The organism is Tsukamurella ocularis (assembly GCF_965138335.1).
Taxonomy (GTDB): domain Bacteria; phylum Actinomycetota; class Actinomycetes; order Mycobacteriales; family Mycobacteriaceae; genus Tsukamurella; species Tsukamurella ocularis_A.
Map to the genome: position 1 here is coordinate 1 of NZ_CBCSDV010000029.1, position 56762 is coordinate 56762.

Sequence of the window (56762 nt, forward strand, 5' to 3'; positions counted from 1 at the left end):
GGAGGGGAAACGCCCGGCTCCATTCCGAACCCGGAAGCTAAGCCCTCCAGCGCCGATGGTACTGCACTCGCGAGGGTGTGGGAGAGTAGGACACCGCCGGACTAAAATTAGATACAGGATGAAGGCCCTTGGGGATCGTGTCGAACACTTCGCAGTGTTCCACCTCCCCAGGGGCCTTCGCCATGTCCAAGTACAGTAATAGCGTGAGTCGCCTCGGAGGCGACGGGAAGCGGGTGCAACGTGGCGGCTGAGTCGAACGGCGAACGCCGGCAGCGTGCGGGGTTCACCAATCCCGCCGACCGGACCGACCGCAGCAACGGCGGAGATTCGTCACGTGGCGCGAGCCGGGGCAACGACCGCGGTGCCGGGCGCAGTGACGACCGGCGCGGCGGCGGCGACCGCTCCGGCGGCGGCCAGCGCGGCGGCTTCCAGAGCCGGGGTGGCGACCGTCGTTCCGAGGGCGGCCGCGGCGGCGATCGGCGCGAATTCGGCGGCAATCGCGGCGGTGACTCCCGTGGCGGCGATCGGCGCGAGTTCCGAGGCGGGGACCGCCGCGACAATCGCGGCTCTGAAGGCCGCGGTGCAGACTCCCGTGGCGGCGACCGCCGTGCTTTCGGTGGCCGTCCGTCGGGTGATCGACGCGCCTCCGGGCCGGGTTCCGGTGACCGTCGTGACTTCGGCGGTCGGCCGTCCGGTGACCGTCGCTCGGGTGCGGGCTCCGCGGACCGTCGCAGCGGCGGCCCCGGTGGGGACCGTCGCGGTGGCGGCGACCGGCGGGGCGGAAGCTCGTACGGTGCGCGCAACGGCTCGGGTCCGCGTCCCGCAGGCCAGGGCGGACGAGGCGGTTTCCAGCGCGACGACACTCGCTCCGAGCGTCCGCGGACGCGTGCGGGCGAGCCGTCGATCCCCAACGACGTCGACCCGAGGGAACTCGATCCGGCCATCCGGCGCGACCTGCTGAGCCTCGATAAGAACAACGCCGAGCTCGTCTCCTCGCACCTGGTGCTGGCCGGTCGGCTCCTCGACTCCGACCCCGCGGCCGCGCTCGCGCACGCGCGCGCCGCCCGGGAGCGTGCGGGCCGCATCGCCGCGGTCCGCGAGGCCTGCGGTATCGCCGCCTACATGAACGGCGAGTGGTCCGAGGCCCTCAGTGAGCTGCGCGCCGCGAAGCGGATGGGCGGCACCGTCAACCTCCTCCCGATGATCGCCGACAGCGAGCGCGGCCTCGGCCGGCCCGAGAAGGCCATCGAGACCGCCCGCGGCGACGAGGCGGCCCAGCTCACCGGCGACGATCGCACCGAGCTGCGGATGGTCGAGGCCGGCGCCCGGATGGACTTGGGGGAGTACGACAAGGCCGTCGTCACGCTGCAGGCCGAGGACCTCGATCCCGCGCGCCGCGGTTTTCACGCCGCCCGCCTGTTCTACGTCTACGCCGAGGCGCTGCTGGGTGCCGAGCGCCGCGATGACGCGTTGACCTGGTTCCTCAACGCCGCTGCCGCCGACGAGGACGAGTTCACCGACGCGGAGGAGCGCGTCGCAGAGCTCTCCGCCGACTCCGCGGAATGAGCGCACCGCTCGCGGCCGGCTACGACCGGCTGCTCGTCGACCTCGACGGGACCGCCTACGCGGGCGCTGCGGCGATCCCCGGCGCCGCCGAGGCGCTCGACGGCCTGCCCGTCACGTACGTGACCAACAACGCCAGCCGCGGGCCCGGCGATGTGGCGCAACACCTGCGCGATCTCGGCTTCGCGGCGCCGGACGACACGGTCGTCACCAGTGCCCAGGCCGGCGCGGGTCTGCTCGCGTCCCTCGTGCCCGCGGGTACCCCCGTGCTCGTCGTCGGGGCACCTGCCCTGCGGGCGGAGGTCGAGGCGCGCGGGTTGGTCCTCGTGGACCGGGCCGAGGACGCCCGGGCCGTCATCCAGGGCCACAGCCCCGACACCGGCTGGGCGCGACTGTCCGAGGCCGCCCTCGCCATCCGTGCCGGCGCGGTGTGGGTCGCAACCAACACGGACGCGACGCTCCCCACCGAGCGGGGACTCCTCGTCGGCAACGGCTCCATGGTCGCCGCGGTGCGCAGCGCGACCGAGCGCGAGCCGCAGGTCGCGGGCAAGCCGTTCACCCCCATCTTCGTCGACGCGATGAGCGCCGCCGGGGCCACGACGGCCCTCGTCGTCGGCGACCGGCTCGACACCGACATCGAGGGCGGCAACGCGTTCGGCGCCGACACCTACCTCGTGCTCACGGGCGTCAACGACGTCGCCGACGTCGTCGCGGCGCCGGACGTCCACCAGCCCACGTTCGTCGCCGAGTCCCTTGTGGGCCTGCGCCTGCCGCCCGCAGCGTCCCGGCCCGGACCGCGCAACGGGTGGACGGCCACCGTCGACGGCGACGCCCTGATCCTCACCGGCGCCCCCGGCGCGGATCCCGCCGACGCGAAACACGTGGCGATCGCCACCGCGCGGGAACTGTCCGAGGAACGCCGCGCGGGCCTGCGCCTGACCATCCGATAGCGTGGACGTCGTGGAGCCAGCAGCGATGCGCGGGGACGATCCGGCCGACGTCCGGACGGCCGTCGAGGACCTGATGCACCGCGTCGACGAGCTCGACGCGGCGCCCGTCGTCGATCCCGGCGCCGTGGCCGGCGTCGGCGAACTGGCGACCCTCGGGCGGCAGGCGGCCCTGTTCGAGCAGGCCCACCAGCTGCTGGTCGACGCACTCGACACCGTGGATCGCGCCTGATGGCTCGGAGGGTGCGGCTCGACGCCGAGCTGGTGCGCCGCGGCATGGCGCGATCCCGCGACCACGCCCGCGAGTTGATCGAGGCCGGACGGGTGACCGTCAACAAGCAGGTCGCGCGTAAGGCAGCCAACCAGATCGACCCCGCCGACCCCGTGCACGTCACGGCGATCGCCGGCGAGATCGAGTGGGCCTCGCGCGGGGCGCACAAGCTGATCGGTGCGCTCGATGCCTTCCCCGACGTCCCCGTGGCGGGCCGACGGTGCCTGGATGCCGGCGCGTCGACCGGCGGCTTCACCGACGTCTTGCTGCACCGCCGCGCCGAACGCGTCTACGCCGTCGACGTGGGCTACGGGGAACTCATCTGGCGGCTGCGCGACGACGACCGCGTGTCGGTCCTCGACCGCACCAACGTGCGCTTCCTCGAGCCGGACGCCGTCGACGGCCCCGTCGACCTCGTGGTCGGCGACCTGTCCTTCATCTCCCTCGGCCTGGTCCTGCCCGCGCTCGCGCGCTGCGCGGCGCCCGGCGCGGACCTGCTGCCCATGGTCAAGCCCCAGTTCGAGGTGGGGAAGGATCGACTCGGCGCCGGTGGCGTGGTCCGCGATCCCGGGTTGCGCGCGAGCGCCGTGCGCGGCGTCGCCGAGGCCGCCGCCGCGGTGGGTCTGACGACCCGCGGGGTGACCTTCAGCCCGTTGCCCGGCCCGTCGGGGAACGTCGAGTACTTCCTCTGGCTGCGGAGGGAACCCGGCGCGGACGGCGCCGTCGCCCTTCCCGACGAAGTGGACGACATGATCGACACGGCTGTGACGGAGGGACCGCAGTGACCACACCTCACGACCGCACGTTCCTGGTGGTGGTGCACACGCTCCGTAGCGACGTGGACCGCACCGTCGACGACATCCGGAGCCGGCTCGACGCGGCCGGCGTGCGGATGAAGCTCGAGAGCGACGTCCGCGAGGCGCCCGACGACGCCGCGGTCGGCTGCGAGGTCGTCGTCGTGCTCGGCGGCGACGGCGGCTTCCTCCGCGGGGCCGAGCTCGCGCGCCGCGCGGACGTCCCCATCATCGGCATCAACCTCGGGCACGTCGGCTTCCTCGCCGAGTCCGAGGTCGACACGGTGCCGGACACCATCGACGACCTCGTGCACCGGCGCTACACCGTGCACCCGCGGATGACGCTCGACGTCGAGATCCACGACGGCGACCGGCTCGTCGCGCAGGGGTGGGCCCTCAACGAGGTCTCCGTGGAGAACCGCTCCCGGCAGGGCCTGCTCGAACTGGTCACCGAGGTCGACGGGCGCCCCGTCTCGCGCTTCGCGTGCGACGGGCTGCTCGTGGCGACGCCCACCGGCTCCACCGCTTACGCCTTCTCCGCGGGCGGGCCCGTCATGTGGCCGGACCTGGAGGCCCTGCTCATCGTGCCGAGCAACGCGCACGCGCTGTTCGCGCGGCCCATGGTCACCAGCCCGCGGTCCGTGATCGCGATCGAGGTCGAGGGCCGGCGGCACGAGGCGATCGCCTTCTGCGACGGTCGCCGCACGCTGGAGGTGCCCGAGCGCGGCCGCATCGAGATCCGGCGCGGCGCCGACCCGGTGCGATTCATCAAGCTGGGCGCGGGTCCGTTCACCGACCGCCTGGTGACGAAGTTCCAATTGCCCATCAGCGGCTGGCGCGGCCGCAGCGAGGGCGACGGCGGCAGCGCCGACAACAGCACGGGAATCGGGGGATAGCGCAGTGCTCGAAGAGATCCGCATCTCGTCGCTCGGTGTCATCGAGCAGGCCGCGGCGGAGTTCGCGCCCGGCCTGACGGTGCTGACCGGCGAGACCGGCGCGGGCAAGACGATGGTCGTCACCAGCCTGCACCTGCTCGCGGGAGCGCGCGCCGATCCCGGCCGGATCCGCGCGGGCGCCGACAAGGCGATCGTCGAGGGACGCTTCTCGCTGACGGGGGCGAGCTCCGCCGACCTGGTCCGCGCGACCGTCGACGACGCCGGCGGCGAGCTCGACGACGACGCCGTGATCGCGGTGCGGAGCGTGGCCGCCGATGGCCGCTCCCGCGCGTACCTCGGCGGGCGCAGCGTGCCCGTCGGCACGCTTTCCGAGTTCGCCGGGCCCCTGCTCACCGTGCACGGCCAGAACGACCAGCTGCGGCTGCTGCGGCCCGAGCGTCAGCGCGACCTGCTCGACGCCTTCGCCGGTTCCCCGGCGACCAAGGCGCTGCGGGCCTATCAGGCCGTGCGCGACGACTGGCTCGCCGCGCGCGCCGAGCTCGCCGACCGCACCACCCGCTCGCGCGAGCTCGCGCTCGAGCAGGACCACCTCACCGCCTCGCTCGCCGAGATCGACGGCGTGGAACCGGTATCCGGCGAGGACGTCGACACCGTCGAGAAGATCAAGCGCCTCTCGGACCTCGACTCCCTGCGCGAGGCCGCCGACACCTCCTACGCGGCGCTCACCGGCGCCGGGTACGGCAGCGACGGCGAGGGCTCCGGCTCCGTGCTCGACCTGCTCGGCACGGTGCGCGCCTCGCTCTCGGGCTCCGACGACGCCGCGCTGCGCGCGCTCGCCGAGCGGATCGACGAGGCGGCGACCGTCGCGGGCGACGTCGCGACGGAGCTCGGCGCGTATCTCACGGACCTGCCCAGCGACCCGTCGGAGCTGGAGTCGCTCCTCCTGCGCCAGTCCGAGCTGAAGACCCTCACCCGGAAGTACGCGCCCGACATCGACGGCGTCATCGCCTGGGCCGACGAGGCGCGTACCCGGCTCGAGGGCATCGACACCTCCGCCGAGGGGCTCGCCGCGCTGCAGGCCCGCGTCACGTCGCTCGAGGCGGACCTCGCCGCGGCGGCCGCCGCACTGACCGCGGCGCGGGTGAAAGCCGCGGGGTCGCTCGGCAAGAAGGTGACCGGCGAGCTGCGCAAACTCGCCATGGGCGGGGCGTCGATCACCGTCGACGTCGCACCGGACGCGGTGGCGCCCGACGCCGACGGGGCCGGCGTCGTGGTCGACGGTGCGCCGCGCCGTGCCGGCGCGCACGGCACCGACGTGGTCGAGTTCCGGCTCGTCGCGCACGACGGCGCGAACCCGCTGCCCATCGGCAAGTCCGCCTCCGGCGGCGAGCTCTCCCGTGTGATGCTCGCCCTCGAGGTGGTGCTCGCGGCCACCGAGCAGGGCCTGACCATGGTCTTCGACGAGGTGGACGCCGGCGTCGGCGGCAAGGCCGCGGTCGAGATCGGGCGCCGGCTCGCGGCGCTCGCGCAGCGCCACCAGGTGATCGTGGTGACGCACCTGCCGCAGGTCGCGGCCTTCGCGGACACCCACTTGACGGTCGGCAAGCAGACCGGCAAGGGGTCGGTGACCTCGACGCTGACCGCACTGTCGCGCGAGGAGCGGATCGCGGAGTTGGCGCGCATGCTCGCCGGCCTGGGCGATTCCGATACCGGTCGGGCGCATGCGGAGGAGCTGCTCGAGGCCGCCGATTCGGACAAGGTCGCGCAGTCGGGCGCTCACGCCCGAGACTGACCGTCAGAAACCGCGCCGGAAATGGGGCGCGGCGACGTATTCGCATCGTGGTCGCGTTGAGGGTCGGTTTCAGAATCGCGGCGGGCGCGGCGCAGGAGGAATAGCCGTCGCGGCTGTGCTCGCCGCCCGGCCGGCACGCTCGTCCCCGGTCCAGGCGAGGACGTCGAGGGCGGTGTCCGTCAGCTTGATCACGTGTTCGTCGCCGTGGTGCGCCGCGCGGTCCATGATCTCGTCGACCGCCGGCGGCGCCGTCGTCGTACTGGTCGGTTCGCGTGCCGACTCGGGGCCGTAGGCGGCGTAGATCGCGGCAGCGGCCGACCACCCGGCCGCTGCGGTTGCGCCGTGCAACTCTTCAGGTAGCGCGAGAAGTGCGCGGCGAAGAGCGTTCGGCGCCGTCGCGGCGTGGACCAACATCACAGGGCTGCCGTGCGCATGCGTCGCATAGCGAACGACCGCGGCGGAGACGACGGCGCGGAGCGCATTCTCCGCGTCGTCGTTCGGTGCGAGGGCGTGCTGCGCCGCCGGCCAGCCGTCGAGATCGTCCAGTTGCGCGAGCCTGCTGACGATGCCGCCCTCGGCGTGGGGTATCCGTGGAACACCTGCCAGTGCGTCGGCGGTGGCCAGGGTTCCGCCCGGGCGCGCGGTCCTGGGTACGGGCTGCCAGCGCGCCGCCCAGTACGCCAGTGCCTGGGCGAGTTCCGCGACGCGGTCCGCAGACTCACCCCAGGCGAGCAGCGCATCCACCGCGTGCCCCACCCGGATGGCGCCGTGGGTGGCGCCCGCGGCCACGCCGGGAAGCAGGCGCGGCCACCACTCGGCGAGAACCTCCCGCCATGGCGACTCCGCCAGTGCAGCGGTGAAGGTCACGATCCATTCGCCCAGCGCCGCCGGGTCGCCGAGATCGTCGGGCCATCGCGCGGGGCGTGCCGTAGCCTGCGGCGCACCGTCGAGCTTGGGAACGTATCCGTCGAGCCATCGGGCTACCGCCTCCCCGTGTCCGCGGCGGACCAGTGCCTCCACCACCATCGGGCCGTGATTGCTCAGGTATCCCTCGAATTCGGGGCCGGTGCGGTGCAGGCGCTCGTACGCCTCGTCGAGTTGATCCATTGCGCTCATGGTCGTACGCCATCACGTGAACCGTCGTTGAGGTCAAGGGGTTGCCAGCGGTTTCGGTGAGGAGACGCCTGGTCGCCGCCGCCGAAACCGCTGGGAATCGGTGGGGCGTGGTCGAGAACCACGCCGATGCGCAACTGAAGCGGTGGAAGTAGCCCAAAGTTTCCAATGTTGTCGGCGCGCCTCCCGTGACTTCTGTGACTCACGGGGCAGTATGTGCGGCATGAAGCTCACTGGCCTGCTGTCCCGCAACACGTCGAACCTGCCCGGCGTCACCGGCACCGCCCGGGTCGACAAGGACACCACGCGTCTGCTCGGTCGGATCGGCCGCGGCGACATCGTGGTGTGCGACGAGCTGGACCTCGACCGCACCACCGCCGACCTCATGGTCGAGGCGGGGGTCGCGGCGGTGGTCAACGCGTCGCCGTTCATCTCCGGCCGCTACCCGAACCTCGGACCCGAGGTGTTGGCGGCCGCCGGGATCGAGCTCGTCGACGACGCCGGCAAGGAGGTGTTCTCCCGGGTCAAGGACGGCGCGAAGATCCGCGTCCACGAGGGCGTCGTCTACACCGGCGAGCGCGAGCTGGCCCAGGGCGAGCCCCTCACCGACACCGACGTGACCTCGCGCATGCTGGCCGCGCGCTCCGGCGTGGTGGACCACCTGGAGGCCTTCGCCGGCAACACCGTCGAGTTCATCCGCGTCGAGTCGCCGCTGCTCATCGACGGCGTCGGCATCCCCGACGTCGAGGTCAACCTCAACGATCGGCACGTCCTCGTCGTCTCCGACGGCGCCGACCACGCCGAGGACCTCAAGCGCCTCAAGCCCTTCATCAAGGAGTACGCGCCGGTGCTCATCGGCGTGAACCGCGGCGCCGACGCGCTGGTCAAGGCCGGCTACCGCCCCGACCTCATCGTGGGCGACCCGGAGATGATCACCACCAACACGCTGCGCTCCGGCGCGCAGGTCGTGCTGCCCGCCGCCCCCGACGGGCACGCGCCCGGCCTCGAGCGTATCCAGGACCTCGGCATCGGCGCGATGACCTTCCCCGCCACCGGCTCGGCCGCCGACCTGGCGCTCATCATCGCCGATCACCACGGCGCCTCTCTCATCGTCTCCGTGGGGCACTCCGCCTCGCTGGAGGAGTTCTTCGACGCGGGGCGCCGCGAGTCCAACCCGTCGACGTTCCTCACCCGGCTCAAGGTGGGCACGAAGCTGGTCGACGGCAAGGCCGTCGCCACCCTGTACCGCAGCCGCGGTCACGGCGGCGCGATCGCGCTGTTCATCCTCGCCGCGCTGGTGGCGGTCGTCGCGGCCGTGCTCGTCTCCAACCAGGGCCACGACCTGCTGCAGTGGGTCATCGACCAGTGGAACCGCTTCGCGCTCTGGGTCCAGGGCCAGTTCCGGGCACTCTAGGTGCCCGGCCCGTCGCGCCGCCTCCGCTCGCCCGGCGCCCGCCGGCCCGCGCTGTTCTGGGCGGCGGTGCTGCTGGCCTTCGCCGTCGGCGTCGCCCTGGGCGGGGGAGTCCTCGCCCGGTTCACCACCGACGGTGACCTCAAGGACCTGCGGGTGCAGGTCGATCAGCTCGAGCGGACCAACGCCGCGCTCACGGACCGCGCCCGCGCGGCGGACGCCTTCGCCGACGCGGCGGCACCGTCGACGCTGGGGCGCAGCCTGGCGGGCTTTCCCGTCCTCATGGTCGTCGCGCCGTCCGCGGACGGCGGCGACGTCGCGCAGATCAGCCGGCGGGTGACCCAGGGCGGCGGCACCGTTGCGGGCACGCTGACCCTGACCGACGACCTCTACGCCGAGGACAAGGCGGAGCGCCTGCGCGGCGTCGTCGACAACGCCGTCCCGAACGGCGTCACCCTCGACGCCTCACTCGTCGACCCTCGCGCCCGCGCCGGCGACCTGCTCGGCGCCGTCCTGCTCTCCGAGGGCGCGGCGAAGGCACCGTCGACCGGGCGGACCGACGCCCTCGCCGCCCTGAAGCAGGCCGGCTTCGTCGGTTTCTCCGGTCCGACGGTGCCCGGCGCGCGCGCCGCAGTGATAGTGACGGGCGGAACAGTGCCGGGCGAGCGCGCCGGCGAGGGGCAGGGGATCGGGCGCCTCGCGGCCGCCCTGTCGCGCCACGGCGACGGTGCCGTCCTCGCCGGCCGAACCGGATCGTCGCAGGGTGCGGGCCCGATCGTCGTGGTCCGGCAGGACAGGTCGCTCGCTCCGGACCTCGCCACCGTCGACGACGCCGACACCGTCGTCGGGCAGGTCTCGACCGCGCACGCGCTCGCGCAGGCGACGCGCGGCGACGTCCGGGCCTACGGAACGGGCGTGCGCTGACACCTGGTGATAGGCTGGAGTCCCGTAGTAGAAGCAGGTTTGTCCGCTCGAATACGGGAGTCTCGTTGCCCTCTCCTCGCGTTGGCGCGCGTGTCGCCACGAAGCACATCTTCGTCTCCGGAGGCGTTGCGTCCTCCCTGGGTAAGGGCCTGACGGCCTCCAGCTTGGGACAGCTCCTCACGGCGCGCGGTCTGCGCGTCACGATGCAGAAGCTCGATCCGTACCTCAACGTGGATCCGGGCACCATGAACCCGTTCCAGCACGGCGAGGTCTTCGTCACCGAGGACGGTGCCGAGACGGACCTCGACGTCGGTCACTACGAGCGGTTCCTCGACCGGGACCTCTCGGGCATCGCCAACGTCACCACCGGTCAGGTGTACTCGACGGTGATCGCCAAGGAGCGCCGCGGCGAGTACCTGGGCGACACCGTGCAGGTCATCCCGCACATCACCGACGAGATCAAGGCCCGCATCCTCGCGATGCAGGCGCCCGACTCCGAGGGCATCGTCCCCGACGTCGTGATCACCGAGATCGGCGGCACCGTCGGCGACATCGAGTCGCAGCCCTTCCTCGAGGCCGCCCGTCAGGTGCGCCACGACGTGGGCCGCGACAACGTCTTCTTCCTGCACGTCTCCCTGGTGCCGTACCTCGCCGCGTCCGGCGAGCTCAAGACCAAGCCCACGCAGCACTCGGTCGCCGCGCTGCGCAGCATCGGCATCACGCCCGACGCGCTGATCCTGCGCTGCGACCGCGACGTGCCCGAGGGGCAGCGCAATAAGATCGCGCTGATGTGCGACGTCGACATCGACGGTGTCATCTCCTGCCCCGACGCCGGCTCGATCTACGACGTGCCGAAGGTGCTGCACCGCAACCAGCTCGACGCCTACGTCGTGCGCAAGCTGGGCCTGCCCTTCCGGGACGTCGACTGGACCGTGTGGGGCGATCTGCTGCGCCGCGTCCACGAGCCGCGCGAGACCGTCAACATCGCGCTGGTCGGCAAGTACATCGACCTGCCCGACGCCTACCTGTCGGTGACCGAGGCCCTGCGCGCCGGCGGTTTCGCCAACTGGGCCAAGGTGCAGATCTCCTGGGTCCCGTCGGACGACTGCGCGACCGAGGCCGGCGCCTCCGCCGCGCTGCGCGACATGGACGGCATCCTGATCCCCGGCGGCTTCGGGATCCGCGGCATCGAGGGCAAGCTCGGCGCCATCCGGTACGCCCGCAAGCGCGGCGTGCCGCTGCTGGGCCTGTGCCTGGGCCTGCAGTGCATCGTCATCGAGGCGGCCCGGTCCGTCGGGCTCGAGGGCGCCAGCTCCACCGAGTTCGACGACGACACGCAGTACCCCGTCATCTCGACCATGGCGGATCAGGAGCAGGCCGTGGCCGGCGAGGCCGACCTGGGCGGCACCATGCGCCTCGGCGCCTACCCGGCGGCCCTCGAGCGCGGCTCGATCGTGGCGAACGCCTACGGCTCCACGGAGGTCTCCGAGCGGCACCGTCACCGCTTCGAGGTCAACAACGCCTACCGCGACAAGATCGCCGAGTCGGGCCTGACGTTCTCGGGCGTCTCGCCCGACGGACACCTCGTCGAGTTCGTCGAGTACCCGAAGGAGGCGCATCCGTTCCTCGTCGGCACGCAGGCGCACCCCGAGCTCAAGTCGCGCCCCACGCGCCCGCACCCGCTGTTCGCGGCGTTCGTCGGCGCGGCCCTGAAGTACCGGGCCGAGCTCGAACTCCCCGTCGGCGTCCGGACCGCCGTGGAAGAGGTACCGTCGGAGGATGACCACGCAGATGACTGAGCAGCTCGCACCGCTCGGTTCCGTGCAGACGCACGACTTCCAGGCACTCAGCAGCGAGACCGTCTACGAGGGGCCGATCTTCGCGGTCCGGCGGGACGAGGTGACGATGCCGGGCGGCGGCGCCGCGATGCGGGACGTCGTGGAGCACGACGGTGCCGTGGCCGTGGTCGCCATGAACGCCGACGGCGCGATCGCCATGGTCAACCAGTACCGCCATCCGATGGGCCGGCGCATGCTGGAGATCCCCGCGGGCCTGCTCGACCACACCGGCGAGGAGGAGCCCGTGTGCGCCGCGCAGCGCGAGCTCGCGGAGGAGACGGGGCTCGGCGCCCGCGAGTGGCACGTCCTGGTGGACCTCGCCCCGTCGCCCGGCTTCACCGACGAGATGGTGCGCGTGTACCTCGCCACCGACCTGCGGTACTGCGAGATGGCGGAGCAGGAGGACGAGGAGCTCGACATGACCGTCGAGTGGATCAACATGCCGGACGCCGTCCGCATGGTGCTCTCCGGCGAGATCGTGAACTCCACCTCGGTGAGCGCCATCCTCGCCGCGACGATGGTGACCGACGACGACACGCCGCTCCGCTGTTCCGACGCGCCGTGGCCGGGTCGCCCGACGGCGCTCGCCGCCCGTAAGGGCCGGCCCGTGGAGGACGGGCGGTAACAGTGTCGGTCGGGGTGGCTCTCGACGATCAGCTGCGCACCTACCTCGACCACCTCACCGTCGAACGAGGTGCGGCGGCCAACACCCTCAGCAGTTACCGGCGCGACCTCGCGCGGTACCGCGAGTACCTGGGCGGGCTCGGTGTGGGTGACCTGGCCGACGTCACGCAGAACCAGGTCAGCGGCTTCCTCGTGGCGCTGCGCGAGGGCGGTCCCGAGCACCCGCCGCTGGCCGCCAGCTCGGCCGCACGGTCGCTCATCGCCGTCCGCGGCCTGCACCGGTTCGCCGCCGCGGAGGGCATCACCGCCGCCGACGTGGCCCGCGAGGTGCGTCCGCCCGCGCCCGCGAAGCGGCTGCCCAAGGCGCTGCCGGTGGAGCAGGTGATCGCGCTGCTCGAGGCGGCCGGGGGAGACTCCGACGCCGACACCCCGTCGCGGCTGCGCGATCGCGCGATGCTCGAGCTCCTGTACTCCTGTGGGGCGCGCATCTCCGAGGTCACCGCGCTCGACGTGGACGACATCGACGCGGAATCCCGATCCGTGGTGCTGCTCGGCAAGGGCGGCAAGCAACGGATCGTGCCCATCGGGCGGCCCGCGCTCGCGGCGCTCGACGCCTATCTCGTGCGGGGCCGCCCCGCGCTGGTGAAGCGGTCGAATCCGGCGCTGTTCCTCAACGTGCGCGGCGGGCGGCTGTCCCGGCAGTCCGCCTGGCAGGTGCTCGCCGCCGCGGCGGAGCGCGCCGGGATCGACACCGCGACCACGCACGTCTCGCCGCACACGCTGCGTCACTCCTTCGCCACGCACCTGCTCGAGGGCGGCGCGGACGTGCGCGTGGTGCAGGAACTGCTCGGCCACGCCTCGGTCACCACGACGCAGGTGTACACGCTGGTGACGGTGAGCGCGCTCCGCGAGGTGTACGCCCAGGCCCACCCGCGCGCGCTGGGGTGAGGCGGCGTCCTGGTGCGTGACCAGCGTGCCGCTGCAGCGGCACGTGCGCCGCGCGCATTAGGGTGGTGTGGAAGCGAGAAGGAGGTGGGCACGTGGCGGCTGCGCCCGATGCGGAGAACCCGGGCCTGGACCTGGGGGAACTGGATCATCACCACGCGCCGAAGCCCACGGCCGAGGACGGTCTCGACGCCACGGGTCGGCCGCGCGTCGAGTTCCCGGAGCCGACGCCCAAGGCCACGCACGGCCCCGCCCGCGTCATCGCGGTGTGCAACCAGAAGGGCGGCGTCGGCAAGACGACGACGACCATCAACCTGGGCGCCTCGCTGGCCTCCTACGGCCGGCGCGTGCTGCTCGTCGACCTCGACCCGCAGGGCGCGCTCTCGGCCGGCCTGGGCGTCGCGCACCACGAGCTCGAGCTCACGGTGCACAACCTGCTCATGGAGTCCCGGATCGCCGCGGACGACGTGCTGCTGCGCACCCGGATCGACGGCCTGGACCTGCTGCCGTCGAACATCGACCTCTCCGCCGCGGAGATCCAGCTGGTCAACGAGGTGGGCCGCGAGCAGACCCTGGGCCGCGCGCTGTACCCGGTCCTGGACCGCTACGACTACATCCTCATCGACTGCCAGCCGTCCCTGGGCCTGCTCACGGTGAACGCGCTGGCCTGCGCCGACCAGGTGCTCATCCCCATGGAGTGCGAGTACTTCGCGCTGCGCGGCCTCGCGCTGCTCACCGACACCGTCGACAAGGTGAAGGACCGGCTCAACCCGCGGCTCGACCTCGCGGGCATCGTGGTGACGATGTTCGACGCCCGCACGCTCCACTCGCGCGACGTGATGGCCCGCGTCGTCGAGGTCTTCGGCGACGCCGTCTACCACTCCGTCATCTCGCGGACCGTCCGCTTCCCCGAGACGTCGGTCGCGGGCGAGCCCATCACGTCCTGGGCGCCGAAGTCGTCGGGCGCCACCGCCTATCGCGCCCTCGCGCGCGAGGTCATCGCGCAGGAGAAGTGACCGACACCGCTGCGGCCCCCGAGCCGATCGAAGCCGACGCCCCGCTCGACCCCGTGGCGGCGGCGGCGGCGTCGGCACCGTCGGACGCGGACGCGGAGGCGCCGTCGGACGCGGACGCGGAGGCGCCGTCGGACGCGGAGGCGCCGCAGCCCGGCTTCACCGTGAAGCTCGCGAACTTCGAGGGCCCGTTCGATCTGCTGCTGCAGCTCATCGGCGGGCGCCGGCTGGACGTCACCGAGGTGGCGCTGCACGTGGTGACCGACGAATTCATCGCCTACACCAAGCAACTCGGGGCCGAGGCCGACCTCGATCAGACCACCGAGTTCCTCGTCGTCGCCGCCACGCTGCTCGACCTCAAGGCCGCGCGACTGCTGCCCGCGGGCGAGGTCGAGGACGCCGAGGACCTCGCGCTGCTCGAGGCCCGCGACCTGCTGTTCGCCCGCCTCCTGCAGTACCGCGCGTACAAGCAGGTGGCCGAGCTGATGGCCCAGCTGGAGGCGAAGGCGAACCGTCGGTACCCCCGGGCCGTGGGCCTGGAGCCCCGGTTCGAAGAGCTCGTGCCCCCGGTCCGGCTCGGCGTCACGCCCGAGCAGTTCGCGCTCGTCGCGGCCTCCGCCTTCACCCCCAAGGTCAAGCCCACGGTCGGGCTCGGACACCTGCACGTGCCGAAGGTCTCGGTGCCCGAGCAGGCCCGGCTGATCGCGGCCAGGCTGCGGGAGCGGCCCGACCACTGGTCCGGGTTCTCGGAGCTGGTCGCCGACTGCGACTCCGGCATCGCCGTGATCGCCCGCTTCCTCGCCCTGCTCGAGCTGTACCGCGAGCGGGCCGTGCTGTTCGACCAGCCCGAGGCCCTCGGCGATCTCAAGGTGCGCTGGTCGGGCGAGAACGACGGCACGGTGGTGGGCGGCACCCGCGACGAGTACGACGAGACACCCGGCGACGACTGGCAGGAGGATCAATGAGCGAGCAGGCCGAGGATTTCGCCCTCGTCGAGGGCATGGAGCCGGACGAGTTGCGGTCGGCGCTGGAGGCGCTGCTGCTGGTGGTGGACGCCCCGGCGACGGCGGAGCAACTGGGCACCGCCCTGGAGGAGCCGGAGGAACGGATCACCGCCGACCTGCGCGCCTGGGCGGGCGAGCTGGCGGAGCGGCGGTCCGGCATGGAACTGCGCGAATCCGCGGAGGGCTGGCGCCTCTACAGCCGCGCGGAGTACGCGCCCTACGTCGAGCGGCTCCTGCTCGACGGGGTCCGGTCGAAGCTGACCCGCGCGGCGCTGGAGACCCTCGCGGTGATCGCCTACAAGCAGCCGGTGAGCCGGTCCCAGGTCGGTGCCGTGCGCGGCGTCAACGTCGACGGCGTGATGCGCACCCTCGCCGCCCGCGGCCTCATCGTCGAGGCGGGCACCGACGCCGGCGCCACGACCTACGCGACCACCGAGCTCTTCCTCGAGCGCCTCGGCCTGAACTCGCTCGACGAGTTGCCGCCGCTCGCCCCGCTGCTGCCCGAGGTCGACGTCATCGAGGACCTGAGCACGCGGCTCGACGAGGAGCCGCGGTTCGCCAAGCTCGGCCGCAAGAGCGCCGACGTGATCGGATTCGATCCCGATGCCTGAGCTCTCCGCCGTCCTCCGCGAGGCCTTCCCCCTCGGCTCCCTCGGCCCGACGGTCCGCCGCTGGTGGCCGCTCGTCCTCACGGGCGCGGTCGCGGCGCTCACCGCGTGGGCCGCGACGGCGACGTGGTTCGGGCTGACGATCGGCCGCATCGGGGTCCCGTACGGGTTCACGGGCACCGGCCGGACCGTCGCGACCGGGTCGCCCGCGGAGGCCGAACCGGCGTGGGGCGCGCGCACCGACGGCGTGATCCCCTGGGGATACGCCACGGCGGGACTCGCGATCGTGGCGCTGGTCCTGGTGATCGTCGCGACCATCCGGCCGGGCTTCGCCGCCCGCGGCCGCGCGATCGCGAGCGGCCTGCTCGGACTCGCCGCCGTCCTGGCGATCCTGGTGTGGATCTTCCCGGCCCTGATGATGAGCGGCCTCGACGATCTGACCGGCGCGAACGAGGGCGGCGATCCGCTGTTCTTCCCGCCGAAGGCCGGCCTGGTGAGCACCATCGTGCTCACCTCCGCCGGGGCGGCGGTGCTGTTCATGGGCCGCCGCAACCGCTCGCTGGGCGCCGCCCGCGCCGCGCCGCGCTGACGAATACCGATTTCGGCCGCGACCTGCGATCATGGAGGGATCATGAACAGACCCGCTCGCCGTGATGGCACACCGGACAGAAATCGAACCAGCAAGCCGAACCAGGGCTCCACGCCGCCGCGCAAGCAGGCCGGGCGTCAGGGCGGCGTTCCCCGGCTCTCGAACGCCAAACCGGCACGCACGCAGAACGTGCCCGTGCGCGACGCCGACGAGTGGGACGCACCGGAGAAGGCCCCGCACCCGGGCGGCGACAGTGACAAGATCCGCCTCCAGAAGGTGCTGGCCCAGGCCGGCGTCGCCTCGCGGCGCGTGGCCGAGGACATGATCGCCGACGGCCGCGTCGAGGTCGACGGCGAGATCGTGACGGAGCAGGGCCGCCGCGTCGACCCGAACGTCGCGGTCGTCCGCGTCGACGGCGTGCGCGTGCTGGTCAACGAGAACCTCGTGCACCTCGCGCTGAACAAGCCCCGCGGCTGGCAGTCGACGATGAGCGACGACATGGGCCGCCCCTGCGTGGGCGACATCGTCGCCGAGCGCGTCGCCGCGGGTCAGCGGCTCTTCCACGTCGGCCGGCTCGACGCCGACACCGAGGGGCTGCTGCTCATCACCAACGACGGCGATCTCGCGCACCGGCTCATGCACCCCTCCTACGAGGTGCCCAAGACGTACCTCGCGTGGGTGCAGGGCGAGGTGCAGCGCCGGCTCGGCAACACGCTCCGGTCCGGCGTCGAGCTCGAGGACGGCCCCGCGAAGGTGGACAAGTTCTCCGTGCTCGAGGCGTCCGAGGGGCGTTCGATGGTCCGCCTCGTGCTGCACGAGGGACGCAAACACATCGTGCGGCGGCTGCTGGCCGAGGTCGGCCACCCCGTCGAGCGGCTGGTGCGCACGCACGTCGGGTCCGTGGCCCTGGGCGATCAGCGCCCGGGTTCGCTGCGCGTGCTCGGCCGCGACGAAGTGACGGCGCTCTACCAGGCGGTGGGACTGTGACGCTCGTGATCGCCATGGACGGCCCCTCGGGGACCGGCAAGTCGACGGTGGCGCGGCGCATCGCCGAGAACCTCGGTGCGCGGTACCTGGACACCGGCGCGATGTACCGCGCGGCGACCGTGTGGGCGCTGGAGCAGGGGATCGACCTCACCGACCCCGCCGCGATCGCCGCGGGTACGGCGGACCTGCCGCTGGCCATGGGCTGCGACCCGCTCGCGGAACAGGTGGAGCTGGACGGGATCTCGATCACCCGCCGGATCCGCGAGGACGACGTGACCGCGGCGGTCTCGGCCGTCTCCGCGGTGCCCGAGGTGCGCGAGCAGCTCGTCGACTACCAGCGCGCCATCGCCGCCGACGACGATTCGCCGATCGTGGTCGAGGGCCGCGACATCGGCACCGTCGTCTTCCCCGATGCGCCGGTGAAGATCTACCTGACCGCCTCGGCGCAGGCGCGCGCGCAGCGCCGCCACGCGCAGAACACCGAGCTGGGGCTGCCCAGCGACTACGACGAGGTGCTGGCGTCCGTGCAGCGCCGCGACGGCCTGGACTCGACGCGGAAGGTCTCGCCGCTGCGCCCGGCCGATGACGCGATCGAGCTGGATTCGTCGGACATGAACCTGGAGGAGACCGTCGCGGCGGTGGCCGAGACGGCCGATCGCGCGCTCCGTGCCTCCCGCGACAAGGAGGTCACGCGATGAGTGACAACGAGTTCGAGTACGCCGGCGACGACGGCACCTGGGACGACGAGGGCGACTTCGCCGACTACGAGGGCGATTTCGCCGACCTCGAGGCCGAGGCCGCCGAGGCCGCGGCGAAGCTGCCGACGGTCGCGATCGTCGGGCGCCCGAACGTGGGCAAGTCGACGCTGGTGAACCGGATCCTGGGCCGCCGCGAGGCGGTCGTCGAGGACATCCCCGGCGTGACCCGCGACCGCATCAGCTACGAGGCCAACTGGGCCGGTCGGCGGTTCCTGGTGCAGGACACCGGCGGCTGGGAGCCGGACGCCAAGGGGATGCAGCAGTCCATCGCCGCGCAGGCCGAGGTCGCCATGCGGACCGCCGACGCGATCGTCGTGGTCGTGGACGCGACCGTCGGCGCGACCGCGACCGACGAGGCCGTCGCCCGCGTGCTGCGGCGGTCGAAGGCCCCCGTCATCCTGGCGGCCAACAAGGTCGACGACCAGCGCACGGAGGCCGAGGCCGCGTCGCTGTGGTCGATGGGCCTCGGTGAGCCGCACACGATTTCCGCCGCCCACGGCCGCGGGACCGGCGACCTGCTGGACGTCATCCTGGAGAAACTGCCGGAGACGCCCCGCGAGGGCACCGGCGGCACCGGACCCCGCCGCATCGCGCTCATCGGCAAGCCGAACGTGGGCAAGAGCTCACTGCTCAACAAGCTCACGGGCGAGAACCGGTCGGTCGTCGACAACGTCGCGGGCACCACCGTCGACCCCGTGGACTCGCTCGTCGAGCTCGGCGGCAAGACCTGGAAGTTCATCGATACCGCGGGCCTGCGCAAGAAGGTCAACCAGGCCAGCGGGCACGAGTTCTACGCCTCGCTGCGCACCAAGGGTGCGATCGAGGCCGCCGAGGTCGCGATCGTGCTGATCGACGCCTCCCAGCCGATCACGGAGCAGGACCTGCGGGTGCTGTCGATGGTGATCGAATCGGGCCGCGCGCTGGTGATCGCCTACAACAAGTGGGACCTCGTCGACGAGGACCGGCGGTACATGCTGGAGAAGGAGATCGACCGCGAACTCGTGCAGATCCCGTGGGCGCTGCGCGTGAACATCTCGGCGCAGACCGGCCGCGCGCTGCAGAAGCTGGTGCCCGCGATCGAGACCTCGCTCGAGTCGTGGGACAAGCGCATCCCGACGGGCCGCCTGAACAATTGGCTCCGCGAGGTCATGGCCGCGACCCCGCCGCCCTTGCGCGGCGGCAAGCTGCCGAAGGTGTTGTTCGCGACGCAGGCCGCCACCCGGCCGCCGACGTTCGTGCTGTTCACCACCGGCTTCCTGGAGGCGGGCTATCGGCGGTTCCTCGAGCGCAGGCTGCGCGAGGAGTTCGGCTTCGACGGCTCGCCCGTGCGGGTGAACGTCCGCGTCCGCGAGAAGCGCGCGAAGAAGTAGCGCCGTGACGTCGGTGGAGGTACCGGCCGTGCCCGTGCCGCGCCGCCAGGTGGTGGCGTGGTGCGCGTGGGACTGGGGGAGTGCCGCGTTCAACGCGGTGATGACCACGTTCATCTTCACCGTCTACCTCACCGGCGCGGTCGGCGAGGACCTGCCGGGTTCCATCAGCGCCACCAGCTGGCTCTCCTGGGCGATGGCGGCGGCCGGAGTGGTCGTCGCCCTGTCGGCGCCGGTGCTCGGCGGGCGCGCCGACGCCGCGGGCCGCCGGAAGCTCTCGCTCGCCGTGTGGAGCGCGGTCGTCACCCTGTGCACCGCCGCCTGCTTCTTCGTGCGCGACGAGTACCAGTACCTGTGGCTCGGCCTGCTGCTGCTCGCGGTGGGCACGGCGGCGTTCGAGCTGGCGAACGTGCCCTACTACGCGATGCTCCGGCAGGTCTCGACGCCGAAGACGATCGGCCGGGTGTCCGGGATCGGCTGGGCCTGCGGCTACTTCGGCGGCATCGTGCTGCTGCTGCTCTGCAACTTCGGCTTCATCGCCGGCGACGGTCCCACCCGTGGATTCCTGAACGTGCCCACCGAGGGCGGCCTGAACATCCGGCTGGTCGCGCTGTTCGCGGCGGCGTGGTTCGCGATCTCCGCGCTGCCGGTGCTGTTCCTGGTGCCGGAGCTGCCCGCCGACCCGTCGGCGGCGCCCCGGCGCGGTGTCGTCGGCGCCTACCGCGACCTGTTCGCGACCGTCGGCTCGCTCTGGCGCGAGGACCGGAACGTGGTGTGGTTCCTCGTCTCCTCGGCGGTCTTCCGCGACGGGCTCGCGGCCACGTTCACCTTCGGTGCGGTGCTCGCGCACAGCGTGTACGGGATGAGCGAGTCCACGGTGCTGCTGTTCGGCGTCGCCGCCAACGTCGTGGCCGCGCTGGGTGCGGTGGTCGCGGGCCGGTTCGACGACCGGATCGGCCCCAAGCCGGTGATCGTCGCCTGCCTCGCGGGGATGCTGATCGCCGGAACGGTGCTGCTGTTCGTGCGCGGCGAGGCCATGTTCTGGATCTTCGGTCTGATGCTCACGGTGTTCGTGGGCCCGGCCCAGTCGTCGGCCCGCAGCATGCTCGCCCGGATGACGGTGCCCGGCCGTGAGGGTCAGATGTTCGGGCTCTACCAGACCACCGGCCGCGCGGCCTCGTTCCTCGGACCGAGTCTCTTCGGGCTCTTCGTCTGGTTCTTCGGCACCGACCGCGCCGGCATCGGCGGCATCATCGTGGTGCTCGCCCTGGGGCTGGTGCTGCTGGCGCAGGTCCGCCCCGCGCGCGACCGCGCGCTCGCCTGAACGGTCACCGGTGCACGGCGTCGACGGCCTGCTGGTGCGTGAAGCCCAGTTCCATCGCGGCGGCGAGGTAATCGCGGGCCAGGCGGTGCAGGTCCTCCGTCGGGGGAGCGACGGTCGCGGTGGGTGGCGTGAGCACGTGGGTGCCGCGCCCGCGCCGCGATTCCACCCACCCCTGGGCCTCCAGGTCGCGGTACGCCCGCCCGACGGTGCCGACCGCGACGTCGAGATCGCGGGCCAGCTGCCGCAGCGGGGGCAGCCGGTCGCCGGGCTGGAGTCCGCCCGAGGCGATGACGCCCGCGATCTGCCGCCGGATCTGCTCGTACGGCGGCAGCGGATCGTCGGCGCGGACCACGATCGCGGGGCCGGTCACGGCCGTACTTCCCGAAGGCGGATCGGAGCGGCCGCGGTGTTCCGTGTACGCGTCGGCACCAGGAAGGCGACGAAGGCCCAGACCCCCAGGGCGAAGCCCAGGCCGCCTCCCACGGGGAACGCGAAGCGGCCGATCGACCACCACGTCGAGTCGTCCGGAGAGTGCGCGACCTGCAACGCGGCTTCGATGAGTGACCAGCCCATCACGACGAGGAGGAACGCCGTCGCCATCGCGGTCGCCGCGATCGTGCGGGTGGTGATCCCGACGCGGAGGGCGATGTCGAGTTCGGCCTGGTCCAACGCGCCCCACCGGCGAGCGCCGATCATGGTCGCGACGGCGAGCACCGCTGACACCACGATCGCGAGCGCCGCGGGAACCGCGTAGAACGAGCCGACGAACGGCGTTGTGATCTCGATGCCGCCGTACTCGCCGGGCGAGGCGAAGGCACGGGCGAGGCCGTTGTCATCGGGCGAAGCTGTGACGCAGCCGATCACGGCGAAGGTCACCGCGATCACGACACAGAACGCGGTGGCCGCGAGGAGCGGCCGGGGAGCCGTGACGCCGATCGTCCGGGGCGCGAGCGATGCGACCCGTACCGATTCGCGAGCGCGCACCGTGGACCCGATGATGCCCGTGGCGACTGCGAGCCCGATCTGCAGGACGATGAGCGCGGCCGGAAAGGCGAGCAGGAGTCCGCGACCGAGGCGGTCGTCGGCGACGAGGAGGATCGCCGCGGCGATGGCGAGAAGTGATGCGGCACCGAGTGCTCCGGCTACCGAACGCGACGCGCGCCGGGCCTCCGGGGTGCGTGGAGCTGCGGCGTTCGTGGTCACCAGCACGTAGATCAGTCGGATGAGTACGGCGGTGATCGCCAGTGGGATCAGGGGCAGAAGGAGGATTCCGACGAACATGAGTCACTTCTCCTTGGGAGCATCGCGCCACTGGGACCGGAGGTCGGTGACAGGGGTGTCGGATTCGAAGCGCGGTGCGTCGAAGGGATCCGCCGCAATGCGGATTCCGTTGTCGCTGTTGATGACCAGAAGGCTGCCCATCTTGTCGCGCAGGCCTTCGGTGCGAGCGAAGGACCGGGCGAGCGTGGTGGCGCCGTCCCTGGTGCCGTCAGGTCCGACACCCGGTCCGCACATCTCGACCGTGAGTGCGAGTCGTCCGTCCGCCGACTGGTCGGCGGCGAAGGAGCCGCTGAAGTTGACGGGGTGTTCCAGCTCGGCGAGGCCCTGGCCCGCCCGCTTGATGGCCGGGCCGATGCCCTCGTTGAACACGATGAAGTTCTCGCCCGGGCACTCCGGAAGCGCGACCAGCGTGCCCGAAACCGGGTACTTGGTCACCGTCGTGCTGGTCCCGCAGCCGGCGAGCGCGAGGACTGCCAGGGCGACCGCCGGTCCGGCGCGGAGGGAGCGACGCATCTTGACTCCTTGTGTCGGGTGTTTGATACAAGGAGTTGATCACGACGCCTCACAATGTGTCAACTGTTTGAAACAAGTGCCGATGTAGATGGACAACCGGAGGCGCGACTCTCGGATTCTGTCCGGTACGGACACGCTGTCCGACATGGACAGAATCCGAGAGTCGTTCCGCAGATCGACTACGCCATCGGGCGCGCGGTGCCGGTCAGCGCGGCGCGGTGGCCGAGGTCGGGGGAGTCGCGGGCTTCGACGGCGCGGCGGGCTTGGCCGGGGCGCCGGGCTTCGCGGGCGAACCGGGCTTCGTGGTGCCGCCCGCCGGAGCTGTGTCGGCACCGGGCGGGAGCACGGCGGCGATGGCGGGGTAGTCCACCGACAGGCGCAGGTTCAGCACCGGTCCGTCGGGGGTGTTCGGCATGGCCCTGCGCACGTTGTTCATGAGTTGCGAGAGCTGGATGCCCACGCCGGTCGCGCTGCCGTCGGGGAACGCCGCGAGGATCGGCTGCAGGAGGCTCACCAGCATCGGTGAGGCGGTCTTCAGGCCCTCGATCGCCTGGGGCGTGAGGATCGCCTGCAGGCCGGCCAGCAGGCCGGTCCGCTCGTTGTTGATCCCGTCCTGCACCGCGATGGTCTTCTTGCTGTCACCGTTGTGCAGCGGCAGGTGGTCGAGGCCCGCCTGGAACGCGGGGATCATCGCTGCGAGAGCGGGATCGGCGGCCTTGAGGGACTCGACGACGAGCGGGAAGGTCTGCGCGGTCGAGAGGCGCTGCGTCTCCTGCATGGTCTGCGCCACGCTGCCGAGCGCGGTGAGCAGGGGCAGCATCGCCTTCGACGAGGCGTCGACGTTCATCAACACCTGGCCCATGTGGGGACGCAGGGCGTCGGCGTTCACGTCGCCGAGGGTGGTGATCATGTTGGAGACGGTGTTGTCGGTGATCCGCCGGGTCGGGGCCAGTTCGGCGCCGTCGCGCAGCGCCCCACCGCCCTCGTGCGGCGTGAGGATCACCTCGGAGACGCCGAACAGGTTGCCCGCCGAGAAGGCCGCCTCCACGTTGTTGGTGAGGCTGCGGCCCTGCGGGCCGTCGATGCGCAGGGTCACGCCCTGCTGGGCGTTGCCGAGCGCGCGGATCGCGGAGACGCTGCCGACGTCGATTCCCTGGATCCGCACCTTGGCGCCCTCGACGATGCCCGCGGCCACCGTCGGCGTGCGGAGGGTGAGGGTGAAGACGTCCTGGGGGCGCAGTGCCTGGATCCCCCATACCGCGAGGGCGATCACTGCCAGGCACAGGCTGAACGCGACACCGCGCCGCCGGAGCTGGGCGGGCGACGGGGAGAAGCCGGGCACTGGAGCAAGATCCACAGATAGACAAATTATCCGTAGTTGTCTGAAATCCATGCTCCGGCGGGCCGGTTTGTGCCCACACTCACGTCGCCGGGCGGGCTGTGACGGGCGCCACCCCGGGCCCCGTCGGCGCCCCGAGGGCTAGTCGATCTGCCCGACCGGCGTGCGCTTCTCGGCCTGGAACGCGTCCTCGGCGCGGCCGCGGGCCCAGTATCCGGAGATCGAGATCCGCTCGCGCGGCACCTCCAATTCGCGCAGGACCTTGCGGACGGCCTTGATCGACTCGCGCTCGCCGTGCGCGAAGACGTGCGCCGTGGCGCGATCCGTCGGCCAGTCCGCGACGGCCACCTGGCGCGCCAGGAAGTCGACGTCGGCCACCTCGGGGTTCACGGCCCACCGCACGTCGACGCCCGACGGTGCCGTCAGTGCGATCCGGTCGGCATCGCTCTCGACCTCGATGATCGCGGCGCCCCGCGCATCGCCGGGCAGGGCCTCCAGCGCCGAGGCGATCGCCGGCACCGCCGAGAGGTCGCCGGCGAACAGGTGCCAGGCGGCGTCCGGGTCGGGGGAGTAGGCGCCGCCCGGGCCCATGATCGTGATCGTGTCGCCGGCCTGTGCACGCTGCGCCCAGGGTCCGGCCAGCCCCTCGTCGCCGTGCACGACGAAGTCGAGGGCGATCCGGCGCTCGGCGCGGTCGAACCACCGGACGGTGTAGGTGCGGGTCGCGTCGCCGAAGGCGAGCTTGACGTACGCGTCCGTGCTGGGCAGGCCGGGGAGCTCGGGATCGCCGAAGGAGGCGAGGGATTCGCCCTCGGCCGTCACACGGACCAGGTGGGCGCCGATGGTCTCGGTGCGCACGACCGTGACCTCGTAGGTCGGCCTCGGGCGGCGAGCGCGGGCGGGTGGGGTTTCAGTACGCGGTTCAGTCACGCCCTCCACCGTACGCCTCGAAAATTAGGGTTGCCTAATCAGTGGTTCGGCGCGGGGGTTTGCTACTCGGAACGACCCGACGCCCGCCGCGCCGGGACTAGCATTCCCCACTATGAGTGCAGATGCCCCGAGCGGCAAGGATCTTCGCAAGCGCATCTCCCGATCCGCGCAGGCGGGATTCACCCCGGACGGCCGCGACCCCGTCGACATCATCCGTGAGCAGAACAGCACCCGCATCCAGGAGCTGGTGCCGGTGCGGATCTCCCGCATGCTGCACTCCCCGTTCTCGTTCTACCGCGGCGGCGCCGCGCTCATGGCGCACGACCTCGCGGGCGAGGCGAACACCGGCGTCACCGTGATGAGCTGCGGCGACGCTCACATCTCCAACTTCGGCCTCTTCGCCTCGCCGGAACGCCGGCAGCTCTTCGACGTCAACGACTTCGACGAGGCGGGCAACGCGCCGTGGGAATGGGACGTCAAACGACTGGCGGCGAGCGTGATGATCGCCGCCCGCGAGAACGGCTACACCGAGGATCAGGCCCGCAGCGCCGTCGTCAACGCGGTCGCCTCCTACCGGACCGCGCTCGCCGGGCTCATGGAGCAGAGCGCCGTCGATCGCTACTACATGTCCGTCGATGTGGACCGGTTGACCGCTCAGGCCGCCGACGACCAGCCGCTCAAGGATCTCATCGAGCAGACCGCGAAGAAGGCGCGGAAGCGCACCTCCGCGCGCATGGTCGAGAAGATCACGGCCACCAGTGCCGATGGCGAGCCGCACATCGTCGCCGACCCGCCGACGCTGGTGCCGGCCCCGGCGAAGCTGGTCGAGGGCTTCGAGGGCGTCTACGGCCAGTACCTCGACTCCATCCGCGCCGACACCGCGCACCTCCTCGGCCAGTTCCGCGTCCTCGACTGGGCGTTGCGGGTCGTCGGCGTCGGGAGCGTGGGCACCCGCTGCTTCATCGTCCTGCTCGGGCGCGACGCACCCGGCGGCGGCACGGAGACCCTGTTCCTCCAGGTCAAGGAGGCCACGCGGTCCGTGCTGCAGACCTACGGCAGGCTCGGTCCGGCGGCGATGCCGCCGCGCGCGCCGTCGACCGGCGCCCAGGCCTGGCGCGTCGTCGCCGGGCAGCAGATCCTGCAGGCGCAGTCCGACTCCTTCCTCGGCTACACCCCGACGGTGCGGGGCATGGACTTCTACTGGCGCCAGTTCCGCGACATGAAGGGCTCCGTCGTCCCGGAACTGCTCACGCACGACCAGTTCGAGCGGTACGGCCAGGCCTGCGCGGCGGTCCTCGCTCGCGCCCATGCGCAGTCCCCGGGCGCGGCCACCGCGTCGGCCTACCTGGGCAAGTCGACGGAGTTCGAGGAGGCCGTCGCGGGGTTCGCCGCCGCCTACGCCGACCAGAACGAAAAGGACTACGCCGCAGTGCAGGCCGCCGTCAAGGCCGGTGTCCTGCCGCGCGCCGAGGCGGGTGTCTGACAGTCTTAGCGCGACCTTGACGGCGCCGGGACTTCCGCCCGGGCCACGGTCCGCGTAGACCGGTAGACGTGACTCTGATGGAGGTACTGCCCTCACTCGCCCGCGCCGGCGTCGCCCGGTCCTTCGACCCCACCATCTGGCCCGACGGCACCGCGATGGACGGCGACGAGGTCCTCATCGCCGGTACCCCGGCGGCCGCGCTGGCCGACGGCGGACCGTCGACCTACCCCGTGGTGGTGAGCCGGATCAGCCGGCTCGTGCGCTCCGGCCCGGTGGTGCTGTGCGACGTGGCCGGAGAGCTGCCGCCGCACGCGCGCCTCGCCGACGTCGCCTGGCCCGGCGCCCGGCTCGCCGGGGCCCGCATGCGACAGCTCCTGGTGCGCGGGGCCGACGGTACGCGGCTCGCCGCCCGCGTCGAGGTCCCCGTCGGCGTGCCGGTGAACGCGCCGATCGCCCTCGCGCTCGCGCTGCCGCACGGGCTCGCGACCCCCGGCGCCCGCGCCTGGTGGCCGGCGGCGTGCGCGCACCGGGACCTCGAGCGCCTGGCCTGAGCGACGGCCCCGTCGTGGGCGCCCCGCCCGGTCGATTAGGCTCGGCGCGTGCACAATTTCCGCGACGTTGCAGGTGTGGACGGCTATGCGGCCGACGGGGGCCGGATGCGCCGCGGCCTGCTCTTCCGCTCCAGCGCCCTCGACGCCGATGCCATCGACCCGGCCCGGCTGGCGGGGGTGCGGCTCGCGGACGTCTTCGACCTCCGCATGACGGTGGAGGTGACGCCGAAACCCGACGTGGTGCCCGACGGTGCCCGGTACGTGCGGCTCAACGTGATCGGCGACGACGTCGAGCTCGGTGCGCTGGATCCGAAGTCGCTCAAGGACGCCGCGGGGGCGCGGGACCTGCTGACGGACGTCTACCGGATGTTCGTGACCGAGGAGAACGCGCGGGCGCAGTTCGCGGCGCTCGTCCGCGCGGTCGCCGACGAGAACCGGCCGCAGGTCTTCCACTGCACCGCGGGCAAGGACCGCACCGGCTGGGCCGCCGCGATCGTGCAGCGGAGTCTCGGCGTCTCGGCCGACGACGTGATGGCCGACTACCTGCTGACCAACGACTACTCCGCCGCCGTGATCGAGAAGATCGCCGCGGGCGCGACCGCCGAGCGGGGCGAGGCGATCGGGGAGGCGGCGCGGGTACTCGCCGGGGTCTTCCCCGAGGCGCTGACCGCGGCGTTCGACGAGGTCGACACCCGGTACGGCGGTTTCGACGGGTACCTGCGCGCGGGCCTCGGCATCGACGACGCGGTCGTCGCCCGGTTGCGCGCGAAGCTCGTCGCCTAGCCGGGACCCCTACCCGAGCTTGCGGCCGCGGGTCGAGAAGCGCCCGTCCTCCTGCGTGAAGCCCACGGAATCCACCGAGCACTCCAGCCCGCCGTCGCGCAGCGCGGTGCACGACATGCCGTGCACCGACAGCCGGGCGCCCTCGGGCAGGGCGCGCGGGCGCTCCTGGACCGTCAGCTTGTCCAGGTACCGCCAGCCGCGTTCCGTGATCTCCACGGCCTCGGGCCGGACGCTGCGGCCCTTCACCGTGATCCGCGTGCCCGCGGGCGCGGAGACGCCGCAGCGCAGCGTGGTCGGGTCGGCCTGGATCGTGCAGACCCGCTTGCCGCCGTCGTAGCGGTAGAGGAAGGCGTACGTCCCGCCCTCGGCGCGGTAGCGGTCGGCGTCCACGGCCGGTTCCGCGGCGGCGGGCAGCGCGATCGCGAACGAGGCGGCGACCATCGCCGACACCAGGACTGCACGCTTCATGCACGCCACTGTACCGCGCAGACGCCGCAGGTAGCGGGGCTAACGGCCGCTCAACCGCACGATCCGGTCGTCGCCGGGCTTCGGGTCGCCGCGGCCGTCGGTGTTGTTGGTGAGGATCCAGGCCGAGCCGTCGGGTGCGCGCACCACGTCGCGCAGCCGGCCGAGGGATTCGCGGTACTGCTCGGTCGCGGTTCCGGTCGCGGCGAGCGGCACCGTCCGCAGTCGCTCGCCCCGCAGGTTCGCGATGAGTAGATCCGTGCCCACGACCGCGATGCCGCTCGGGCTCGCCGCGGACGTCGCCCACTGCTGCAGCGGGTCCACGAAGCCCGCCCGGCGCCCGACGCCCTCGACCTCCGGCCAGCCGTAGTTCGCGCCCGGGCGGATGAGATTGAGCTCGTCCCAGGTGTTCTGGCCGAACTCGCTGGCGTACAGCGCACCGTCGGGACCCCAGGCCAGGCCCTGCGCGTTGCGGTGGCCGAGGCTGTAGACGAGCGAATCGGGGACCGGGTTGTCCGCCGGCCGGGACCCGTCGGGCGTCATCCGCAGGATCTTGCCGCCCAGGGCACGCGGGTCCTGCGCGTCGTCGGGCCGTCCCGCGTCGCCGACGGTGGCGTACAGCATCCCGTCCGGCCCGAAGGCGATGCGTCCGCCGTTGTGGATCGAGGCGGCGGGCAGGCCCGTGAGGATCGTGCGCGCGGGCCCGAGGGTGCGGGCCCCCGCTGCGCCCCGGAGCGGCATCCGGACGATCCGGTTGTCAGTCGAGGTGGTGAAGTACGCGAACAGGTCGCCGTCGCGGACGGCGATGCCGAGCAGGCCGCCCTCGCCGCGCGCCGCGACGCCGTCGATCCGGCCGACCTCCCGCGGCTTCCCGTCGACGATCTCCACGATCCGGCCGCGGTCCCGCTCGCTGACCAGGGGAGAGCCGTCGGCGAAGGCGATCGACCAGGGCGCGTCGAGGCCGGTCGCGATGGTGCCCTGCGGGGCCGCGTCCGCGGGGGCCGGGCCGGCACTCGGGCTCGGCGCCGGGCCGTCCGACGGTCCGCCGCGCCCACATCCCGTGAGCGACAGCGCCGCGAGCAGAGCGACCGCAACGCCGCGGTGCCGGATCGGGGTGCGCATGCGTCCAGAGTAGGGCGGAACGTCCGAATCCACCGGCGTTGCGGCTGCAATCGATGTTTGACTGGGTGCGTGGACGAGCTGATCGGATTCGCGGGCTGGGTCACCTTCTCCGAGCTGCCCCTCGCCGACGTGCCGCGCGGCCCCGGCGTCTACGTGATCGTGCGGCCGTCCGACGAGCCGCCGGCGTTCCTCGACGTGTCGCCCGCCGGTCACTGGAAGGGCAGGAACCCGACGCTGCCCGTCGCCGAGCTCGAGGACCGCTGGGTGACCGGAGAGCGGATCGTCTACATCGGCAAGGCCGGCGCGGGCCGGCGGGGCCGCCGCGGGCTGCGCAAGCGACTCGACGAGTACCGCCGGTACGGCGCCGGTGAGCGGGTGGGGCACTCCGGCGGTCGGCGGATCTGGCAGCTCGCCGACCACGCCGAGCTGCTCGTCGCGTGGCGGGAGACTTCCGACGCCGACGCGGCGCCCACCGAGAGTGCGATGCTCGCCGCCTTCGCGGGGAAGCACGAGCGGCTTCCCTTCGCGAACATGCGTCGCTGAGCCCGCGTGCAGGCGATTTCTCCTCCGCGTGACGGATGGGGTAATCTCCTACAGCACCGCGAGAGCGGGCCACGGGCTGTGGCGCAGCTTGGTAGCGCACTTGACTGGGGGTCAAGTGGTCGCAGGTTCAAATCCTGTCAGCCCGACCAGAAGTNCCGAGACACACGGTGTCTCGGGACTTTTCTGGTTCCGGGGCGGGATGCGCGTCACGCCCCCGGAATCCCGGGCGGTCGCGAGGGGTTGCCCATGACATGGGCGACGAACGGGAGAACGCGCACGCACTGTGGGTCTTCGCGCATCCGCGCGGCGATTCGCTGAACGCCACGCTCCGCGACGCCGGGGTCGCGCGGCTGCGGGCGGACGGGTGGTCGGTGGACGTGGCCGACCTGTACGCGGAGGGCTTCGATCCGATCCTGGTCGACGAGGGCGGGGACGACGTCCGCGCGGAGCAGCGCCGCCTCCTCGCCGCGGACCTGCTGGTGTTGCAGTTCCCGCTGTGGTGGTACGGCCCGCCGGCGATGCTCAAGGGCTGGATCGACCGCGTCTTCGAACGCGGCTTCGCGTACGACGTGCCCGACCCGGCCACCGGCCGCAACCGCAAGTACGGCGACGGCGGTCTCGTCGGGCGTCGGGCGCTGGCCGTCGTGACCGCCGGCGACCGGGCGGGTTCCCTCTCGCCGCGCGGGATCAGCGGCGACGTCGAGGACGTGTTCTGGCCCCTCCTGCACGGCACGTTCTGGTACACGGGCATGGAAGCGCTCGCACCGCAGCTCATCACGGACGTGCACGGCATCGACGCCGACGGCGCGCGCCGTCTCGCCGGGGATCTCGCCGAGCGGCTCGGCACCGTCGGGACCGAGGAACCGATCCCGTACCTGCCCATGACCGACGAGTTCTACGACCACTCGATCGCCCTGCATCCGCACGTCGCCGCGGGCCTCGCCGGAGGGCCGGCGCACCGGCGTCGCGAGGACGGGCCGTGCCATGCCGCGCCGCGGCATGCATGATGGGCGCATGAGTCTTTCTGACAAGGCGGCCGAGTTCGGTGCGTGGGGCCTGGAGAACGGGCATCGGGTCCTGCTCGCGATCACGGGCGGACGGTTCCCGAAGCGCGTGCTCGGCATGCAGACCCTGGAGCTGCACACGATCGGGCGGAAGTCCGGGCAGCGCCGGTCGACGATGCTGACCGCGCCGATCTACGGGCCCGATCGCGTGGTGGTGGTCGCGTCCAAGGGCGGCCATTCGGAGCATCCGGACTGGTACAAGAACCTCGCGGCGAACCCCGACGTGGAGATCACCGTCGACGAGGTGACCAGCCCGTGGACGGCGAAGGCCGCGAGCGCGGACGAGAAGGCGCAGCTCTGGCCGCAGATCACCAAGGTCTACAGCGGCTACGAGGGCTACCAGAAGCGCACGGACCGCGACATCCCCGTGGTGGTGCTCACGCCGCGCTGACGGGTCGGCGATTCACCCGCGTTGATTCCGGGTTCCGGGCTACCGTTCCGGACATGACGAATCAGCGCGTGAAGAAGTTCGCCGTCGCGTTCGCGGCACCGGTGGCCGTGGTCCTCGGCGTCACCGGATGCTCGCAGACCACGGGCGGCGACCCGGTCGCCGAGGGGACGTCCCCCGCCGCGTCGGCGGCACAGAACTCCGCCCCGTCGACCGCGCAGAAGGCGGGCGCGTGCGCACCGGTCTCCGGCCGCGTGCTGACCCTGCCGACGAAGGCGGCCGGCGAGCCGACGCTGGGGCTGCCGCAGCCGTCCGGGTGGGAGCGGGAGACCTCGATGGACTCCGAGGTGATCCGCGCCGCCATCGTGAACAAGAACCTGATCAACGATGCGTTCGCCGCGAACGCGGTGATCACGCTCGAGAACGCGAAGGGCATGACCCCGCAGCAGGCGCTCGACTCCCAGGTCGACTCGCTGCGCAAGGGCCTCAACGTGACGGGTCTGCAGCCCGCGCCCGGCACCCTCTGCGGCTACCCGAGCACCACCGTCACGTACACGATGCCGGGCGGCACGCCGAACCATAAGTCCACGACGCTGGCGGTCTCCATCCCCGACGGCGCGAACCTCTGGTCGGTCACCGTCACCGTGCAGTCCAAGATGCCCGACGACGCGACCTACCGCCGCGATTCGCAGGCGATCCTGAGCGGGCTGCAGATCACGAAGTGAAGTGCGGGTCCCGCCCGATGAAGGCCATCAGGGAGGTGACCGCGTCGGTGCCGTCCGGCACGGGGATCGGCGCGCCGAACTGGCCCGACTCCTGCAGCATCGGTCCCATCGACTCCAGGCCGCCGCGCAGCGCCTGCGCGAACGCCGGATCGAGATCGGGCGTGATGCCGTTCGAGCGGGCCAGGTCCCAGGTGTGCATGAAGACGTCGGCGGTGTAGAACTGGTCGACCAGCGCGTCGAGCGGCTTCTCCCCGAACATCTGCGTGGAGAGCACCCGGCCCGCGTCCGGCGCATCGAGCAGCGCCTGCACCGCCTCGGTGAGCTGGCCGAAGGCCGCCGCCGGCTCCGCCGCGTCCGACGGGGCGCCGGGCAGTTCGACGCCGTTCATCGCGAGGAATCCGGGGAGCCACTCGACGAGGTGGCCGACCACGTCGCGGGCCTTCCACTCCGGGACGGGCGTCCGGGCGTCCCAGTCGGTGATCGCGCCGGCGACCTCCGCGAAGGTGCCCGCCGCGGCGCGGTGGCGGTCGGCGGGGGAGAGCGTGCTGAGTTCGGTCATGGCGCCACTCTGGCACGGGCCACCGACAGGTGCGTGGCCTACCGTGAACATCCGTGACCGAACACCTGAGCATCCCCACCCCCGCGGGCTCCTTCGACGCGATCGCCGCCGGCCCCGAGGACGGGCGGCCGGTACTGCTCCTGCACGGCTTCCCCGAGGCCGCGATCGCCTGGCGGTACCAGGTCGCGGCGTTGGGGGAGCGCGGTTTCCGCGCCGTGGCCGTCGACCAGCGCGGCTACTCGCCCGACGTGCGGCCCGAGCGCCCCGCCGAGTACGGGATCTCCGAGCTGGTGGCCGACGTCGTGGCGATCGCCGACGCCCTCGGATGGGCGCGGTTCGACCTCGTCGGGCACGACTGGGGCGGCGCGGTCGCCTGGTGGACCGCCACCGATCACCCCGACCGGCTGCGCTCGCTCGCGGTGGTCTCCACGCCGCACCCGGCCGCGCTCGCGATCGCGCTGCGGACCGACGAGGACCAGGCCAACCGGTCGCGGTACATGACCGAGTGGCGCAGCACCCCGGCCACGGAGCGGGCCATGCTCGCCGACGACGCCCGCGCGCTGCGGCAGATCTTCGGCCGCGACGTACCCCGGGACTCCGTCGACGACTACATCCAGCGGCTGCAGGAGCCGGGGGCGCTGACGGCGGCGCTGAACTGGTACCGCTCCGGCCGCCCGCCGGCGGCGCTCGGCACCGTCGATACCCCGGTCCTGTACGTCTGGCCCACGGAGGACGCCGCGTTCGGGGACGTCGCGGCTCTGGGGACCGTCGCGCACTGCAGCGGGCCGTACCGGTTCGAGATGCTCGAGGACGTCTCGCACTGGGCGCCCGAGCAGGCCCCGGAGGCGATCACCGGCATGCTCCTCGAGCACCTCGACGCGACCTGACCCGGTGACCCGGCGGCGTCAGCCGGGAACGATCTCCGGGGTGTGCGTCACGGGGCAGGTGAGCGACGCCGCGATGTAGCACTGCTCCCCGGCTTCGTGGTGCAGGGCCCGGGCGAGTTCGGCGTCCGAGCCCGGCGCCAGCACCACCCGCGGGCGCAGCTCGATCCCGGTGAATCTTCCACCCGCGCCGGGCGTCTCGACCATGGTGCCGACGGCCGTGTCCACGTAGTCGACCACCACGACGCCCTGCAGCGAGCAGAGCGCGAGGTACGAGAGCATGTGGCAGTTCGCCGCCGCCGCGACGAGGAGCTGCTCGGGGTTCCAGAGCGTGGGGTCGCCGCGGAAGTGCGGATCGGCGGACGCGGAGATCGACGCCGCCGCGGCGGAACTGAGACGGTGTTCCCGCGGGTAGGAGCGGTAATCGGTGGTGCCCTCGGGTGCGGACCACTCGATCTCGACCGGATAAGTGTGCTCGTTCACCCCGCAATCGTCCCCCCGTTGTGTATCTAATGGGGAGCATGTTGCACAGGCGAAAGAAGTCCACCACTGTCCGGGTCGTCAGCGTGCTCGCAGCCGTGAGCCTCGTCGCGGCGGGCTGCGGCTCGTCCGGCGATGACGCCGCGTCGTCGAGCACGGCCGCCGGGTCGTCCTCGGAGGCGGCGCCGAGCAGCGTCGATCGTCCCGCGCCCGCGGGCGGCGCCGACGACGCCGGGGCCACCGCGAAGGCCCGCGCCCTCGCCGACGCCGTCACCCTCGACGGTGCCGTCAAGCACCTGGAGGCCTTCCAGGACATCGCGAACCGCAACGGCGGCAACCGTGCACTCGGCACGCCCGGGTACGAGCAGAGCGTCGAGTACGCCGAGAAGGTGCTCCGCGACGCCGGTTACACCCCGCAGCGCCAGGAGTTCTCGACGGCCGTCTGGTCCGCCTCGAAGGTCGACGTGCAGGCCGCGGGCGCACCGGTGAAGGCCGCGGCGCTGTCCTTCTCGGGCGCCACCGGCGGCACGGTGACCGCCAAGGCCGTCGTCACGGGGACGCAGGGCTGCTCGGCCGCCGACCTGGAGAAGGTCACCGAGGGCTCGATCGCCGTCGTGCAGCGCGGCAAGTGCACCTTCGGCGAGAAGTACAAGGCCGCCGCGGCGAAGGGGGTGAAGGCGCTCGTCATCACCAACAACCAGCCCGAGGAGTGGAAGGGCGGCACGCTCGGCCTCGACGACGGCGCCTCCATCGCCGTCGTGGGCGTCGCGCAGGACGCCCCGATCGCCGACGGTCAGGACATCACGCTCACCGTCGACGCGAAGACGGAGAAGGCGAAGACCTGGAACATCCTCGCGGAGACCACGAAGGGCGACGACGCCAACGTGCAGATGGTCGGCGCGCACCTCGACGGCGTCACCGAGGGGCCCGGCCTCAACGACAACGGCACGGGCTCGGCCGCGGTCCTGGAGACGGCCGCCAAGCTCGGCGCCGGCGCCGACGTCAAGAACAAGGTCCGCTTCGCGCTGTGGGGCGCCGAGGAGGAGGGCCTCGTCGGCTCGGAGCACTACGTCAAGGAGCTGAGCGAGGAGCAGGCCTCGAAGATCAAGCGCTACCTCAACTTCGACATGCTGGGCTCGCCGAACGGCGGCTACTTCACCTTCGACGGCGACGGGTCCTCCAAGCTCGAGGGCGGCGCCGGCCCCGCCGGTTCCGGCGTGATCGAGCAGGTCTTCCGGAACTACTTCGCGTGGCGGAACGTGCCGGTCGAGGCCTCCGCGTTCGACGGACGCTCGGACTACGGCCCCTTCAAGGAGGTCGGCATCGCCTCCGGCGGCATGGACACCGGCGCCGACGGCAAGAAGACCGAGGAGCAGCAGCGGCAGTGGGGCGGCACCGTCGGCGACATCTTCGACCCGAACTACCACAGCCCGCGCGACACGATCGAGAACGTCAACCGCGACATGTACCGCATCGCGCTCGGTTCGGTCGGCTTCTCCACGGCGTACTTCGCGGCGCTCTGACGCACCGGTAGTCTCGACTGCGCAAGCGGTCGAACGATTCACAGTGCGTGATGTCAGTGCGGAGGTCCGGTGGGCAGGTTCAGCAACAAGATGTGGAAGGTGCTCGGCGCGCAGAGCACACGGAACCAGTCCCGGTCCGTCGCGCTGATCGAGCAGTCCGCCGCATTCGACGAGTGGGCGCAGGGGCTTTCCGACGAGGAGTTCCCCGACGCCGCGCTGGCGCTGGACGTCTACGCCGCCAAGTCGGACGATCGCGCGAAGTTCATCGCGATCGCCCGGGAGGGTGCCGACCGCGCCCTGGGCCTGCGCCCCTTCGACGTGCAGCTGCAGGGCGCCGACCGGCTCCTCGAGGGCGACGTGGTCGAGATGGCCACCGGCGAGGGCAAGACCCTCGCCGGGGCCGTCGCCGCCGCGGGCATGGCCCTCTCCGGCCGGTCCGTGCACGTGATCTCTCCGAACGACTACCTCGCCCGGCGCGACGCGGAGTGGATGAAGCCCTTCTTCGACCTGCTCGACGTGACCGTCGGTTACGTCGCGGAGACCTCCACGCGGGAGGAGCGGCGCGAGGCCTACGCCAAGGACGTGGTCTACGGCTCGGTCAACGAGATCGGCTTCGACGTGCTGCGTGATCAGCTCGCCACGCGCGCCGAGGACCTGCTCTCCCCGAAGCCCGACGTGGCGATCGTCGACGAGGCCGACTCGGTGCTGGTCGACGAGGCACTGATCCCGCTGGTGCTGGCCGGCTCCGTCAAGGGCGACGTGCCGCAGGCCGCGATCATGGAGGTCGTGGCCCGGCTGCGCGAGGGCAAGCACTACGAGATCGATGCGGACGGCAAGTCCGCCTTCCTCACCGACGACGGCGCCGCGCTCGTCGAGGAGGAGCTCGGCGGCATCGACCTGTACTCCGACCTGCACGTCGCGTCGACGCTGCCGCAGGTCAACATCGCACTGCACGCCTACGCGCTCGTCGAGCGCGACGTGCACTACATCGTGCGCGACGGCCAGGTGAAGCTCATCAACGCCTCCCGTGGCCGCGTCGCCGATCTGCAGCGCTGGCCCGACGGTCTGCAGGCGGCGGTCGAGGCCAAGGAGGGCCTCTCGCAGACCGACTCCGGCGAGGTGATCGACACCATCACCGTCCAGGCGCTCCTGCAGCGTTACGCGCTCGTCTGCGGCATGACGGGTACCGCGATCGCGGCCGGCGAGCAGCTGCGCCAGTTCTACGACCTGGGCGTCTCGCAGATCCCGCCGAACACGCCGAACATCCGCGTCGACCAGCCCATGCGCGTCTACGACAACAAGGGCAACAAGGTCGCCGGGATCGTCGACTACGTGCGCGAGGTGCACGAGACCGGCCAGCCCGTGCTCATCGGCACGCACGATGTGGCCGAGTCCGAGGAGCTGGCGCACATGCTCAAGATCTCGGGCGTGATCGCGACGGTCCTCAACGCCAAGAACGACGCCGACGAGGCGCGGATCATCGCCGACGCCGGCACCAAGGGCGCGGTCACCGTCTCCACGCAGATGGCGGGCCGCGGTACCGACATCAAGCTCGGCGGCCACGACGCCGGCGACGAGAGCCCCGAGCACGACGAGGTGGCCGAGCTCGGCGGCCTCGCCGTCGTGGGCACCGGCCTGCACGACACCGAGCGCCTGGATCAGCAGCTGCGCGGCCGCGCCGGCCGCCAGGGCGACCCCGGTACCTCGGTGATCTTCGCGTCCGTCGAGGACCCGATCGTGGAGCGGCACCTGCCGCGCAGCCGGCCGCCGGGCGGCGCCGATCCCGAGACGGGGGAGTTCCCGAGCGGCAAGGCCGCCGACCTGCTCGACTCGGCGCAGCGCGTCGCCGAGGGCGGCATGCTCGAGACGCACGCCAACACCTGGCGCTACAACCAGCTGGTCAACCAGCAGCGCGACCTCGTGATGGCGCGGCGGCACACCCTGCTCACCACCGACCGGCCGCTCACGGACTTCGCCGAGCTCGAGCCCGAACGACTCGCCGAGCTGCGCGAGGCGGGCATCGACGACGACGTGCTCGAGCAGGCGGCCCGCGAGGCCTTCCTGTACCACCTCGACCGCACCTGGGCGGAGCACCTGGCCTTCGTCTCCGAGGTGCAGACGACGATCCACCTGCGCGCCCTGGGCCGCCAGTCGCCGCTCGACGAGTTCCACCGCCTGGTGATCGAGGAGTTCCGCAAGCTCCCCGAGGAGGCCGTCGGCCGCGCCCGGGAGACGCTGCGGGAGGCCGAGATCACCGACGACGGGATCGATCTCGACGGGGCCGACCTGGGACGCAACACGCTGACCTGGACGTACATGGTCCACGACAACCCGTTCGCCACGAAGGGCATGGCGAACATGTTCGGGATGATCTGAGCGGGGCGTGAGCGAAACCGGGCGGTCCGCACCCGAGGCCGGCGGCGCACCGTCGGCCCCGGGCGGGCCCCCGAGCCCGCTGAACGTGCCCAACGCCCTGAGCATTCTCCGCCTGCTCGGCGTTCCGCTGTTCCTCTGGCTGCTGCTCGTGGAGCACAGCGACGCCTGGGCGCTGGTGGTGCTCATGGTGTCGGGGTTCACCGATTGGCTCGACGGCAAGCTGGCGCGGCTGCTCGATCAGCAGACGAGGCTGGGTGAGCTGCTCGACCCGGCCGCCGACCGGCTCTACATGATCGCGGTCCCCATCGCCTTCGGCATCCGCGGGATCCTGCCGTGGTGGGTCATCGGCCTGCTGATCGGCCGGGAGGTGGTGCTGGCCGGCACGGTGCCCTTCCTGCGCAGCCGCGGCATCACCGCGCTGCCGACGCTGTACCTCGGCAAAGCCGCGACCTTCGCCCTCATGTACGCCCTGCCGATGCTCCTGGCCGGCACCTTCGACAACGGGCTGGGCGCCGTGATGCACCCGCTGGGCTGGGCGTTCCTCATCTGGGGCCTCGGCATGTACTGGTGGACCCTGGTGCTGTACTGGTGGCAGACGGTGCTGGTGGTGCGTGACCTGCCCCGGGTGCGGTAATCAGGGGGTGTGTTGCTCAATCCTCATGCCGCCCACTAAGTTGTAATCCGCTGCGCGGCCCCGCTCAGCCCTCGCGAAAGGACGTCCACGTTGAGTGCCAGCTTTCCCGGAGAACTGCTGTACACCCCCGATCACGAGTGGTTGCTGAAGAAGAGCGAGACCGTGGTGCGGATCGGGATCACCGATTTCGCACAGGATCAGCTGGGTGACGTGGTCTTCGTGCAGCTGCCCGAGGACGACGCCGAGGTCGCCTCGGGTGACTCGTTCGCCGAGGTGGAGTCGACCAAGAGCGTCTCCGACATCTACGCGCCGCTGTCCGGCACCGTCGTCGCGATCAACGGCGAGCTCGATTCGAGCCCGGACCTGATCAACTCGGATCCGTACGGCGAGGGCTGGATCGTCGAGATCGAGGCCGCGTCCCCCGAGGACCTCGAGGCCGCCCTGGGCGAGCTGCTCGACGCCGACGCGTACAAAGCGCTGACCGCCGAGGCGTGAACGCCTTTCCTTAGAACGGCTTTAGAGCCGACGAATCCGGCCGCCTCCGAGGCGCCGGGCGCGGTACCGTGGACCGTACGTCCATCAGGTGTCGTGAACTACAGACCTGTGCAGTAATCACTGACGAAGGAGCGATGTGAGCGAGAACGACCAGGGCAACGAATCGGCCCCCGTTGAGACCACTTCGGTGTTCCGCGCCGACATCATCCGCGAGATGGACGCCTCCGGCGGCCCCGAGAACGATGCGCCCGTCCAGGGCCTCGACAACCTCCCGGCCGGCGCGGCCCTGCTCGTGGTGAAGCGCGGCCCGAATGCGGGTTCCCGCTTCCTGCTGGACCAGGAGACCACGTCCGCGGGTCGCCACCCCGATAGCGACATCTTCCTCGACGACGTGACCGTGTCGCGTCGGCACGCGGAGTTCCGCTCGGTCGAGGGCGGCTTCACCGTGGTCGACGTGGGCAGCCTGAACGGCACGTACGTCAACCGCGAGCCGGTGGACGCGTCGCCGCTCGCGCACGGCGACGAGGTCCAGATCGGCAAGTTCCGCCTGGTCTTCTTCGTCCCGGCGGCCGGCTGACCCCAGTGACGGCCCCACGCCAGGAATCGGCGGCCCCGAGCGCGATGTCGATCGGGGCCGTCCTCGAACGCCTTCGTGACGAGTTCCCGGACGTGACCATCTCCAAGATCCGATTCCTCGAGTCGGAGGGGCTGGTCACACCCGACCGGTCCCCGTCGGGGTACCGGCGGTTCTCGCCGAAGGACTGCGAGCGGCTCAAGTACGTGCTCACCGCGCAGCGCGACTACTACCTGCCGCTGAAGATCATCAAGGAGCAGCTCGACGCGCACGATCGGGGTGAGGCCGTCGAGGGCCCCGCTCCGCGTGCGCCCCGCGCGCTCGCGGCGGTGTCGTCGAAGACGGCGCCCGCCACCGATTTCTCGGCGCGCCGGCAGACCCGGATCAGCCGCGCCGATCTGCTCGCCCGGTCCGGGGCCGACGAGGCCTTCCTGCGCGAGCTGGAGCGCTCGGCGCTGCTCACCTCCGGCAAGGCCGGCTTCTTCGACGAGGACGCGGTCGCGCTGGTGCAGGCGGCCAAGGCCCTCGCCGAGTACGGCCTGGAGGCGCGGCACCTGCGCGCCTTCAAGACCTCGGCCGACCGCGAGGCCGGCCTCATCGCCCAGATCGCCAACCCCGTCGCTCGCGGCGGGGACGCGGGGGCCGCGGAGCGTGCGGCCGAGCTGGTGCGCGAACTCGCCGCCCTCTCGGTCACCTTCCACACCCAGTTGGTCAAGGCCGCCGTCAAGGATGCGGTGCGCTGACGCCGGCGCGGGGCCCGAGTCGCTTCGCTCCCCGGCAACGGGGCGTCCGCGCTCGATCCCGCTGTTGCGCCGGTAAGCTGGAACCATGATCGAGATGACCGTCGCGGGCATCCGGATGGACCCGCCGCAGAACGATCCCGTGCTGCTCCTGCGGGAGGTCTCGGGTCCCCGGTACCTGCCCATCTGGATCGGCCAGAGCGAGGCCACCGCGATCGCGATCAAGCTGCAGGGCGTCGAGCCGCGTCGCCCGCTCACCCACGACCTCATCGTGGACCTGCTGGAGACCCTGGGGCGCTCCGTCACCGAGGTGCGCATCACGGGGCTGCAGGAGGGCACGTACTTCGCCGACCTCGTGCTCGACGGTGACCAGACCGTCTCGGCCCGGCCGTCGGACTCCGTCGCCATGGCCGTGCGGCTCGAGGTGCCCATCTTCGCGGAGGAGGAGGTGCTCGCCGAGGCGGGACTCCTGCTGCCGGACGAGGAGATCGATTCGGAGGCAACCGAATCCGCTGAGGAGCCGCCCGCCGACGAGGAGGTCGAGGCGTTCAAGGAGTTCCTCGACTCCATCTCCGCGGACGACTTCAAGGCGCCCGGCGACTCCTGAGGCCGGCGCGGATCCGGCGCCGTCCCGAGGTCACGATTCGATCTCGACCTCAACTTCAACTTGAGGGTGTCGGTGTGTCGCGTTGATTCGCCGCCGTCGGCCCCCTAGCGTTCACGCCGAACACCGCGGAATGGCACCGAGGGAATTACACCGACGGCCTCCACGCGGCAGGCGTACTCTGATAGTGCGCACGGACCTCATGAGGGAGACGGCAGTGACCGATCAGGACGGCACCGGGCAGAACGCGCCGCAGGCGGACTCCGCCGTGGGCACCCAGGGCTCGCTCGACGACATCGCCCCGGGCCTGTTCCCGAACGACACCATCCCGGACGAGCTCCTCGGCTACCGCGGCCCCAGCGCGTGCCAGATCGCCGGCATCACGTACCGGCAGCTCGACTACTGGGCCCGCACCTCGCTCGTCGTGCCGTCCATCCGCAGCGCGGGCGGCTCCGGCACCCAGCGGCTGTACTCCTTCAAGGACGTGCTGGTCCTCAAGATCGTCAAGCGCCTGCTCGACACCGGCATCTCCCTGCAGAACATCCGCGTCGCCGTCGACCACCTCCGCCAGCGCGGCGTCGAGGACCTGGCCCGGATCACGCTGTTCTCCGACGGCACCACGGTCTACGAGTGCACCAGCGCCGAGGAGGTCGTCGACCTGCTGCAACACGGCCAGGGCGTCTTCGGCATCGCCGTCTCGGGCGCGATGCGGGAGCTCACCGGCACCATCGCCGACTTCCCGGGCGAGCGGGCCGACGGTGTCGCCGCCGAATCCGCGCCCGAGGACGAGCTGGCTTCGCGCCGCCGCAACCGCGCCCGCGCCACCGGCTAGTCGTCGAGAAAACCGTTCGCCCCGGTGCCCGGCCGAGGCCTAGCGTGTGCGGCATGGCCCACATCGCGATGTTCTCCATTCCCGCCCCGGGCCACGTGCTCCCGGCGCTCGACCTGATCGCGGAGCTCGTCCGCCGGGGCCACCGCGTGACCTACGCCAATGATCCGTCGATGCGGAGGGTCATCGAGGCGACCGGGGCGGAGCTCAAGCCCTACGATTCCGTCATCCCCGCGATCGGCGAGGCGGCCTCCGAGGGGGACGACGAGGCGTTCGTCGGCGACGTGATCGACCAACTCACCGTGTTCGCCGACGAGTACGAGAACCAGCTCCCGCAGTGGTTCGCGCTCTACGAGGACGATCGTCCCGATCTCATCCTCTACGACATCGCCGGTGCGATGGGCGTGGTTCTGGCGCGTACCTGGGGCGTCCCGACGTTGCAGGTCTCGCCGACGTACGTGGCGTGGCAGGGCTACGAGGAGGACATGGCGGAGTTCTACGACGGGCTGCGCGCCGATCCGCGCGGCGTGGACATGCTGGCGCGCCAGGACCGACTGGTCGCCTCGTACGGCATCGACGAACCCTGCCTGGACGTGTTGGGCAAGCCGGAACGGTCGCTGGTGCTGATCGCACCGTCGATGCAGCCGAACAGCGAGAAGGTCGACCGTACCGTCTACACGTTCACCGGTCCGGCACGGCGCCTGCCGGACCGGGCACCGTCGAGCGACGACGAGCGGACCACGCTCCTCGTCTCCTTCGGCTCCGCCTTCACCGATCAGCCGCACACCTACCGCGCGGCGTGCGACCTCGCGGCCGAGCGACCCGACTGGCGCGTGATCCTGCAGGTCGGAGGACGGACCGACGCCGCGACGGTCACGGCGTCGGACGATTCGGTGCCGCCCAACGTCGAGGTGCATCCGTGGATCGACCAGGTCGCGGTGCTGCAGGAGACCGACGTCTTCCTCACGCACGCGGGCATGGGCGGCGCCAGCGAGGCGATGCTGACCGGCACGCCCGTCGTGACCGCGCCGCAGGCCGCCGACCAGTTCGAGAACGCGACGATGCTCGCGGCGGCGGGGATCGCCGTGCCGATCCCCGAGGAGCCGACCGGCGCGTCGCTGGGGCGGGCCTGCGACGCGGCGCTGGCGCTGACGGGACGGGCGGAGGAGCTCGCGGCCGAGCTCGCCGAGCTGGGCGGACTGGACGCAGCGGTGGAGGTCGTGGAGTCCCGGTTGCCGGCGTGACGTCACCGTACGGGTGTCCTACTGAAATGCGTTAGAATCTCCGTGCGTCGCAACACCGCGTGGGAGAGCCCAGCGGACCCGTCGAGCACGGGCCCCGGGCGCCGAAGGAGCAACACCTCTCCGTCAATCTCTCAGGCACCAGGACCACGTGGGTTGGGCGCCTCTGGAGCCGCCGGCGACTGAGGGAGAGGGCACCCGGCCCGGAGGTCCCCAGTGTCCGTCAGCACTCCCGCGAGCAACTTCCCCGCGCGCCACATCGGCCCCGACGCGACCGAGCTCGAGCAGATCCTGCGCGTGATCGGCGTCGACAGCCTCGACGATCTGGCCCGCGCCGCCGTCCCCTCGGCCATCCTCGATCCCGAGGCCGACAACGGTCTCGGCGCGCTGCCCGCGCCGATCGACGAGCACGAGGCGTTGGCGGAGCTCCGCGCCCTCGCGGACCGCAACACCGTGGACCGCACGATGATCGGCCTCGGCTACTACGACACGCTGACCCCGCCGGTGCTGCTGCGCAACATCATCGAGAACCCGGCCTGGTACACCGCCTACACGCCGTACCAGCCCGAGATCAGCCAGGGCCGCCTCGAGGCCCTGCTCAACTTCCAGACCATGGTCTCCGACCTCACCGGGATGGAGATCGCCAACAGCTCCATGCTCGACGAGGCGACCGCCGCCGCCGAGGCCATGACCCTGCTGCGCCGCGCCGGCAAGTCCAAGAGCCCGCGCCTGGTCGTCGACCGCGACGTCTTCCCGCAGACCCTCGCCGTGATCGAGACCCGCGCCGAGCCGCTGGGCATCGAGGTGCTGGTCCACGACGTGACCACCGGCCTGCCCGAGGGCGAGTTCTTCGGCGTCATCCTGCAGACGCCGGGCGCGTCGGGCCGGATCGCCGACGTCCAGGCCGTGATCGACGGTGCCCACGAGCGCGGCGCGCTCGTCGCCGTCGGAGCCGACCTGCTGGCCATGACCCTGCTGACGCCTCCCGGCGAGCTGGGCGCCGACGCCTGCTTCGGCACCACGCAGCGCTTCGGCGTGCCGCTCGGTTTCGGCGGCCCGCACGCCGGCTACCTCGCCGTGCACGCCAAGCACGCGCGCCAGATCCCCGGCCGCCTCGTCGGCGTCTCCGTCGACGCCGACGGCAACCTCGCCTACCGCCTCGCCCTGCAGACCCGTGAGCAGCACATCCGCCGCGAGAAGGCCACGAGCAACATCTGCACCGCGCAGGTGCTCCTCGCGGTGCTCGCCGCGATGTACGCGAGCTACCACGGCCCCGAGGGCCTCAAGGCGATCGCCCTGCGGGTGCACGCCCGCGCGTCGGCGCTCGCCGCGGGCCTCGGCGACGCCGTCGTCCACGCGGACTTCTTCGACACTGTGCTGGTGAGCGTGCCCGGCCGTGCGGACGACGTGCTCGCCGCCGCCAAGGCGGCGGGGTACAACCTGTGGCGCGTCGACGACGATCACGTCTCCGTCGCCTTCGACGAGACCTCGACCGAGGCGGACGTGGCCGCCGTGCTCGCGGCGTTCGACGCGCGGCCGGTCGAGAGCGCGCCGTCGGACATCGAGACCCGCACGTCCGAGTTCCTGACGCACCCGGCCTTCCACAGCTACCGCACCGAGACGGCGATGCTGCGCTACTTGCGCAAGCTCTCCGACAAGGACATCGCGCTCGACCGCTCGATGATCCCGCTGGGCTCGTGCACGATGAAGCTCAACGCGACGGCCGAGATGGAGTCCATCACCTGGCCGGAGTTCTCGCGGCTGCATCCGTTCGCGCCCGCCGCCGACAGCGAGGGCATCCGCGCTCTGATCGCCCAGCTCGAGGAGTGGCTGGTCGCGATCACCGGGTACGACAACGTCTCGCTGCAGCCGAACGCCGGCTCGCAGGGCGAGTACGCGGGCCTGCTCGCGATCCGCAACTACCACCTCTCGCGCGGCGACGCGCACCGCACCGTCTGCCTGATCCCGTCGTCCGCGCACGGCACCAACGCGGCGTCGGCCGTGATGGCGGGCCTGCGCGTCGTGGTGGTCGCCTCGCGTGAGTCGGGCGACGTGGACACCGCGGACCTCAAGGAGAAGATCGCCAAGCACGCCGACGAGCTCGCGGCGATCATGATCACGTACCCGTCGACGCACGGCGTGTACGAGCACGAGGTGCGGGAGATCTGCGGCGCGGTCCACGAGGCCGGGGGCCAGGTCTACGTCGACGGTGCCAACATGAACGCGCTGGTCGGGCTCGCCCGGCCCGGCAAGTTCGGCGGCGACGTCTCGCACCTGAACCTGCACAAGACCTTCTGCATCCCGCACGGCGGCGGCGGCCCCGGCGTCGGCCCGATCGGCGTCCGCAGCCACCTCGCGCCCTTCCTGCCCGGGCACCCGCTCGAGCCCTCCCTGGGCGCCGGTCCCACGATCTCGGCGGCGCCCTTCGGGTCCGCGTCGATCCTGCCGATCACCTGGGCGTACATCCGGATGATGGGCGCCTCGGGCCTGCGCAACGCGACGCTGACCGCGATCGCCTCCGCGAACTACATCGCGGCGCGCCTGAACGACTCGTTCCCCGTGCTGTACACGGGCGAGAACGGTCGCGTCGCGCACGAGTGCATCCTCGACGTGCGCGGCATCTCCAAGGAGACCGGCGTCTCCATCGACGACGTCGCGAAGCGCCTGGCCGACTACGGTTTCCACGCGCCCACGATGAGCTTCCCCGTCGCGGGCACGCTCATGGTGGAGCCGACGGAGAGCGAGTCGCTCGGCGAGATCGACGAGTTCTGCGATGCGATGATCGCCATCCGTGCCGAGATCGCCCGCGTGGCGTCGGGGGAGTGGCCGGTGGACGACAACCCGCTGCGCGGCGCCCCGCACACCGCGGAGTGCCTCGTCACCGAGTGGGACCACCCGTACTCGCGCGAGGTCGCGGTCTACCCGCAGGGCCTGCCGTCCGGGGGCGCGCGCGCCAAGGTGTGGCCGTCCGTCCGCCGCATCGACGGCGTCTACGGCGACCGCAACCTGGTCTGCTCGTGCCCGCCGATCGAGGCCTTCGCGGAGTAGGTCCTGCCGGGAGGCATCGGGCCCCGGGCCCGAGGGGGAGTGTCCAACGGCCACCGCACTCTCGGATTCTGTCCGAGTCGGACACCGTGTCCGGTACGGACAGAATCCGACAGTGGTGTCCGGGTGCGCACTGCAATCTCGGGACGTATCCGTTGATCTAAACTCGCGATCATGAATCGCGTCTCCGGTGTGCAGGCATCTCCCCGGCTCACCCACCGTGTCGATCGGAGGGCGCCGGCGTGATCGACTTCCTATGGGGACTCGCCGGCTGTCTGGTCGCCGCGGTCGTGGTCGGCGTCCTGCTGAATCGGGTGCTCGCGTCGGTGACGGACTCGGCGACGCTCGCACCGTCGACGAGCGACAAGGTGATCGGTTTCGTCATCGGGCTCGGGACGATGATGGCGCTGACCTCCCTGACGCAGGCGCTCGTCTCCGACCCGTCGCCGTTCGTCGACCAGCTGAGCCTCGGGGCGGGGCTCTCGGTCGTCTTCGGTGCGCCGGAGTTCCTGGCGCTCGGGCGCGGCCACCGCGATGATCGTCCGTCGATTCCCGCGCAGGACTCCCCGCGACCCCCTCAGCGGGTGCCGGCGGCGACGTTCCCACCGGCCGTGCACAGCCGTTTCGCGGATCCGGTAGTCCGGGCCCGCTATGTGATCGCGGCGTACCGTCGGGGCCTGATCCCGCCGGAGGACGTCCCGGGGCTCGCCGCCGACCTGGCGCCCCTGCTGCCCGACGGTGCGCCGGCCTGGGCCGAGCTCGCCGCGCATGAGGGCGGAGCGGGGCTGGACGGCACCGTCGACCGGGCGGCCCGGGAGATCGGCTACGCGCGCTCCCCGGAGGAGGAGCGGGCGGATGTCGTCGAGCGGCTCGTCTACGCGGCGATGTGCAGCACGGACCCGATGGTCCGGCTCGCGACCGTCGCGCTGCTCGCTCCGCCCGTGACGACGCGGGATCCCGAGCTGCTCGAGTCGGACGTCCGGTGGCGGATGGAGAGTCGCCGGGCGGCGATCGAAGCCGATTTCGCGGTGCGCTACGACGGCCTGCTCACTCCGGGCGTGGAGCGTCGTTTCCGGGACCCGACGGTGCGCGCCCACGAGCTCATCGCGGGGTATCGGCGCGGGGTGATCTTCTCGGCGGACGTGCCGCAGCTGGCGGCGGACATCGTGGCGGATCTGCCGGCCGCGGGGGAGGCCTGGACGGAGCTCGCGATGGCGTCCGCCACCGAGCCGCGCGCGGAGCTGCTCCCGATCCTGGACCGTGCGGCGCGGGAGATCGGGTACCACCGCGACGACGAGCAGGCCGAGGCGGACCTCCTGGAATCCGCGGCGTACCGCGCGATCGTCACGGGCGAGGTGATGGCCGAGTCGAGGCGGCTCCACCGCCTGGACGACCATGACTACGTGATCGACTACGACCACCGGTTCGAGCAGGCGCCCGAACTCGAGGCGCTGCGGGACGCGCAGTACATCTGCGGCGACTACTACTTCGAGCAGATCGCGTCCGTGCGGGCCGACCTCGCGCGGTACTTGGCCGCCCGGTATCCCTGAGCGACACACGACCCCGGGGGCGCCGTCGTCAGGATCTGCGGCGCGCCGCGGAGGCCAGCTCGGTCGACTCCAGTGCCGCGATGAGGGTGCGGGCGTCGTGCGGGCCGCGGTGGCGGATCCCGTTGAGGAAGAACGTGGGCGTGCCGCGGGCGCCGCTGTCGTGCGCACTGCGCTGGTGCCGCCGGACCAGCTCGGCCAGCTCGGGGTCGGCGACGGCGGCGTCGTACTGGTCCAGGTCGAGCCCGATCTGCTCGGCGTACCGTCGGAGATCCTCGGGTTCCTGATGGTCCTGGTGCGTGAACAGCATGTCGTGCATGTGCCAGAAGGCGCCCTGCTGGGCGGCCGCCTCCGCCGCCACCGCCGCGCGGAAGGCGTGCGGGTGGGTGTCCTCGAGGGGGAGGTGCCGCACCACGTATCGGATGTCGTCGCCGAAGTGCTCCTGCAGGTCGCGCCCCATGCCGGTGGCGCGGGCGCAGAACGGGCACTCGAAATCGAGGTACTCGACCACGGTGTACGGGGCGTCCGGTTCGCCGATCGCGTGGTCGCCGCCGTGCACCGCCGGCTCCAGCGTGATCGGCAGGTCGGCGGAGGTCTCGCCCCACCGCACCCGGGCGATCCGGAACACGGCCCAGCCCAACAACAGCGACAGCACCATGGCGATGAGCACGCCGACGGTGGCCGCTTCGGCCTGGCGTTCGTCATCGAACGCCAGCGAGATGATCAACAGGGCCATCGTGAAGCCGATCCCCGACAGCGCGGCGCCGCCGAGCACGCTGCCCGGACCGACACCGTCGGGGAGCCTGCCGAGCCCGAGGCGGACGGAGCACCACGTGCCCGCGGTGATGCCGAGGAACTTGCCGAGCACGAGGCCCACCACCACTGCCCACGTGATCGGCGAGCGCAGGGCGTCGCCGAGGCCGTCGCCGCGCAGGTCGATGCCCGCGTTGGCGAGCGCGAAAACGGGAACCACGACGAGGGATACCGTGCCGCGCAGCGACTCGTGCATGCGCTCGTTCACCGAGATCGACCGGCGCACACCGCTCGCCACGATCCGGGCCGCGCCGGCGGCGGGGGCCTGCCAGTAGTCGCGGAAGAGGTGCTTGGCGGCCACCACATCGGCGCGTTCGGGGTTCGCCGACGGGATCATGAGGCCGGCGGCCATGCCGATGAGGGACGGGTGCACGCCGGACTTGATCGTCGCGGCCCAGATCAGCACGATCATCACGGCGTACGGGCCGCTGCGCCACTGTCCGCTCCGGCCTACCAGCCACAGGAGCGCGAGGCCGGCCAGGGCGATCGCCAGGGCGACGAGGTTCAGGTCCTCCGTGTAGACCGTGCCGATGATCGCGACGGCGAGGAAGTCGTCGACGACGGTGAGCGTCAACAGGAACACGCGCAGCTGACTCGACATCCGCGGTCCGAGGATCACGAGCATGCCGAGCAGGAAAGCGGTGTCCGTGCCGATCACGACACCCCACCCGGCCGGCGCGATCCCGCCGGCGATCGCGAGGTACAGCACCGCGGGGAGCAGCACGCCCGAGAGGCCGGCGATCAGAGGGACCATCGCGCGGCTGCGCTCGCGCAGTGAACCCACCGCGAACTCCTGCCGCACCTCCAGGCCGATGAGGAAGAAGAAGGCCACCATCAGGCCGTCGTTGATCCAGTGATGCAGGCTCAGGTCGTACCGCAGGCCGCCGATGTCCACGCTGATCGGCGTCTCCCAGAGGTGGAAGTACGCATCGGAGAGCGGCGAATTCGCCCACACCAGCGCGATGAGGGAGACGGCGACCAGCAGGAGGGCGCTGCCGGATTCGGTGCGCAGCTTCGCGACCGCGGCGTCGGCCCCCGCCCTGATCCGTTTCGAGGACGCATCGGTGGTCGGCATGACGAACACCCTACGGACGATCGGGCCGGACCGAGATCATCCAGTTCTCGATGACGGCGTCCGCGATCGAGCCGTCGTCGCGCAGGTGCCGGGTGACCTCGAGCCCGCGGACGAGCGCCATCAGCGACTCGAAGGCGAGGGCGCGCGCGGTCGGGTCGGCGATGCCCGAGTACTCGGCGAAGATCCCGCGGAGCTCCGCGCCGAGGCGGCGCTCCGCGGGGAGGAGCGCGGCGGCCAGTTGCGCGTCGGTGCGCGAGGCGGACCACAACTCCAGGGCCGCCTGGAAGTGCGGGCCCGTCATCGCGGAGCGGATCGCGGCCACCATGTCCCGGAGCGGGTCCGTGCTGTCCGCGAATTCCGCGGAGAGACCGGCCATCTGGCGCAGCCGCGCGTCCGCGACGTGGTGGATCGCGGCGACCAGGAGCTCCGACTTCGACCCGAAGTGGTGCAGCAGGGCTCCCCGGGAGACGCCGGCCGCCTCCTGGATCCGCTGGGTGGTGGTGCCGGCGTAGCCGTGCGTCACCAGGCTGGTGATGGTGGCGTCCAGCAGCTTCTCCCGGGTGAGTTCCTTCTGCTCCGCGCGCGACATGCTCACAATGGTGTCAGGTCGCCCTTCGCCCAGCGGTCACGGAGTGCGAACTTCTGGAGTTTGCCCATGGCGTTGCGCGGCAGCTCCTGGGCGACGAACCACGTCGTGGGCGTCTTGTGCGGTGCGAGGGCCCGCCGCACCAGGTCGTGGAGTTCGCCCGCGGTCGGCCGGGCTGCGTCGCCGTGCACCGTGATCACCGCGGCCACGGTCTCGCCCCAGTGGCGGTCGGGGACGCCGAACACGGCGGCCTGCGCGACTGCGGGGTGGGAGGCGATCACGCCCTCGACCTCCGCGGGGGAGATGTTCTCGCCGCCACGGATGATCAGGTCCTTCAGCCGACCGGTCACGGTGACGAAGCCGCGCGCGTCCATGACGCCGAGATCGCCGGTGTGCAACCAGCCGTCGGCGTCGACGGTGCGTGCGGTCGCCTCGGGGCTGCCGTAGTACCCGAGCATCGTCTGGTAGCCGCGGGCGCAGATCTCGCCGGGCGCACCGAGATCCTGCACCGCCCCCGAGTGCGGGTCCCGGATCGAGACCTCGACGTTCGGCAAGGGGCGGCCCGCCGTGTGCAGGACGTCTTCCCGCGAGTCCTCCGGGCCGCTCTGACAGACGATCGGACTCAGTTCGGTCTGGCCGTACACCGCACTCATCGACGCGCCGCACACGGCGGCCCAGCCGTCGACGAGGGCGGGCGGGACCATGTCCCCGCCGGACATGATCGTCGTGAGTGAGGACAGGTCGGTGCCTTCCACGTCGGGATGGGAGAGCATGGCCTGCAGCATCGTCGGCACGCCGCCCACCGCCTCTACCCCGTACGTCTCGATCGCCGCCAGGAGCAGCGCCGGATCGAACACCTCGGCCAGGACCAGCGTGCCGCGGTGATGCACCGTACCGAGACCCGCGAGCCCGCACCCGGCGGTGTGGAACAGGGGCAGCGCGGTCGCGTAGACGGCGCCCGGCGTCGCGCCGCAGCGGTCGCGGACGTACGCGGCGTTCGTCACCATCGCCCGGTGCGAGAGCACGGCGGCCTTCGCCGGTCCGGTCGTGCCGGACGTGAACTGCAGCTGAGTGGGGCCGTGGGGATCCACGTCGGGAAGTCCGGCGCCGGTGTCCGTGGCGCGGACCTCGTCGAGCCAGCCGGCGAGGTCGGTGGTCGCGCGCACCCGCGGGGCGTGCGGCAGCGCCTCGCGCAGGATCGCCCTCATATCGGTGCCGCGGTGCTCGCCGACGCAGAAGACGCCGACGGCATCCGCGGTGGCGAGTGCGTGGGCGAGTTCGCCGACCCGGAGCGCGGGGTTGATCGCGGCGAGCACGAGCCCGGACAACGCCGCGCCGTACTGCAGGACGAGCCACTCGGGAATGTTGGGAGCCCACACCGCGATGTGGTCGCCGGGCCGGTACCGAGCGCTCAGCCATGCCGCCGCCCGCTCGGCATCGTCGAGCAACTCGGCGTAGGTCCAGGTGCGGGGCTCGCGGCCCGGCGCGATCGAGACCAGAGCCCTCGTCTCCGGCGCATCGGCCGCCGCGGCGCGCAGGAGGTCGCCGACAGTGGTCTCGAGCACGGACCGGGAGTCGTCGGCCGGCCAGTAGGACGTGGTCAGCGATGGTGTCATCGGCCCGCCGCCGCGTCGAGCTCGGCCTTCATCTCCTCGATCTCGTCGCGCGACGGGACGTCGCCGCCACCGTCGGGGATGAAGCGTCCCGTGTCGCGCCATTGGACGGCCGTACCGAAGTCGTAGGTCTGCGCGAAGTCGACGAACCACCGGCCCTCCGGCGAGTGGCGGGTGATCCCGTCGAAGAGCACGGCCATGTTCTGCGTGCTCTGCAGTCCCATGTTGTCGTAGGCCTGGTTGATCATGAGCTTCTGCATGACGAGCTGGTTCGTGGGGACGCCGGCCATGCGATCGACGAGCCGCTCGACGGTGGCGTCGAGCTCGTCCGCGGGGACCGCGTCGATGACCAGCCCCCAGTCCTTCGCGGTCGCCCCGTCGATGGTGTCGCCCGTGAGCAGCATGCGCTTGGCCTTCTCGGCGCCCAGTCGGTACACCCACATCGCGGTGGTGGGGCAGCCCCAGACCCGCGCCGGCATGTAGCCGATCTTCGCGTCGTCGGCCATCACGACCAGGTCGCAGGAGAGCGCGATGTCGCTGCCGCCCGCCACGGCGTAGCCGTGGACCTTCGCGATGGTGGGCTTCGCCGACCGCCAGAGGGAGAAGAAGTGATCGGTGTTCGCCTTCATCATGCGGTAGTCCGCGATCGGGTCCCAGGTCCGGCCCTGGTGGTGCTCGCCGGCCTCGGCGTACAGCTTGAGGTCGTACCCGGCGCAGAAGGCGCGGCCGGCGCCCTGCAGCACGATGACGCGGACGGAGGCGTCCGCGTTGGCCTCCGCGACGGCGGCGGCGATGTCGAATCCCATCTGTCCGGTGATGGCGTTGAGCCGCTCGGGGCGGTTGAGGGTGAGGTACGCGCGATGGTCGCGGACCTCGTAGCCGACGGTCTCGGTGGTGAAGGACATGTGGCGCTCCTGGATCTGGTGTGACTGGATCTCGTGGTGACGACCGAACGATTTCACAGTCCGTATAGACTGTCAATGAAGGAACGCTGTGCCACACATGCAGAAGCGCCCGCCCCGAATGTCGGGACGGGCGCTGGGTTCCGCGGGTTCAGCCGAGGTGATGGCTCTGTGCGGATCGGTTCTGCAGGCTCAGTTCTGCGGGGGATTCGGCGGCGGGGTGCCGGGTGTCGGATCGCCGCCTGCGGGCGGGGTTGTGCCGCCTGCGGGCGGGGTGGCGCCGCCTCCGCCGGCCACGTCCTTGACCTTGGTGACGGCCTGGTCGATCTTGTCCTCGTGTCCGGCGAACTTGCCCTTCGCCGCCGACCCCGCCTTGTCGATCACCTTGTTGACCTGGTCGGGGTCCTTGCCGAGCAGTTCCTTGATCTTGTCGAGAAGCGCCATGATGCAACCTTTCGATGGACTCGTTCGCCGGCCGCCGTCGCCCTTGCTTCACCGCGACGGCCCACGTCTGTGTTCCTCGTTCACCGTATCCGAGATCGGCGGCACCGCCGGGTTGTGATCGCCTCGATTCCCGGCGATCGGGGAGGAACGCGACAAATCAGCGGGCGGCGGCGATGGTGACGACCAGGCCCCGGCCGGATTCGAGTTGTGTTCGAATCAGTCTTGCGATCGCATTCGAACGAATGTATGATTGATTCATGGGGGCGACGGCCATTCTAAACGATCTACCGGAGGATTTGATTCCTTCGGGGCTCGTCGCGGCGGCGGGTCGGGAGCGTGCGATCGCGGAGGTTCTGTTCGAACAGCGACGGTCGGAGGGGCTCGCCTACTGCCGGACGATGACCGCGGTGTACGCGCTGCATCGCGCGATGTACGCCGATGACGAGGCCGAGTACCTGGCGCAGCCGGCCGGGTTCGCGGAGGCGGTGGAAGCCCGACGCCGGCTGACGGCCGCCGGCGTGGCGGTGGAGGCGCAGGTCTCCACACTGCTGCGGTTGGGATCCACGGCCGCGCGGATCGCGATCGAGACGGCGACCGGATTCGTCGAGCGTCTGCCGAAGGTGTTCGCGTTGATCGGGGAGAACGTGATCTCGCCGAAGGCGGGAGAGGCGGCGCTGCGGCGTGCCCAGGCGCTCGACGACGTGCTGGTGCGGCGGTTCGACGAGCTCCTCGCCGACCGGTTGACGGTGGACTACGAGGTGCTCTCGCTCCCCGCATTGCGGGAAGTGGCGGACCTTATCGTCGAGCAGATCGACGCGGAGGCCGCGGAACGGCGGCGCCGGGCGGCGATGGCGGATCGTCGGGTGACCTTCCGTCCGGAGCAGGACGGCATGGCCGCGGTGTTCGCCCTACTGCCGGCGGAAGACGCCCTCGAAGTGGAGGCTCGGGTCGAGGAGATCGCCGGCACCGTGTGCGACGCCGATCCGCGGACGCTACCGCAGCGTCGCGCGGACGGCTGGGTGCAACTCACCCGTGGCTACAGCACGCTCGGCTGCCGTTGCCAGACGCCCGAGTGTCGCTACCGGGAGGCGCGTTTCCACGGCGAGCCGGATGCGGACGGGGTGATCACCCGGTTCGTGACGCTGGTGAACGTCGTCATCAACGAGCGGGATCTGACGCCCGAGACGCCGTCCCGCGACGGTGCGGGACTCGATGCGGCGTCGGATGCGGAGCTCGATCTGCGCACTGAGTCGGACGCCCCGCTCGCCGACGGCGACACGGGTCGCTGGCAGCACCATCTCGGCTACCTGGTCGGCCACGGCGCGATCTCGCTGGAACGCGCGCGCGAGCTCGCAGCCCGCGCGGACGCGAGGATCCGGCCCTTCGGGCAGCGGATCGACGGGTGCGAGAACTCGCATGCAGCCGACCGTGACCCGCTGGGCGGGGAAGCGCCCACGGGCATCGGCGACAACGGTCCGCGCGGGCGGCTGGACTTCGCAGCGGTGTGGGCGGACATCGTGGTGCGGTTGGAAGGACACGACGGACCCGGCGACGGCTGGGGCTTCGATGACGTTCCGCCGGAGGGTGATCCGCCCGACGCTGATCCGCCGGGCGGGCCACCCGATCCCGACCCGCACCCGCACCCGCACCCGCCAGGCGATCCGGGGCCACGTCGAGGTGCGTCAGGGATCGAACGACCGGATGGCCCGGAGAACACCGGACGTCTGCGCGACGCGATCGTGACGGCGCGGGGGAGTCGCCGGTATCGGCCGTCCGCCGATCTGCGGCGGTACCTGCGAATGGTGCACCCACGCTGCGTCTTTCCGTACTGCACCCGCCCGGCGATGCGGGCTCAACTCGACCATCGGCGCGAGTTCGACCATCGCGCGCCGGAGGAGGGCGGCGGCACGTCCGCGGATCAGCTGCAGCCGCTGTGCGTGGCGCATCACCGACTCAAGACCGCGGGCGCGTGGATCGACGCGCGGCTCGCGGACGGACGGATCCTCTGGACCTCGCCGGACGGACGGCGCTACATCGTCGACCCCAGCAGCACCGTGCTCGCGCTGTTCCCCGATCTGACACGGGTGCGCTGGATCGTCCCGGAGGCGACGGCACCGGCGACATCGACCAACCCCGACACCCGGCCGGGAGGTCGGACGCGCCTGCAGCGCGAGCACGCCCGCCGGGAGCGGTTGCGGCGGCGCAACGTCGCGGCGATGCAGGCCGAACTGGACCGCGCGAACGCTCCCGTCAGCACGATCGAGGAGCACCTCGCGTCCGCGATCGGCGCGCCAGGCCCGGCGCGCCCCGCGCCGTCGTCCGCCGGCCCGCCGCCGTTCTGACCATTCCTCGCCGTGGTCCACTCAGTGCGGGGACGGTCGATCAGCGGCGGTGCAGGGTGTCCGCGAGGGAGATGACGGCGGCGTTGGACGCGGGTGCCAGGGGTTCGACGGTGCCGAACGCGATGGATGCCGTCTTCGCGGGCGCGGGCTCGCCGACGACCCGGAAACCGGCCTCCGCCAGCGGCTTGGCGTTGCCCTGCTGGGTGACGAAGGAGACGAAGTCGGCAGCGGCGCGGTCGTGGGCGTCGGTCGTGTCCTCGCGGTCCAGAACGGCCGCGGGATACGTGGCCGAGGCGGTCGGACCCGACGGGTACACCGCGACCGGAGCGGCCTCGCCCCGGCCTCGCGCGAACGCGGCGAGCTGCTGCTCGGTGACGGGCACGGCGCGCACCGCGTCACCGGGCCTGGTCAGCGCGTCGAGGGCGGCGCCCGCGGTGGTGGACTTGGGGGCGTCCTTCGCCCACCGCGTGATCGAGCCGGTGACCACCGGGCTCTTCGCTGCATCGTCGGACAGCGCGGCCCCCGCCGTGCGGCCGNCGGCGGCCGCGACGGACTGCGCCGCGAGGTACGTGCCGTCGGCCTCGGCGCCCGTCGGCAGCGCGATCCGCAACTGTTCCTGCCGCGCGGGCAGGTCGAGCCAGCGCACCCCGTCGAAGGACTTCTGCGCGGATCCGCGCACGGCCAGGACCACCGGCGACGAGGCGATCGACGTGGGCTGACCGGACAGCTCGGCGGGCTTCGCGGCGGCGAGCCGCGCCGTCCACACCGTGCTCTCGGGGATCCACAGCGACGGGGCCGCGCCGAGCTTGGGATCCCACGTGCCGGACAGCGCGTCCAGCGCGACGGGGGAGTCGATCCCCGTCACCTCGATCTTCGGGCAGTAGTCGGCCGAGACCGTGCCGCTCGCGTTGAAACTCTCCGCCACTCGCCGCAGCGGGCCGACGAGTGCCGGGGCGGCCGCCACCCGTACTGCGAGGTCGCCGCGTACGCAGGAGGCGGCCGCGTCGCGGCCCTCCTGCTCCGAGCGGCCCGACAGCCAGACCATGGCGCCGGCGACCGCGGCCACCACGACGACGGCGACGACCGCGGCGATCAGCCAGCGCGCGATCCCGCGGGAACCGGTTCCAGAACGATGTGATCCCATCGAGAGCAACCTACCCGAAGACGCCACGCGGCGGCATAGGAGACTCCTGTGCGTTCGCGCTGGTGAAAGGCTTCGCGCCGCCCACGAACCGGGTGACCGCTCCGCCGGAGAGGACGGTCCCAGGGAACGGGTCGCCCGCCAGCCGCCGGGCCAGACCGCGTTCCAGCAGATCGGGCACGGCGCCGGACACCACCACCAGGTTCCCGAACCGGCGGCCCTTGAGCACGCCCGGCTCCGCGGCGACGGCCACGTCGCCGAAGACCTGCGCCACCGTCGCCGTCACGGCCCGGGCGAAGGCCAGCGGCGCACCGTCGGCGATGTTGAGGGCGACCACCGCGCCGGGGCCGAGCAGGGGCG

General features: G+C 71.8%; 56 protein-coding genes, 1 tRNA gene, 1 rRNA gene, 1 pseudogene and 1 riboswitch (1 of these 60 running past the window's edge). Of the genes and pseudogenes, 41 read left to right on the plus strand and 18 right to left on the minus strand.

Features of this window, described 5'->3' with window-relative positions; translation table 11 throughout:
• From rrf to recN, 7 genes are all read left to right on the plus strand, one after another.
• Positions 1-102, plus strand: a 5S ribosomal RNA gene (gene rrf / locus ACNAYW_RS20300); the annotation flags it as partial.
• Between the two features lie 138 nt (positions 103-240).
• A complete protein-coding gene (locus ACNAYW_RS20305; protein ID WP_415851450.1) occupies positions 241-1566 on the plus strand; it encodes a hypothetical protein in 1326 nt (441 codons plus the stop codon).
• Positions 1563-2513: an HAD hydrolase-like protein gene (locus ACNAYW_RS20310; protein WP_415851451.1), complete on the plus strand. Its 951-nt coding sequence runs from the start codon at positions 1563-1565 to the stop codon at positions 2511-2513. The genes ACNAYW_RS20305 and ACNAYW_RS20310 overlap by 4 nt, the downstream gene beginning before the upstream one ends.
• A gap of 10 nt (positions 2514-2523) precedes the next feature.
• Positions 2524-2742, plus strand: coding sequence for a hypothetical protein (locus ACNAYW_RS20315; RefSeq protein WP_415851452.1), 219 nt, complete (start codon positions 2524-2526; stop codon positions 2740-2742).
• Complete coding sequence (locus ACNAYW_RS20320) at positions 2742-3566, plus strand: TlyA family RNA methyltransferase (protein WP_415851453.1); 825 nt, start codon at positions 2742-2744, stop codon at positions 3564-3566. The genes ACNAYW_RS20315 and ACNAYW_RS20320 overlap by 1 nt, the downstream gene beginning before the upstream one ends.
• Complete coding sequence (locus ACNAYW_RS20325) at positions 3563-4471, plus strand: NAD kinase (protein WP_415851454.1); 909 nt, start codon at positions 3563-3565, stop codon at positions 4469-4471. Before ACNAYW_RS20320 ends, ACNAYW_RS20325 begins: the two co-directional genes overlap by 4 nt.
• 4 nt (positions 4472-4475) lie before the next feature.
• Positions 4476-6263 carry a DNA repair protein RecN gene (gene recN, locus ACNAYW_RS20330; RefSeq protein WP_415851455.1) on the plus strand — a complete coding sequence of 596 codons (1788 nt, stop codon included), beginning with the start codon at positions 4476-4478 and terminating at the stop codon, positions 6261-6263.
• Between the two features lie 69 nt (positions 6264-6332).
• Here recN and ACNAYW_RS20335 read toward each other — a convergent pair whose 3' ends face one another.
• On the minus strand, positions 6333-7370 hold the full coding sequence (locus tag ACNAYW_RS20335; RefSeq protein WP_415851456.1) for a hypothetical protein: 1038 nt from the start codon (positions 7368-7370) through the stop codon (positions 6333-6335).
• 229 nt (positions 7371-7599) lie between these two features.
• Here ACNAYW_RS20335 and steA point away from each other — a divergent pair, with 229 nt between their 5' ends.
• The 13 genes from steA (at position 7600) to ACNAYW_RS20400 (ending at position 20768) form a co-directional block, all read left to right on the plus strand.
• Positions 7600-8790 carry a putative cytokinetic ring protein SteA gene (gene steA, locus ACNAYW_RS20340; protein ID WP_415851457.1) on the plus strand — a complete coding sequence of 397 codons (1191 nt, stop codon included), beginning with the start codon at positions 7600-7602 and terminating at the stop codon, positions 8788-8790.
• Positions 8791-9711: a copper transporter gene (locus tag ACNAYW_RS20345; protein WP_415851458.1), complete on the plus strand. Its 921-nt coding sequence runs from the start codon at positions 8791-8793 to the stop codon at positions 9709-9711.
• Positions 9712-9776: 65 nt separating this feature from the next.
• Positions 9777-11510, plus strand: coding sequence for a CTP synthase (locus tag ACNAYW_RS20350; protein ID WP_415851459.1), 1734 nt, complete (start codon positions 9777-9779; stop codon positions 11508-11510).
• Positions 11491-12174, plus strand: a complete 684-nt coding sequence (locus tag ACNAYW_RS20355) for an NUDIX domain-containing protein (RefSeq protein ID WP_415851460.1) — start codon at positions 11491-11493, stop codon at positions 12172-12174. Before ACNAYW_RS20350 ends, ACNAYW_RS20355 begins: the two co-directional genes overlap by 20 nt.
• 14 nt (positions 12175-12188) lie before the next feature.
• Positions 12189-13121, plus strand: a complete 933-nt coding sequence (xerD, locus tag ACNAYW_RS20360) for a site-specific tyrosine recombinase XerD (protein ID WP_415851461.1) — start codon at positions 12189-12191, stop codon at positions 13119-13121.
• A 125-nt stretch (positions 13122-13246) separates the two neighbouring features.
• Complete coding sequence (locus tag ACNAYW_RS20365; protein ID WP_415851502.1) at positions 13247-14134, plus strand: ParA family protein; 888 nt, start codon at positions 13247-13249, stop codon at positions 14132-14134.
• Positions 14131-15096: a segregation and condensation protein A gene (locus ACNAYW_RS20370; RefSeq protein ID WP_415851462.1), complete on the plus strand. Its 966-nt coding sequence runs from the start codon at positions 14131-14133 to the stop codon at positions 15094-15096. The genes ACNAYW_RS20365 and ACNAYW_RS20370 overlap by 4 nt, the downstream gene beginning before the upstream one ends.
• Entirely contained in the window at positions 15093-15746 is a 654-nt protein-coding gene (gene scpB, locus ACNAYW_RS20375; RefSeq protein WP_415851463.1) for an SMC-Scp complex subunit ScpB, read from the plus strand. The genes ACNAYW_RS20370 and scpB overlap by 4 nt, the downstream gene beginning before the upstream one ends.
• The gene (locus tag ACNAYW_RS20380) at positions 15739-16332 is read left to right on the plus strand and encodes a hypothetical protein (RefSeq protein ID WP_415851464.1); all 594 of its coding nucleotides are present in this window, start codon (positions 15739-15741) and stop codon (positions 16330-16332) included. Before scpB ends, ACNAYW_RS20380 begins: the two co-directional genes overlap by 8 nt.
• Before the next feature lie 42 nt (positions 16333-16374).
• Entirely contained in the window at positions 16375-17319 is a 945-nt protein-coding gene (locus ACNAYW_RS20385; protein ID WP_415851465.1) for a pseudouridine synthase, read from the plus strand.
• A 5-nt stretch (positions 17320-17324) separates the two neighbouring features.
• Positions 17325-18017 (plus strand): (d)CMP kinase, encoded by a 693-nt coding sequence (gene cmk, locus ACNAYW_RS20390; RefSeq protein ID WP_415851503.1) that lies wholly within the window; start codon positions 17325-17327, stop codon positions 18015-18017.
• Positions 18014-19447, plus strand: coding sequence for a ribosome biogenesis GTPase Der (der, locus tag ACNAYW_RS20395; RefSeq protein ID WP_415851466.1), 1434 nt, complete (start codon positions 18014-18016; stop codon positions 19445-19447). The genes cmk and der overlap by 4 nt, the downstream gene beginning before the upstream one ends.
• Before the next feature lie 4 nt (positions 19448-19451).
• Positions 19452-20768 carry an MFS transporter gene (locus ACNAYW_RS20400; protein WP_415851467.1) on the plus strand — a complete coding sequence of 439 codons (1317 nt, stop codon included), beginning with the start codon at positions 19452-19454 and terminating at the stop codon, positions 20766-20768.
• A gap of 4 nt (positions 20769-20772) precedes the next feature.
• On the opposite strand, the gene ACNAYW_RS20405 is transcribed toward ACNAYW_RS20400, so the two are convergent.
• From ACNAYW_RS20405 to ACNAYW_RS20425, 5 genes are all read right to left on the minus strand, one after another.
• Positions 20773-21138 carry a GntR family transcriptional regulator gene (locus ACNAYW_RS20405; protein ID WP_415851468.1) on the minus strand — a complete coding sequence of 122 codons (366 nt, stop codon included), beginning with the start codon at positions 21136-21138 and terminating at the stop codon, positions 20773-20775.
• On the minus strand, positions 21135-22049 hold the full coding sequence (locus ACNAYW_RS20410) for a hypothetical protein (RefSeq protein ID WP_415851469.1): 915 nt from the start codon (positions 22047-22049) through the stop codon (positions 21135-21137). The genes ACNAYW_RS20405 and ACNAYW_RS20410 overlap by 4 nt, the downstream gene beginning before the upstream one ends.
• Positions 22050-22052: 3 nt before the next feature.
• On the minus strand, positions 22053-22562 hold the full coding sequence (locus tag ACNAYW_RS20415; protein ID WP_415851470.1) for a hypothetical protein: 510 nt from the start codon (positions 22560-22562) through the stop codon (positions 22053-22055).
• A 205-nt stretch (positions 22563-22767) separates the two neighbouring features.
• Positions 22768-23919 (minus strand): MlaD family protein, encoded by a 1152-nt coding sequence (locus ACNAYW_RS20420; RefSeq protein WP_415851471.1) that lies wholly within the window; start codon positions 23917-23919, stop codon positions 22768-22770.
• A gap of 123 nt (positions 23920-24042) precedes the next feature.
• Positions 24043-24831 (minus strand): siderophore-interacting protein, encoded by a 789-nt coding sequence (locus ACNAYW_RS20425; RefSeq protein ID WP_415851472.1) that lies wholly within the window; start codon positions 24829-24831, stop codon positions 24043-24045.
• Positions 24832-24943: 112 nt separating this feature from the next.
• Between ACNAYW_RS20425 and ACNAYW_RS20430 the strand changes: the two genes are divergently transcribed.
• The 3 genes from ACNAYW_RS20430 to ACNAYW_RS20440 all read left to right on the plus strand — a co-directional run bounded on the left by ACNAYW_RS20430 (position 24944) and on the right by ACNAYW_RS20440 (position 27648).
• Positions 24944-26314 carry a DUF2252 domain-containing protein gene (locus ACNAYW_RS20430; RefSeq protein WP_415851473.1) on the plus strand — a complete coding sequence of 457 codons (1371 nt, stop codon included), beginning with the start codon at positions 24944-24946 and terminating at the stop codon, positions 26312-26314.
• 68 nt (positions 26315-26382) lie between these two features.
• Positions 26383-26865: a hypothetical protein gene (locus ACNAYW_RS20435; protein ID WP_415851474.1), complete on the plus strand. Its 483-nt coding sequence runs from the start codon at positions 26383-26385 to the stop codon at positions 26863-26865.
• 48 nt (positions 26866-26913) lie between these two features.
• Entirely contained in the window at positions 26914-27648 is a 735-nt protein-coding gene (locus ACNAYW_RS20440) for a tyrosine-protein phosphatase (protein ID WP_415851475.1), read from the plus strand.
• 9 nt (positions 27649-27657) lie between these two features.
• On the opposite strand, the gene ACNAYW_RS20445 is transcribed toward ACNAYW_RS20440, so the two are convergent.
• Positions 27658-28116 carry a hypothetical protein gene (locus ACNAYW_RS20445; protein ID WP_415851476.1) on the minus strand — a complete coding sequence of 153 codons (459 nt, stop codon included), beginning with the start codon at positions 28114-28116 and terminating at the stop codon, positions 27658-27660.
• A gap of 39 nt (positions 28117-28155) precedes the next feature.
• A complete protein-coding gene (locus ACNAYW_RS20450) occupies positions 28156-29235 on the minus strand; it encodes a PQQ-dependent sugar dehydrogenase (protein ID WP_415851477.1) in 1080 nt (359 codons plus the stop codon).
• A 69-nt stretch (positions 29236-29304) separates the two neighbouring features.
• Here ACNAYW_RS20450 and ACNAYW_RS20455 point away from each other — a divergent pair, with 69 nt between their 5' ends.
• The 5 genes from ACNAYW_RS20455 to ACNAYW_RS20475 all read left to right on the plus strand — a co-directional run bounded on the left by ACNAYW_RS20455 (position 29305) and on the right by ACNAYW_RS20475 (position 31955).
• Positions 29305-29778, plus strand: coding sequence for a hypothetical protein (locus ACNAYW_RS20455; RefSeq protein ID WP_415851478.1), 474 nt, complete (start codon positions 29305-29307; stop codon positions 29776-29778).
• A 72-nt stretch (positions 29779-29850) separates the two neighbouring features.
• A tRNA-Pro gene (locus tag ACNAYW_RS20460) sits at positions 29851-29927 on the plus strand.
• A 102-nt stretch (positions 29928-30029) separates the two neighbouring features.
• Entirely contained in the window at positions 30030-30785 is a 756-nt protein-coding gene (locus tag ACNAYW_RS20465; protein ID WP_415851479.1) for an NAD(P)H-dependent oxidoreductase, read from the plus strand.
• Positions 30786-30792: 7 nt separating this feature from the next.
• Positions 30793-31233 (plus strand): nitroreductase family deazaflavin-dependent oxidoreductase, encoded by a 441-nt coding sequence (locus tag ACNAYW_RS20470; RefSeq protein WP_415851480.1) that lies wholly within the window; start codon positions 30793-30795, stop codon positions 31231-31233.
• 53 nt (positions 31234-31286) lie between these two features.
• On the plus strand, positions 31287-31955 hold the full coding sequence (locus tag ACNAYW_RS20475; RefSeq protein ID WP_415851481.1) for an LpqN/LpqT family lipoprotein: 669 nt from the start codon (positions 31287-31289) through the stop codon (positions 31953-31955).
• Here the strand turns inward: ACNAYW_RS20475 and ACNAYW_RS20480 are convergent.
• Positions 31945-32514 carry a maleylpyruvate isomerase N-terminal domain-containing protein gene (locus ACNAYW_RS20480; protein ID WP_415851482.1) on the minus strand — a complete coding sequence of 190 codons (570 nt, stop codon included), beginning with the start codon at positions 32512-32514 and terminating at the stop codon, positions 31945-31947. The two genes, ACNAYW_RS20475 and ACNAYW_RS20480, sit on opposite strands and share 11 nt — an antisense overlap.
• 53 nt (positions 32515-32567) lie before the next feature.
• Between ACNAYW_RS20480 and ACNAYW_RS20485 the strand changes: the two genes are divergently transcribed.
• A complete protein-coding gene (locus tag ACNAYW_RS20485; protein WP_415851483.1) occupies positions 32568-33401 on the plus strand; it encodes an alpha/beta fold hydrolase in 834 nt (277 codons plus the stop codon).
• An 18-nt stretch (positions 33402-33419) separates the two neighbouring features.
• On the opposite strand, the gene ACNAYW_RS20490 is transcribed toward ACNAYW_RS20485, so the two are convergent.
• The gene (locus tag ACNAYW_RS20490) at positions 33420-33881 is read right to left on the minus strand and encodes an OsmC family protein (protein ID WP_415851484.1); all 462 of its coding nucleotides are present in this window, start codon (positions 33879-33881) and stop codon (positions 33420-33422) included.
• A 38-nt stretch (positions 33882-33919) separates the two neighbouring features.
• Between ACNAYW_RS20490 and ACNAYW_RS20495 the strand changes: the two genes are divergently transcribed.
• The 11 genes from ACNAYW_RS20495 to ACNAYW_RS20545 all read left to right on the plus strand — a co-directional run bounded on the left by ACNAYW_RS20495 (position 33920) and on the right by ACNAYW_RS20545 (position 47489).
• Positions 33920-35401: a M28 family peptidase gene (locus ACNAYW_RS20495; protein ID WP_415851485.1), complete on the plus strand. Its 1482-nt coding sequence runs from the start codon at positions 33920-33922 to the stop codon at positions 35399-35401.
• 69 nt (positions 35402-35470) lie between these two features.
• Complete coding sequence (secA2, locus tag ACNAYW_RS20500; RefSeq protein ID WP_415851486.1) at positions 35471-37777, plus strand: accessory Sec system translocase SecA2; 2307 nt, start codon at positions 35471-35473, stop codon at positions 37775-37777.
• A 7-nt stretch (positions 37778-37784) separates the two neighbouring features.
• Positions 37785-38411 carry a CDP-alcohol phosphatidyltransferase family protein gene (locus tag ACNAYW_RS20505; protein ID WP_415851487.1) on the plus strand — a complete coding sequence of 209 codons (627 nt, stop codon included), beginning with the start codon at positions 37785-37787 and terminating at the stop codon, positions 38409-38411.
• 90 nt (positions 38412-38501) lie between these two features.
• Positions 38502-38906 carry a glycine cleavage system protein GcvH gene (gene gcvH, locus ACNAYW_RS20510; protein ID WP_068525803.1) on the plus strand — a complete coding sequence of 135 codons (405 nt, stop codon included), beginning with the start codon at positions 38502-38504 and terminating at the stop codon, positions 38904-38906.
• 136 nt (positions 38907-39042) lie between these two features.
• Entirely contained in the window at positions 39043-39483 is a 441-nt protein-coding gene (gene odhI, locus ACNAYW_RS20515) for an oxoglutarate dehydrogenase inhibitor Odhl (RefSeq protein ID WP_415851488.1), read from the plus strand.
• A gap of 5 nt (positions 39484-39488) precedes the next feature.
• Positions 39489-40223: a transcriptional regulator FtsR gene (gene ftsR / locus ACNAYW_RS20520; protein ID WP_435594789.1), complete on the plus strand. Its 735-nt coding sequence runs from the start codon at positions 39489-39491 to the stop codon at positions 40221-40223.
• An 85-nt stretch (positions 40224-40308) separates the two neighbouring features.
• Complete coding sequence (locus ACNAYW_RS20525) at positions 40309-40827, plus strand: bifunctional nuclease family protein (RefSeq protein WP_415851489.1); 519 nt, start codon at positions 40309-40311, stop codon at positions 40825-40827.
• A gap of 214 nt (positions 40828-41041) precedes the next feature.
• Positions 41042-41656, plus strand: coding sequence for a MerR family transcriptional regulator (locus ACNAYW_RS20530; protein ID WP_068743038.1), 615 nt, complete (start codon positions 41042-41044; stop codon positions 41654-41656).
• Between the two features lie 53 nt (positions 41657-41709).
• Entirely contained in the window at positions 41710-42897 is a 1188-nt protein-coding gene (locus ACNAYW_RS20535) for a macrolide family glycosyltransferase (protein WP_415851490.1), read from the plus strand.
• 50 nt (positions 42898-42947) lie between these two features.
• Positions 42948-43054: riboswitch (glycine riboswitch) on the plus strand.
• Between the two features lie 56 nt (positions 43055-43110).
• Positions 43111-45942 (plus strand): aminomethyl-transferring glycine dehydrogenase, encoded by a 2832-nt coding sequence (gene gcvP, locus ACNAYW_RS20540; protein ID WP_415851491.1) that lies wholly within the window; start codon positions 43111-43113, stop codon positions 45940-45942.
• Between the two features lie 239 nt (positions 45943-46181).
• A complete protein-coding gene (locus ACNAYW_RS20545) occupies positions 46182-47489 on the plus strand; it encodes a hypothetical protein (RefSeq protein ID WP_415851492.1) in 1308 nt (435 codons plus the stop codon).
• 28 nt (positions 47490-47517) lie between these two features.
• Here the strand turns inward: ACNAYW_RS20545 and nhaA are convergent, their stop codons facing one another.
• The 5 genes from nhaA to ACNAYW_RS20570 form a co-directional block, all read right to left on the minus strand.
• Complete coding sequence (gene nhaA, locus ACNAYW_RS20550) at positions 47518-49374, minus strand: Na+/H+ antiporter NhaA (protein WP_415851493.1); 1857 nt, start codon at positions 49372-49374, stop codon at positions 47518-47520.
• A gap of 10 nt (positions 49375-49384) precedes the next feature.
• The gene (locus ACNAYW_RS20555; RefSeq protein ID WP_415851494.1) at positions 49385-49963 is read right to left on the minus strand and encodes a TetR/AcrR family transcriptional regulator; all 579 of its coding nucleotides are present in this window, start codon (positions 49961-49963) and stop codon (positions 49385-49387) included.
• A gap of 2 nt (positions 49964-49965) precedes the next feature.
• Positions 49966-51576, minus strand: a complete 1611-nt coding sequence (locus tag ACNAYW_RS20560; RefSeq protein ID WP_415851495.1) for a class I adenylate-forming enzyme family protein — start codon at positions 51574-51576, stop codon at positions 49966-49968.
• A complete protein-coding gene (locus tag ACNAYW_RS20565; protein ID WP_415851496.1) occupies positions 51573-52478 on the minus strand; it encodes a crotonase/enoyl-CoA hydratase family protein in 906 nt (301 codons plus the stop codon). The genes ACNAYW_RS20560 and ACNAYW_RS20565 overlap by 4 nt, the downstream gene beginning before the upstream one ends.
• 189 nt (positions 52479-52667) lie before the next feature.
• Positions 52668-52919, minus strand: coding sequence for an antitoxin (locus ACNAYW_RS20570; RefSeq protein WP_415851497.1), 252 nt, complete (start codon positions 52917-52919; stop codon positions 52668-52670).
• 398 nt (positions 52920-53317) lie between these two features.
• Here ACNAYW_RS20570 and ACNAYW_RS20575 point away from each other — a divergent pair, with 398 nt between their 5' ends.
• Positions 53318-55261 (plus strand): HNH endonuclease signature motif containing protein, encoded by a 1944-nt coding sequence (locus ACNAYW_RS20575; protein WP_415851498.1) that lies wholly within the window; start codon positions 53318-53320, stop codon positions 55259-55261.
• 40 nt (positions 55262-55301) lie between these two features.
• On the opposite strand, the gene ACNAYW_RS20580 is transcribed toward ACNAYW_RS20575, so the two are convergent.
• The 3 genes and pseudogenes from ACNAYW_RS20580 to ACNAYW_RS20590 all read right to left on the minus strand — a co-directional run.
• Complete coding sequence (locus tag ACNAYW_RS20580; RefSeq protein ID WP_415851504.1) at positions 55302-55775, minus strand: hypothetical protein; 474 nt, start codon at positions 55773-55775, stop codon at positions 55302-55304.
• Positions 55776-55798: 23 nt separating this feature from the next.
• Positions 55799-56405: pseudogene (locus ACNAYW_RS20585) on the minus strand (substrate-binding domain-containing protein); the annotation flags it as partial.
• A gap of 10 nt (positions 56406-56415) precedes the next feature.
• Positions 56416-56762, minus strand: part of the annotated coding region (locus tag ACNAYW_RS20590) for a spermidine synthase (RefSeq protein ID WP_415851499.1) (this coding region is incomplete at its 5' end). 433 nt of the annotated region lie beyond the right edge of the window; 347 of its 780 annotated nt are in view.

What these genes read in the sequence shown, in the direction of transcription:
- der (WP_415851466.1), top strand. Translation starts at nt 18,014, where the DNA reads ATGAGTGACAACGAGTTCGAGTACGCCGGCGACGACGGCACCTGGGAC.
- ACNAYW_RS20310 (WP_415851451.1), top strand. Translation starts at nt 1,563, where the DNA reads ATGAGCGCACCGCTCGCGGCCGGCTACGACCGGCTGCTCGTCGACCTC.
- ACNAYW_RS20415 (WP_415851470.1), bottom strand. Translation starts at nt 22,562, where the DNA reads ATGCGTCGCTCCCTCCGCGCCGGACCGGCGGTCGCCCTGGCAGTCCTC.
- ACNAYW_RS20495 (WP_415851485.1), top strand. Translation starts at nt 33,920, where the DNA reads ATGTTGCACAGGCGAAAGAAGTCCACCACTGTCCGGGTCGTCAGCGTG.
- ACNAYW_RS20445 (WP_415851476.1), bottom strand. Translation starts at nt 28,116, where the DNA reads ATGAAGCGTGCAGTCCTGGTGTCGGCGATGGTCGCCGCCTCGTTCGCG.
- ACNAYW_RS20575 (WP_415851498.1), top strand. Translation starts at nt 53,318, where the DNA reads ATGACCGCGGTGTACGCGCTGCATCGCGCGATGTACGCCGATGACGAG.
- ACNAYW_RS20465 (WP_415851479.1), top strand. Translation starts at nt 30,030, where the DNA reads ATGGGCGACGAACGGGAGAACGCGCACGCACTGTGGGTCTTCGCGCAT.
- ACNAYW_RS20335 (WP_415851456.1), bottom strand. Translation starts at nt 7,370, where the DNA reads ATGGATCAACTCGACGAGGCGTACGAGCGCCTGCACCGCACCGGCCCC.
- ACNAYW_RS20450 (WP_415851477.1), bottom strand. Translation starts at nt 29,235, where the DNA reads ATGCGCACCCCGATCCGGCACCGCGGCGTTGCGGTCGCTCTGCTCGCG.
- ACNAYW_RS20535 (WP_415851490.1), top strand. Translation starts at nt 41,710, where the DNA reads ATGGCCCACATCGCGATGTTCTCCATTCCCGCCCCGGGCCACGTGCTC.
- ACNAYW_RS20410 (WP_415851469.1), bottom strand. Translation starts at nt 22,049, where the DNA reads ATGTTCGTCGGAATCCTCCTTCTGCCCCTGATCCCACTGGCGATCACC.
- ACNAYW_RS20380 (WP_415851464.1), top strand. Translation starts at nt 15,739, where the DNA reads ATGCCTGAGCTCTCCGCCGTCCTCCGCGAGGCCTTCCCCCTCGGCTCC.
- ACNAYW_RS20430 (WP_415851473.1), top strand. Translation starts at nt 24,944, where the DNA reads ATGAGTGCAGATGCCCCGAGCGGCAAGGATCTTCGCAAGCGCATCTCC.
- ACNAYW_RS20565 (WP_415851496.1), bottom strand. Translation starts at nt 52,478, where the DNA reads ATGTCCTTCACCACCGAGACCGTCGGCTACGAGGTCCGCGACCATCGC.
- ACNAYW_RS20480 (WP_415851482.1), bottom strand. Translation starts at nt 32,514, where the DNA reads ATGACCGAACTCAGCACGCTCTCCCCCGCCGACCGCCACCGCGCCGCG.
- ACNAYW_RS20555 (WP_415851494.1), bottom strand. Translation starts at nt 49,963, where the DNA reads ATGTCGCGCGCGGAGCAGAAGGAACTCACCCGGGAGAAGCTGCTGGAC.
- ACNAYW_RS20385 (WP_415851465.1), top strand. Translation starts at nt 16,375, where the DNA reads ATGAACAGACCCGCTCGCCGTGATGGCACACCGGACAGAAATCGAACC.
- steA (WP_415851457.1), top strand. Translation starts at nt 7,600, where the DNA reads ATGAAGCTCACTGGCCTGCTGTCCCGCAACACGTCGAACCTGCCCGGC.
- ACNAYW_RS20355 (WP_415851460.1), top strand. Translation starts at nt 11,491, where the DNA reads ATGACCACGCAGATGACTGAGCAGCTCGCACCGCTCGGTTCCGTGCAG.
- ACNAYW_RS20475 (WP_415851481.1), top strand. Translation starts at nt 31,287, where the DNA reads ATGACGAATCAGCGCGTGAAGAAGTTCGCCGTCGCGTTCGCGGCACCG.
- nhaA (WP_415851493.1), bottom strand. Translation starts at nt 49,374, where the DNA reads ATGCCGACCACCGATGCGTCCTCGAAACGGATCAGGGCGGGGGCCGAC.
- ACNAYW_RS20570 (WP_415851497.1), bottom strand. Translation starts at nt 52,919, where the DNA reads ATGGCGCTTCTCGACAAGATCAAGGAACTGCTCGGCAAGGACCCCGAC.
- ACNAYW_RS20525 (WP_415851489.1), top strand. Translation starts at nt 40,309, where the DNA reads ATGATCGAGATGACCGTCGCGGGCATCCGGATGGACCCGCCGCAGAAC.
- ACNAYW_RS20470 (WP_415851480.1), top strand. Translation starts at nt 30,793, where the DNA reads ATGAGTCTTTCTGACAAGGCGGCCGAGTTCGGTGCGTGGGGCCTGGAG.
- ACNAYW_RS20320 (WP_415851453.1), top strand. Translation starts at nt 2,742, where the DNA reads ATGGCTCGGAGGGTGCGGCTCGACGCCGAGCTGGTGCGCCGCGGCATG.
- scpB (WP_415851463.1), top strand. Translation starts at nt 15,093, where the DNA reads ATGAGCGAGCAGGCCGAGGATTTCGCCCTCGTCGAGGGCATGGAGCCG.
- ACNAYW_RS20560 (WP_415851495.1), bottom strand. Translation starts at nt 51,576, where the DNA reads ATGACACCATCGCTGACCACGTCCTACTGGCCGGCCGACGACTCCCGG.